We start from the raw sequence: 43,959 nt of genomic DNA on the forward strand, positions 1-43,959 counted from the left end.
CGAAGCCGAGTTCGACACCCCTGTTATCGTCTGCTGCTACCATGGCGTGTCCAGCCAGGGCGCGGCGCAATACCTGCTGCAACAGGGCTTTGAAGAAGTGTACAGCCTCGACGGCGGCTTCGAAGCCTGGAGAAAAGCCTACCCTTATGTCCGCGACCAAGATACTGGGTCACTTTCCTGACCCGAGGCTGGCCCAGGGCTTTGTCGACTACCTGGCAACCCGTGGCGTAAAGGCCCGGCTGGCCGTAGCCGGCAGCGACGTTGCCGTTGAGGTGGCGCTGCCGGCCCCGGAGTGGCTCGATGAAGCCTGGCAACATTTCCTGACTCAACCCCACGACCCGCGCTACAGCTCGGCCAGTTGGCAAAGCGGCGGTGACAGGCCGTCGCCCTTGCGCTACAACAGCCAGTTGCAGCTGCGCTTTGTCGCCGGCCCCCTGACGCTGGGTTTTTTGGTGGTGTGCGTGCTGGTGTACCTGCCGTGGATGCTGGGCTATGCCGGGCTATATCAAGCACTGTCGTTCCCGGCCAGCCTCGATGCCGTTACCCTGGCCAACGCCTACCGGCTGGTGACGCCGATTTTGCTGCACTTTTCCCTGCTGCATATCGGTTTCAACCTGCTGTGGTGGTGGCAGCTGGGCGGCATTGTGGAAAAGCAAGAAGGCAGCCTGCATCTGGCCCTTATCACCCTGGTGACCGGCTTTGCTGGCAACCTGGCGCAGTTTCTGGCGGCGGGGCCGGCCTTTGGCGGCCTCTCGGGGGTGGTGTACGGCCTGTTCGGGTACTTCTGGGTGTCGGGGCTACTCTATCCGCGCCGTGGCATCATGCTGCCCAACTCCCTAGTGCTGTTCATGCTGGCTTGGCTGGTACTGGGCTTTGTGGGTATTGGCCTACCCATTGCCAACCAGGCCCACCTGTGGGGCCTGATCGCTGGCTGCGCCCTGGCGGGGCTGCCGTTTAAGGGCAGTAAAGCTCAGTAATACAGATACTTGGTGAAGAGTAAATCGGCGACAATCGGCTCGCCGGTTTCTTTTAGCAGTAGGTCCTGGGTGGTTTTCAGGCACGCTTTGCGGATTTGCTCGCGGCCCTGCAGGGAGCGGATATCGTCGCCGGTCTGGTTGCCGAAGATCTCGATAAGGGCGTCGCGGATCAGCGGCGCATGGTGTTCCACCAAATCCTTCTTGCTGTCGTCTTTGAGCATCAGCTGCACCGTCACCCGGATATAGCCCAACCTGTTACCCTGGCTGACATAGTTGGTGATGATGTCAGGCTCCAGCTCGTAATAGCCGTACTGGGTTGCTGCCTTGGCTTCACCGGCTTTTTCTTCCTCGGCGGCCTGCGCCAGGACGGGCAGGGTGGTGGTGGCAAGCAACAGCAGTGGTAACAGATGACGCATGGATGTCCCCTTTCAAATTTGGCGCTCATACTTTGCCAGTAAAGCACTTGGCTCGCCAGATGCCGGTGATATCATGGGGCACCTTCAAAACAAGCCTGTTCCCGCATGTGGTCTGATTGGCAGTGGATGTCAGTGGCTGAGGCCGAAGGTCTTGGCAGCCAGCAACGCGACTGGCTGCTTGACCAGGGCTCGCTGACCCGGCGTTTGAAACGTCACAGCAAACATTTCAGGGTCAAGTTGCAGTCGTTGACCCAAATTGAACTCAATGCCCGGCAGCAAGCCTGGTTGTCGTTGCCGGCACTGGTGAGCGAACGCACCGTGCTGCTGGAGGCCGACGACAAAACCTGCATTTACGCTCGCAGCCTCTTTGTCAGCCAGCAAGGTTTTACCAGCCTAGGCGAACAGCCGCTGGGTGAGCGGCTCTTTGCCGATGACGGCTGGACCCGAGGTGATATCCTGCTGGCCCAGGTAGAGGGTAGTGCCCTTGGGTTGGCAGCCCAGACCCTGTGGGCACGCTGTTCTGATTTTCGTGCGCCCGGTCAAAGCCCGGTTTGGGTGATGGAAGTGTTTCTGCCCGCCGTCTTTGACCTTTGAGATGGAACCCATGAAAGAAAAATATAAAAGCTATATGCAGCTGATGCGCGCCGATAAACCCATCGGTTCGCTGCTTTTGTTCTGGCCCACCCTCTGGGCTTTGCTGGTTTCCTCCAACGGTTTGCCTGACCCTTGGATCACTTTCGTGTTTTTTGCCGGGGTGTTTTTGATGCGCTCGGCCGGCTGCGTGATCAATGATTTTGCCGACCGCAAGGTCGACGGCCACGTCAAGCGCACCGCCCAGCGGCCCCTGGCCCGGGGCGCGGTGACCAGCCGCGAGGCGATCATTCTCTTTGGTGTGTTGTGCCTGGTTTCCTTTGGCTTGGTGCTGACCCTCAACCGGCTCACCATCTTGTTGTCGCTGGTGGCACTGGCCCTGGCCTTTAGCTACCCCTTTATGAAGCGCTTTACCCACCTGCCCCAGGTGGTGCTGGGTATGGCCTTTGGCTGGGGCATTCCCATGGCATCGGCGGCGCAAACCGGGCGAATTGACGAGTCCATCTGGTGGCTGTTTGCTGCCAACATCGCCTGGACAGTGGCTTACGACACCTTCTACGCCATGGTAGACAGGGACGACGACATTCGTATTGGGGTTAAATCCACTGCCATCCTGTTTGGCCGCTCCGACAAGCTCATCACCGGCCTTCTGCAACTGGCGGCGCTGCTGATGCTGCTGCAAGCCGGGGTGGTGGCAAGCCTTGGGCTGCCCTATTACCTGGGAGTGCTGGCGATGGCGGTGTTCTTTGTTTACCAGCAATGGCTGGTGCGCAACCGCGACCGTGACAACTGCTTCAAGGCCTTTCTCAACAACAACTACGCTGGCATGGTGGTGGCCATGGGGATCTACGCCGATTACCTGATGCAATAAGGAAATGGCTTGTCGTAACGACAAATAAAATGAATTGTCAGCGGGCCCCGAACCTTCTAGCGTTCGGGGCCTTTGTATTTGGGGGGACCATGGACCAGAAACTGCAAGCGGTAATTGACGGATTGGCCAGCAACGGCTTTGTGGTGATCCCCCAGTGGCTGGACGACGAGCTGCGCGATGCGCTGCGCGGCGAACTCTTGGTACGCCGCGAAGAGCTGACCCGGGCCGGCATCGGCCGCGAGGGTGACCACCAGCAGCGCCTGGACGTGCGCAACGACAACACCCTCTGGCTCGACGGCTTGTCCTTGCAGCAGCAGCGTTACCTGGCGCTGATGGACGAGCTGCGCCTGGCCATCAACCGCAGCCTGTTCCTCGGCCTTAATGACTACGAGTGCCACTTTGCCCATTACCCCAAGGGGCATTTTTATCAAAAGCACCTGGATGCCTTTCGCGGCCGCTCCAACCGGGTGGTGTCGGCGGTGACTTACCTTAATGCCTGGTGGCCAGCCGGTGCCGGCGGCGAGCTGGCCCTCTACGACAGCCACGATCAGCTGCTGGGCAAGGTGGACCCGGCCCCCGGCACTTTGGTGTGTTTCTTATCGGAAGAGTTTCCCCACGAGGTGTTGCCGGCGGGGGACGACCGCTACTCTATCGCCGGTTGGTTCCGCCGCGACGCTCATCCGCTGGCCTGAAAAAAGCCGCTCGGTGAGCGGCTTTTTGGTGGTCAGTGTCAGCAATCCTTGCACAACACATGGCGTACCGTATCAGCCACCTCGTTGGAGAGCAGGTTGAGCACCAGCTCGTCCAGGGCCAGGGCTTTGTCCGTGGGCAGCAGCTCGCTTTGTTCCCCCAGCACCACCAATTCTGCCTCGCGCAGGGTGGCGGCCAGAGACGCAATGAGTTTTTTGTCGAAAAACTCCGGCGCCTGGATGCCAAAGAGCGCCGAAAGTCGCTCGGCCACCGCCTGGGCGCGATTCTCAAGCTCGGCCCGGCCCAGCGGCTCTGGGCTTCGCAGCAGCGTCAGCACGATGGCGTAGCGCTGCAAGGACTCTTCGATAACCCCGCTTAGCAGCCACAGCTTGCGATAGCCCGGACGTTGGTGGCTGGCCGCCTGCCAACGCTCGCCATCAAGGCTCACCAGGCCTTGCTGCTCGAGGGCGCCAAGCAGCGCCTGGAGATGCTCGCCAAGGGCCGCTTCATCAATCCCCATAAAGAGCTCGGCTTTCAGCAGCGGATAAAGCGCCAGCACCTGCTCGCAAAGGGTATCAAGGCTTTTGGGGCCGTCCAGCAGCAGCCGCGCCACCAAAGAGGGCAGCATGTAAAGGTGCAGGATGTTGTTGCGGTAATAGGTCATGGCGATGGCCTGGGTTTCATCCAGGCTTATGAGCTCGCCAAGGCCGTCTTCGCTGACCTGGAATTTGTCGCCTTTGAGCACCTGCTCCAGCAGCGCCTTGCCGTCTTGCTCGGGCAGGGTGACATGAGCCGAGTAGGGTGCCTGGCGGGCCAGGGCCAGCAACAAGTCCAACTGGTTTTCCAGCACTTCCCGCGACAGGGCCCGGCGTTCGGCGCACAGCAGCGCCAGCGACACCAGGGTCACGCCGTTAAGGGCCGCCGCGTCGTTGATGCGGGTCAGCATTTCATCGCCCAGGCGGTTGACCAGAGGGGTCAGCCAACTGGGTTTGGCGTCGGCGTCACCGCTACTTTTGCGCCAGTCCGGCACCTGCTCGGTGAGGTACTGGGACAAGGCGATGGGCTGGCCAAAATTGACAAAGCCCTGGCCAAAATCCTGGCGCAGCGCCTTGATGGTGGATTTAAAGGCCTGCCAGCCCGACTCCTTCTCTTTGGAGTTGCCACGCAGCTCCTTGAGGTAGGAGCCTACTTCCATCACGTGTTCATAGCCGATGTACACCGGCACCAGGCTGATGGGGCGCTCGGAAGAGCGCAGCAAACTTTGCACCGTCATGGCCAACATGCCGGTTTTGGGCGGCAGCAGCCGGCCGGTGCGAGAGCGGCCGCCTTCGGTGAAATATTTCACCGAGTAGCCCTTTTGAAAGAGGCTGTAGAGGTACTCGCGGAACACCGTGGAATAGAGTTTGTTGCCCTTGAAGCTGCGGCGGATAAAAAAGGCGCCACCCCGACGGAACAGCGGCCCGGCTGGGAAGAAGTTGAGGTTGACCCCGGCGGCGATGTGCGGCGGCACCATGCCCTGCTGGTAAATCACGTAAGAGAGCAGCAGGTAGTCCATGTGGGAGCGGTGGCAGGGCACGAACACGATTTCGTTGCCGTCGTGGGCCAACTGGCGCACCACCTCGGCGTTGGACACCTTGATGCCCTTGTAGATGCGGTTCCAGATCCAGCCCAGCAGGCGGTCTAAAAAGCGGATAAAGCCGGGGGAGAACTTGGCGGCGATCTCCTGCAGGTACTGGTTGGCGCGCTGCTCGGCCTGGCCGAAATCTTCCTTGCGGGAGCGGGCTTCGTCTTCGATGGCCCTTTTCATGGGCTCGGTCTTGAGCAGGGCGGCCAGCATGGTTTCGCGGTCGGGCAGGCGCGGGCCTGTCATTACCAGGCGCTGGCGGGAAAAATGCACTCGCGCTACCCGGGCCAGCTTGTGGCTGAGGTTGTCGTCGCTGTCGTCGCGCTGGTCTAACAGATTGCGAAGGGACACCGGCCGGGCAAAGCGCACGAAGTTGTCACGGCCATAAAAGGCGATGATCAGCATTTTTCGCAGCCAGGAGGGGGAGTCGTAGTCAGACAGCATCGAGCCCAGCAGCGAGGGGTTTTCGTGACCCGGCTGGCGGCCCCAGAACAGGGAAACCGGCAGCAGCTGCACGTCTTGTTGGTTATCTTCCCGCAAGGGCTTGAGCAGCGCTTTAAGGGCGTCACGGAAGTTGCCGTGGCGGCGCTTGCGGGTCAGCAAGGTCACCGGTTTATCCATGAACAGGCAGCGGGGCACAGTTTGGCCAGCCAGTTGTAGCGGCGCGGCAGGGTCTGGCAGCCCCATGGCCAAGCACAAACGCCGCACCGCCAACAGATCGGACGCTGAAGCGGTTTTAAAGGCGTACACAATGGGCTTACTGGGGTCCAGGCCAAGCTCCTTGACGGGATCTTGCGGCACCAGTTTGCTTTTAACGGTCAGTGAAACAGGCCACTTGAGGGCCTTGAGTAGAAAACTCGGCAGCACGAATATGTCCCGGAGAAGTTTTTAGCCGGCCGGCTAGCTTAGCAGAAGTCTTTGTCAAAGTCTTTGCAGCCGGGGTAACCTTGGGACGCAGTCCATGGCTGGATCTTTGAATGGCAGAATCACCTTATCGCCCCCATCTGGCGGCCTTGGAACGGGTTGTTGCCCTGGGGGGCGGCCACGGCCTGGGGCGGATGCTCTCGGCGCTCAACTTTCTGGGCCCCCGCCTTACCGGCATCGTCACCACCACCGACAACGGCGGCTCCACGGGGCGCCTGCGCCGCTCGCACCACTGCATTGCCTGGGGCGATGTGCGCAACTGCATCAATCAGCTGGTCACCCAACCCTCCACCGGTAGCCGCCTTTTTGAATACCGCTTCGGCGCCGAAGGGGAACTGGGCGGCCATAACCTCGGTAACCTCATTCTGCTGGCCCTGGACGACCTCTGCGTGCGGCCGCTTGAAGCCATCAACCTGGTGCGCCAGGTGCTTAGGGTGAAATGCGAGTTGCTGCCCATGACCGAGAGCCCCGCCGACCTGCTGGCCCTTTGTGAAGAGGGCCTTGAGCACCTGGGCGAGCAGCGGGTAGATGGCCTTGAGCGCATGCCGCGCCAGCTGACCTTGTCGCCCAAGGTGGCGGCCACCAAGGAAGGGGTGGATGCGGTAAGAGAAGCCGATCTCTTGATTCTGGGGCCTGGCTCGTTTCTAACTTCGGTGCTGCCGCCGCTGCTGCTGCCGGAACTGGCCGGGGCCTTTCGGGCCAGCAAAGCGGTCAAGGTCTGGGTGGAAAACCTGGGGGTAGAACAAAGCCCGGTGCGCACGTTAACCCCCGGCCAGCGCTTGGCCTGGTTGCACCGGCAACTGGGTTTTAGCGCCGTCGACTGGGTGCTGGCCAGGCCTGGCCTTGACTGGCAGCAACTGCCGGCCGGTGTCAGGCGCCTGGAGATGCCGTTGGCGTCCGAGCAAATCTTCTATCGCCATGACCGCGACGCCCTGGCCAACGGCCTGGAGCGGATCCTCGCTGCCTGTTGATAACTCTGTGAGTAAAAATCCGGTGCCTGTGGGTTGGTGGCTGTGCAGGCCAAGCGCCTTGCCATCTCCAAAGAACTGGATATACTGACAGTTACTGTAAATAAACCCAGTTGAGGCATCCGATGCGCCCCCTTACTCCCCGCCAGCAACAGATCCTGGATCTGATCCGCGCCCGCATTTCGGAAAGCGGCATGCCCCCCACCCGTGCCGAGATTGCTCAGCAGCTGGGTTTTAAGTCTGCCAATGCCGCCGAAGAACACCTCAAGGCCCTGGCCAAAAAAGGGGTTATCGAAATTTTGGCCGGCACTTCCCGTGGCATTCGCCTACTGGATGACGACAGCGCCAACGACGAGCCGGGCCTGCCGCTGATTGGCCAGGTGGCTGCCGGTGAGCCCATTCTGGCGACCCAGCATATTGAGTCCCACTTCCAGATGGACCCGGAGCTGTTCCACCCCCGTGCCGACTTCCTGCTGCGGGTTAAGGGCGAGAGTATGAAAAACATCGGCATCATGGACGGCGACCTGCTGGCGGTGCACCGCACCAGCCAGGCCCGTAACGGCCAGGTGGTGGTGGCCAGGGTGGAAGATGATGTCACCGTAAAACGCTTGGACCAGCACGGCCACAGCCTGCGCCTGATTGCCGAGAACGACGATTTTGACGACATTCTGGTCGACCTTCGGGAGACGCCCGTTACCATCGAAGGCCTGGCCGTCGGGGTGATCCGTAACAGCCAGTTTTAAGGCGTAACGGCTTTTAGCAGAAGGCGGCAGGGGCATCCCCCTTGCCGCCTTCTTTGCATTTATTCCCCCACCAACTGGACGATAACCCTTTCTTGGATAAGGCTTAGTCTGACTATAAAAACATCAGCAGTTTTGCAGCGATACACACAATCACAACGATCCCGCCACTAATCGTCACTCTCCAAGGCGCTTGCTGGACGGGGTAGGGAAGGGCCGGCAAAGGACTGGGTCGTACCTGGGCAGGGCTCTCGCTTCTACTGACAGGAGCAGCAAGTGAGTAGCAGACGTCATCAGGCATTGGGGGCCTGGGCGGTGCTGGCCTGGTGCTGGCCATTCACTGCCTTGGCGGACGGATACAACATGACCCGCGGCGTTACGGACTTCAGCCAGCGGGTTTATGGTCTGCACATGACCATCTTCTGGATCTGCTGTGCCATCGGGGCCGTGGTCTTTGGCCTGTTGTTTTACAGCCTGATCCGCCACCGTAAATCCCGCGGCGCCAAAGCGGCCAACTTTCACGAGTCCACCCGGGTCGAGATCCTCTGGACGCTCATTCCCTTTGTCATCCTCATCGCCATGGCGGTACCGGCTACCAAAGCCCTGGTGGCAGGCGATGACGACGGCTCAGGCCCGGCCGATATCACGGTGCAGGTTACCGGCTCCCAATGGAAATGGCATTACCAGTACCTGGGCACCGATGTGGGTTTTTATTCGCTGCTGGCGACCCTGCCGGACCAGATAACCAACCGCCTGGACAAGGGCGACAACTACCTTCTCGAGGTGGACAGGCCCCTGGTGCTGCCCACCGACCGCAATATCCGTTTTGTGATCACCTCCGAAGACGTTATCCATTCTTGGTGGGTTCCGGCCTTTGCCGTGAAAAAAGACGCCGTCCCCGGCTTTATCAATCAGGTGCAGGCTCGCATCAAGGAGCCAGGGCTCTACCGGGGCCAATGCGCGGAGCTCTGCGGCAAGGACCACGGCTTCATGCCCATAGTGGTGATTGCCAAGACGCCGGCGGCCTTTGACGACTGGCTCAGTGCTGAGCAGGCCCGTCTGGCCGCCAAAAAGGCCGAAGAGCAAAAACTGCTGGCCATGAACCGCTCCCTGGACGAACTGATGCGCGACGGCAAAGCCCTTTACGAGGCGCGCTGCGCCATGTGCCACCAGCCCAATGGCGAAGGGCTGCCCGGGGCCATTCCGGCCCTTAAAGGCAGCGCCATCGCCACCGGTGATGTCCATGCCCACATCGATATCGTGCTCAATGGCAAAGCCGGCACCGCCATGCAGGCCTTTGGCAAACAGCTCAGCCTGTCGGAGCTGGCCGCCATCATCACCTATGAACGCAATGCCTGGGGGAACAGCACCGGTGACGCCGTACAGGCCGCCGACTTGCACCGTTTCCTCAGCGGCGACAACCCCTAGGAGGCACCAATGCAGGTCTCACGAGACATGGATGCCCCCAAGGGGCTCGACGCCGCCCAACATGAGGTGCATCACGGCCCGGCTAGTGGCCTGATGCGCTGGGTTACCACCACCAACCACAAGGACATCGGCAGCCTCTACCTGTGGTTCAGCTTTCTGATGTTCCTAACCGGCGGCTCTATGGCCATGGTGATCCGCGCCGAGCTATTCCAGCCGGGCTTGCAGTTGGTGGAGCCGCAGTTTTTCAACCAGATGACCACGGTGCATGGCCTGGTAATGGTGTTTGGCGCGGTGATGCCGGCCTTTGTGGGGCTGGCCAACTGGATGATCCCGATGATGATTGGCGCGCCGGACATGGCGCTGCCGAGGATGAACAACTGGAGCTTCTGGATTTTGCCCTTTGCCTTCGCCATTTTGCTGTCCAGCCTTTTTATGGAGGGCGGCGGGCCGGCTTTCGGCTGGACCTTCTATGCGCCGCTTTCCACCACCTACTCGGGTAATTCCACGGCGCTGTTCGTGTTCTCCATTCACATCATGGGCATCAGTTCGATCATGGGCGCCATCAATGTGATTGTGACCATCTTCAACTTGCGGGCGCCGGGCATGACCTGGATGAAACTGCCGCTGTTTGTGTGGACCTGGCTTATTACCGCCTTCTTGCTGATCGCGGTGATGCCGGTACTGGCCGGCGCCGTGACCATGGTGCTCACCGACAAGTATTTTGGCACCGATTTCTTCAACGCCGTGGGCGGTGGTGATCCGGTGATGTTCCAGCACATCTTCTGGTTCTTCGGCCACCCCGAGGTGTACATCATGATTTTGCCAAGTTTTGGCATTATCAGCGCCATCCTGCCCACCTTCGCCCGCAAGCGGCTGTTCGGCTACGCCAGCATGGTGTACGCCACTGCCAGCATTGCCGGGCTGAGTTTTGTGGTGTGGGCGCATCACATGTTCACCACCGGCATGCCGCTTTTTGGCGAACTGTTCTTCATGTATTGCACCATGCTGATCGCCGTACCCACCGGGGTGAAGGTGTTTAACTGGGTAGCCACCCTGTGGCGCGGCTCCATCAGTTTTGAAGTGCCGATGCTGTTTGCCCTGGCCTTTGTGGTGCTCTTTACCATCGGTGGCTTTTCCGGCTTGATGCTGGCCATCACCCCGGCCGATTTCCAATACCACGATACCTACTTCGTGGTAGCGCACTTCCACTACGTACTGGTGACCGGCGCCATCTTCTCGATCATGGCGGCAGCCTATTACTGGCTGCCAAAGTGGACAGGCCACATGTTCGACGAGGGCCTGGCCAAGCTGCATTTTTGGTGCTCGCTGGTGTCGGTGAACGTGCTGTTCTTTCCCATGCATTTTCTCGGGCTGGCCGGCATGCCAAGGCGGATCCCCGATTACGCCCTGCAATTTGCCGATTTGAACAAGATTGTCTCCATTGGCGGTTTTGCCTTCGGGCTCAGCCAGCTCATCTTCCTGTGGGTGGTGATCAAGTGCATCAAAGGCGGCACGCCGGCACCTGCCAAACCCTGGGAAGGAGCCGAGGGGCTCGAATGGGAAGTGCCGAGCCCAGCGCCCTACCACACCTTTGAAACCCCGCCGGAGATCAAACCATGACCGGCCAGGGCCATGGCCGGCTGACCAAACGCCTATTGCTGCTGGTGGCGCTGATGTTCGGTTTTGCCTTTGCCCTGGTGCCCCTTTACAACGTGTTTTGCCAGGTGACCGGTATCAACGGTAAAACCGGTGGCCCGGTGGCCGCCACTCTGGTGGAGCCAGAGGACAAAAACCGGCTCATTACCGTGCAGTTCGTGGCCTATATCAATGAGGGCCTGCCTTGGGAATTTCGTCCTGACGTTACCGAGGTCAAAGTTCACCCCGGCGAGCGAAAGCTGGTGCACTTCTACGCCAAAAACCGTGCCAGCGGCGATATTGTCGCTCAGGCGGTGCCCTCGGTGGCGCCGGGGCTGGGTGCTAAATATTTCCACAAGATTGAATGCTTTTGTTTCCACCAGCAGCACCTGGCACCTGGCCAGGAGGTGGAAATGCCGCTGCTGTTTTTCCTGGATACGGCGCTGCCGGATGACATCCAGACCCTGACCCTTTCCTACACCCTCTACAACCTCAGCGTGAGGGGCTCATCATGAAACACGAACACTACTATGTGCCCGCCAAATCCTATTGGCCGATCATGGGCGCCCTCGGCCTGTTCCTTATCGCTTTCGGGGCCGGGCATTTCGTGCCCCAGGTGACTAGCGGCCAACAAGGGGGTTACGGGGGCTGGCTGCTGCTGGCCGGGGTGCTGGTTATCATAGTGATGTGCTTTGGCTGGTTTGCGGCGGTTATCCGCGAGTCCATGGCTGGCCTCTATTCGGGGCAGATGGACCGCTCCTTTCGCCAGGGCATGAGCTGGTTCATTTTCTCGGAAGTGATGTTCTTCTGCGCTTTTTTCGGGGCGCTCTTCTATGCCCGGACCTTTGCCGTGCCTTGGCTGGGGGGCGGGTCCAACAACATCTTGACCCACCAGTTGCTGTGGCCCGATTTCAGCGGCACCTGGCCGGTGGCAACCACCCCGGGTGGTAAAAGCACCGAGGTGATGCCTTGGATGGGGCTACCGCTTTACAACACCCTGATTTTGCTCAGCTCATCGGTCACTGTGCATCTGGCGCACCTGTCTTTGGAGAAGGGCAACCGGTTGGCGCTCAAGTTGTGGCTGCTGGCCACCATATTGCTGGGCAGCTGCTTTTTGTATCTGCAAGGGGTCGAGTACATCCACGCCTACACCGAGATGGGGCTCAAGCTCGACGCCGGCATCTACGGCAACACCTTCTTTCTACTGACCGGTTTTCACGGCATGCACGTCACCTTGGGCACCTTGATGCTGCTGGTGATGTGGCTGCGGGTGCAGGCGGGGCATTTTTCGGCGCAAAAGCATTTCGGTTTCATGGCGGCCAGTTGGTACTGGCACTTTGTAGACGTGGTGTGGCTATGCCTGTTCCTGTTCGTGTACATCCTCTAGTAGGGGGTTGAATGCGGTTCGATAACGCCGAGCGCGATCAACACCACCACCAGCAACAGCACCAGGAAGGAGGCCAGCAGGCGCCGGCCAAGGAAGCGGCTCATCTGGCCCTGCTCGCCGTGGCGGAGCATGACAAAAAGCGCCCGAAACAGGTTCACCAGCACATACAGCACCAACCCCAGAATAAGCACCTTCACCAGCATGGGTTCTCCAAAAGTAAATGGTTGCCCTGGTTATTCACTGTGGCGCTGCTGGCGGTCTTTGGCAAATTGAGCCTCTGGCAATGGCAAAGGGCCGAGCAAAAAGCCGCACTGCTCAGCGAAGTGGCAAGCCGCCCGGTGCTGAGTCTGGAAGAGGCGCTAGCCAAAACCAACCCCGATTACTGGCCGGTCACAATGAAGGGGCGCTGGCTGCCCACCGCCATATTTTGGGACAACCGCACCCTCGATGGCCAAGTGGGCTATGACCTGCTGCAACCCTTCGCCACCAGCCGGGGCGTTTTCTTGATTGACCGGGGCTGGCTGGCCGGAGTTGCCCGCCGCGACCTGCTGCCCAGCGCTCCCTTGGCCCACGGCGAAGCCGCCATCACCGGGCGCTTGCGGCAAGTAGACCCCGGCTTCTCGCTCAAAGCCACCGCCCCCGAGAAGCTTGGCGGCGGTTACCGGGTGCAAAGCCCGGCCCCCGAAGCGCTGACCGAAAGCCTGGGCCTGCCTTTGCAAAAATGGGTGTTGAGCCAGGAGCCGAGCGGCTCGGGCTTTATCGCCCACTGGCCGCTGGTGGTAATGCCGCCGGAAAAACACCGCGCCTATTCCCTGCAATGGGCCAGCATGGCGTTGGCGCTGATGGTGGCCTTTGGCTGCTGGTTGCGGGCCGAGCACAGGAGGAAACATGAGTAAGCAAAAGACATTGCTGCTGGCCTTTTTGGCGCTCTTTATCCTGCCGGTAGCCTTGGCGCAGATGGCCTTTATGGGGGGCTGGCTGGCCGGTAGCCCTACGGTCAACAAGGGCGAGCTTATTAATCCGCCGCTCTCTGCCGCCGCGCTCTTTGCCAACGACCACCATTGGCGGCTGGTCTACGTGATGCCGCCAATCTGCCACCAGGCTTGCCATGAAAGCCTCTATATCCTCGGCCAAACCCACCTCGCCCTGGGCCGGGAGATGGACAGGGTGGTGCCGGTGGTCTTGGGCGCCGCTACGCTGCCTGCCGACACCGCGTCCGGCCTAGTGCAGGGCGGCCCGGGAGGCGCACCCCTTCAGCCCAATCGCCTATACATCGCCGACCCCAGGGGCTTTGTGATGCTGAGCTACCCTCCAGCCAGTGAGCGCCCCCAAACCCTGGCCCTTGGCAAGGACATGCTGACCGACCTCAAACGGCTCCTCAAGCATTCCCTGGTGGGCTGACCATGAAAACCCTGACCCGCATTGCGATAGCCCTGGCCCTGATGGTGATCGCCCTAGGCGCCTACACCCGGTTGACCGACGCTGGCCTTGGCTGCCCGGACTGGCCCGGTTGTTATGGCGCCCTGGTGGCGCCCTACACTGACCAGCACCTGGCCCATGCCGAGCAAGCCTTTCCCGGCGCCAAGATTGAGCTGCACAAAGCCTGGAACGAGATGGTGCACCGCTATTTTGCCGGTGCTCTGGCCCTTTGCATCGGCCTGCTGGCGGCGCTGGCCTTCTGGCGCTTCAAGGCTCAGCGCCCTTGGGTGGTGGCGCTGCTGGGCTTGCTGCTGTTCCAGGCCACCTTGGGGATGTTGACAGTCACCCTGAACCTGCGGCCGCTGGTGGTAACGGGGCATCTGCTGGGCGGCATGGCCACCCTGGCGCTCTTGTGGTGGCTGGCCCTGCGCTTGGGCCCGGCCCCTGCTCGTCCCCGTGCGCCTTTTTATTTGCGTTGGCTGGCGGTTGTCGCCGCCTTGGTGGTGGTGGGGCAAATCGCCCTTGGGGGTTGGACCGCCGCCAACTACGCTTCCCTTGCCTGCACCCAGTTGCCGGTGTGCGAGGGGGATTGGTGGAGCCGCCTGCATCCCGAAGCGGCCTTCAACCTGCTCTCGCCTCCGGCCGACAATTACCAATACGGGGTGCTGGGTTACGAGGCGCGCATGACCATCCATGTCGCCCACCGCTTTGGGGCGATGGTGACGTCGGCGCTGCTTATCTTGTTGGCCTCCGGGTTGTGGCGGCGGGGGCAAAAAGTCATGGCGCTGGGCCTGGCGGCGCTGCTTGGCGTACAACTTTGTCTGGGCCTGGCCAACGTGGTGCTGAGCGTGCCGCTGGCGGTAGCGCTGGCCCATAACCTGGTGGCGCTGCTGCTGTTTTTGTTGCTGCTCACCCTCAATCACGGCTTGTGGAGTGGATATGAAGTCACTGAGCCTGTTGGCCGCCGGGCATTGGCCCTGGCGGGATTTTCTGGCCATCACCAAACCTCGGGTGGTGATGCTGCTGTTACTTACCGCCCTGGTGGGCATGATCCTGGCCCAAGACAGCTGGCCAAATCCCTGGTTGGTTATCAACGGCCTGATGGGCATCGGCCAGGTGTCAGCCGGAGCCGCCGCCATCAACCACATCCTCGATCAACATATCGACCATAAAATGGCCCGCACCCGGATGCGGCCTCTGGTGCAAGGCCGGTTAAGCCAGGGCCAGGCCTGGGTTTTTGCCGTGGCGGTGATTGCCCTAGGGCTGATGCAGCTGGCACTTTGGGTCAATGGCCTCACCGCTTTGCTGACCTTTGCCGCCATGGTGGGCTACGCGGTGATTTACACGGTGTTTTTAAAACGCATGACCCCGCAGAACATCGTGATCGGCGGCCTGGCTGGTGCCATGCCGCCGCTGCTGGGCTGGACCGCCGTCACCAACAGCATGGACGCCAACGCCTGGCTGCTGGTGCTGATCATCTTCGCCTGGACGCCGCCTCACTTCTGGGCCCTGGCCATCGCCCGGTGCAACGATTACCAGCGGGCCGGTATCCCCATGCTGCCAGTGACCCACGGTATCGAGTACACCAAAACCTGTGTGCTGCTCTACACCTTGTTGCTGCAAGCCTTGCTGTTGCTGCCCTACCTGACCGGCATGAGCGGCCTCTTGTACCTGGCCGCCGCCTTGGTGCTGGGCGGCTGGTTTATCTGGCACGCCGCCAGGCTCAAATGGTGGGACGGCCCCGGCCAGGCCATGCGCACCTTCAGGGTCAGTATTTGGCAACTGATGTTATTGTTTGTGGTATTGCTGGTGGACCATGGAGTGGCCTGATGAAAGCGGTGTTGAGCCTGGTGTTGGCCTTGGCCTTTTGTGCCGGGCTGGGATTGTATTTTTGGATAATCACCCCGCCCCATGTGGAAGCGCTGTGGTACCAGCCGGCCCGCCAGTTGAGCCCCTTTGAGCTCAGTGACCAACGCGGCCAGCCCTTCACCCAGGAAAACCTCAAAGGCCATTGGAGCTTGCTGTTCCTGGGTTACACCAGCTGCCCCGATGTCTGCCCCGCCACCTTGAGCCGGCTGTCAGCCAGTTACCCCCAACTGGAAGAGGCGGCCGGTGCGCCGGTGCAGGTGCTGTTTTTAAGTGCCGATCCGGGCCGAGACAGCACCGAAAAACTGGCCGCCTACATCCACTTTTTTCGCCCGGAATTTATCGCCCTGCGCGCAGAGTCTGCGGTGCTCGAACCCTTTACCCGCCAGTTGGGGCTGATGTATCGGCAAAGTGCCAATGGCGATATCAGCCACTCCGCCGGTATGGTGCTTATCAATCCTCAGGGCCAGTTGGAGGCCATGTTCCGGCCCGCCGAGGGTAACCTGCCGTTGGTGGACACCCGCCAGCTTGTTGCCGACTTGGCGGTGATAAGCCACCACTAGAGCCCTTTGCTCACCACCACTCCCAGCCGTTTGCCCAGGCGCTGCAAGTTGGCCCTGTCCAGGTTGAGGGCCCGGGCGGCGCCGGCCCAGCTGTGGTCATTGGCCAGCAGCGCTTCGCGGATCAATTGGCGCTGGTAATCCTCCACCGCCAGCCGAAGGTCAGCCTGAGCTGTGCCAGGAGGTGGCGCTGTGGGCAGCGGAGCTGGACCAACCGGTTCCAAGGCGCAGTGGCCGGGGGCTAGGGTCAGCACCCCATGGCGGCCCTGCTCGCGGATGGCGTTGAGGGCGGCCCGGCTGATGCAGTGCTCCAGCTCCCGCACATTGCCTGGCCAGTCGTAACGCATCAGCAAATCTTGAGTAGCCTGGGCCAGCTTGAGCTGCGCCAGGCCGAGCTTGCGGCGGGTGTTCTCCAAAAAGAACCCGGCCAACAGCAGAATATCGCCGCCCCTTTCTCGCAGCGGCGGCACCAAAATGGGGTAAACGCTGAGGCGATGGTAGAGGTCGGCCCGAAAACGCCCGGCCGCCACTTCGGTTTTCAGATCGCGGTTGGTGGCGGCGATCACCCGCACGTCCACCTGGCGCACTTTATCCTGGCCCACCGGTTGGATCTCGCCACTTTGTAGGGCCCGCAGTAGCTTGCTCTGGGTGCCGGGGCTCAGCTCGCCCACTTCGTCCAGAAACAGGGTGCCGCCGTCGGCCAGCAGAAATTTCCCCGGCCGGGCGCTGTCGGCGCCGGTGAAGGCGCCCTTGGTGTGGCCAAAAAGCTCGCTTTCAATCAGTTGCTCGGGCAATGCGGCGCAATTGAGGTGCACCAATGGCGCCCCTTTCCTGGCCGATTGGGCGTGCAGGGTACGGGCCACCAGCTCCTTGCCGACCCCGGTTTCCCCCAGCACCAGCACCGTGAAATCCGAGGGCGCCACTAGCGCCAGCTCTTGCTTGAGGGCCAGCATTGGCAGGCTGTCTCCCAGCAGGGAGTTGCCGCCTTGGGCCATGGCATCGAGGGTGAGGGTCTGCATCACCTGGGTGTTGTGCTGGGCCTGGCGCTCCAGGGCATCAAGCTGGATGGCGGCCTTGAGGGTGGCGGCGGCCAGCGCCGACACCATGTCCAGGGTGCGTTCACCGATGTGGTCGAATACCCCTGGCGTGAGGCTGTCGAAGGTCAAAAAACCCAGCAGCTGGCTGTCGACAAAAAGCGGCAACCCCATGCAGGCATGAATGGGAATGGCGCTGTCGTCGTTAAGCAACAGGCCGTCGTAAGGGTCGGGCAGGGGGCTGTCGGCGGGAAAGCGCACCGGCTTTTGCGCCTCGGCCATGGCCGCAAAGCGCGGGTGCTCGCCAACGGCAAAGCGCCGGCCCCGGGTGTCGGGGCTCAGCCCCTGAATGGCCAGGGGAATGGCATGGGGAGTGCGGTAGGCCAGCAAGGCGATGGCGTCGCAGGGAATGGCCTTTCTGAGCGCGGTGAGCAGGCGGTCAAAACGGTCATCGTTGGTGAGGCTGCTGGCAAGGTCGAGGGCGATTTCCAGCAGCAGGTGTTGGCCGGGTTCAGGCATGAGTCAATATGACTCCATGGTGCGAAAAAGACAGCCTAAAGTGTGAGTCATAATGACTCGATATGACAAGGCGTATTTTGTAACGCATTGATATGTATGGTGATGCTGATATGGCACGGCCCTTGTAATAGCTAAGGCAGTTAATGTCCTTTCAAGGAGCCACCTGATGTTAAGCGCCCAGACCATTGCCCGCGTTAAAGCCACTATTCCGGTCCTTGCCAGCGCCGGCCCGGCTGTTACCCAGCATTTTTATCAGCGCATGTTTGCGCACAACCCTGAGCTTAAGGACGTATTCAATCTCTCCAACCAGCGCTCAGGGCGCCAACCGGCGGCGCTCTTTGCCGCTGTGGCCGCCTACGCCCAGCACATTGAAAACCCACAAGTGCTGGCGGCGGCGGTGGAGCGCATTGCCCAGAAGCACACCAGCTTTGTGGTCAAACCCGAGCAATACGCCATCGTCGGTAAGCACCTGCTGGCGACCTTGCAGGAGCTGGCCCCCGACACTTTCGACAGTGACACCACCGCCGCTTGGGCCGAGGCTTACCAGTTTCTAGCCGGGATCTTTATCGACCGTGAAGGCACCCTCTATGCCCAGCACAAGGCCGCCGAGGGCGGTTGGGAAGGAGAAAGGGCTTTCCGCCTGGCTGCCAAGGTGGCGGAATCTGAAAAAGTGACCAGCTTCTACTTTGAGCCGGCCGATGGCGGCGCGGTAATGGCCTTTGAACCCGGCCAATACATCGGTATCAAGGTCAAACCCAGCCAGGGCGACTACCAGGAAATTCGCCAGTACAGCCTGTCAGCGGCGTCTAACGGCAAGGGTTATCGCATCAGCGTAAAGCGTGAAGACCAAGGGCTGGTATCCAACTTCTTGCACGATGAGCTGGCCGTGGGGGATGAAGTGGCCCTGATGCCGCCAGCGGGGGATTTTTTCCTCGATACCCAAAGCCAGGCGCCGGTGGTGTTGGTGTCTGCCGGGGTGGGTCTGACGCCGATGATGAGCATGCTCGAAACCCTTGCCCAGCAGCAACCCGGGCGGGTGGTGCAGTTTCTTCATGCCTGCGAAAACCAAATCCAGCACAGCTTTAAGGCTCGCCAGCAGGAACTGGCCAAGGCCCATGGCGTGCCCCTTCGCTACTGGTATAACGACCAGCACGGCTTGATGGATCTGGCCCCCATCCGCTATGAGCTGCCTCTGGCCGATGGCCTCTTTTATCTCTGCGGCCCCATCGGCTTTATGGCGGCCATCAAGGGCCAGCTGCTGGCCCTGGGGGTGAGCGGCGAGCGCATCCATTACGAGGCCTTCGGCCCCCACGCCGAGCTGTAACTGCGGCAATAAAAAACGCGCCTGATGGCGCGTTTTTTATTGGGTTTTTAAAGCCTTATTGCTTGGCCCACAGGGCGGCGGCTTCTTTGCTGCGGCTATCGAGGCGCTTGAGGTAGGGCACCAGCACGATGGCCACCACGGCGCCAGCCAAAGCCACCCAGCCGAGCTTCATAAAGAGGTCGGTGTACAGCGGCAGGGTTTGCAGCGGGCTGGTGATGTTTTCCGGCACGCTGGCAAAGTTGGCCACTACGCTACCCAGGTATTGGGACAAACCGGTGGCCAGCAGCCAGGCGCCCATCATCAGGCCGCGCAGGCTAGGCGCCACGTAACGGGCTACCATGCCAAGACCGAGGCCGGAGATCAGCAGCTCACCCACGGACTGGAAGAAGTAACCCCACAGCATCCACTGCGGCGACACCAGGCCCAGGGCGCTGGCGAAGTTGCCGGACACGGCGTACAGGAAGAAGCCGATGGCCAGCAGCACAAAGCCCCAGGCGTATTTGCCGGCCAGAGACGGGTCTTTGTCCTTCTTGCCCAAAGAGGCGTACAGCCAGGCCAGTACCGGGCTCATCACCGCTATCCAGAACGGGTTCAGCACCTGGAACTGCTCCGGCGGAATGCTGTAGCCCAGGAAGTGCAGGTCCACGTTGTTCTTGGCGAACAGGGTCAGAGAAGTAGACATCTGCTGGTAGAAGATGAAGAACAGGATGGTCTGCAGGGTCAGGATCACCATGGCGATAAGCCCAGCCCGCTCGGCGGTGGTGGCTTTGACCACCAGCACCAGGAAGAACAGCGCCAGGCCGACGCTGGCCAGGTTCACCACCCACTCGGCCACTTCGGTGCTTTGCACCACCAGGCCAATCAGCACCGCCACGATCAGCGAGCCGCCCAGCACGCCCAGCAGCTTGCCCTTGTTCATGGGTTTGAAGTCGGGAGCCGAGCCTACGTGCTCGAGGTAGCGGCTTTGCACCTTGAACTGAGCCACGCCAAACACCAGGCCCAAGGCGCAGATCAGGAAGGCCCAATGCCAGCCGTAGTGCACCCGGATGATGGGGGTAAGGCACTGGGACAGGAAGGCGCCGATGTTGATGGACATGTAATACAGGGTGAAGGCGCCGTCGAGCTTGGACTCGTCCCCTTCGTACAGCTTGGCCACCAGGTTGTTGGGGTTGGCTTTGAACAGGCCGTTACCTACCGCGATCACACCCATGGAGAAGAACACCAGGCTGTGGCCGCTGCTGCCCATGAATTGGTCCCACGGCACGGCCAGCAAGCCGTAACCCAGGGCCAGTACCACGCCGCCAAGCATGGTGGTGCGTCTGGCGCCCAGTACCTTGTCGCCGATCCAGCCGCCGGCAACCGGGGTGATGTAGATCATGGCGGCAAAGGCGCCCCAGGTCAGGTTGGCGCGATCATCGTTGAAACCCAGATACTCGATGGCAAAAAGCACCATCAGGATCTGCATGCCGTAGAAGCCGAAGCGCTCCCACATCTCGATCATGAAAAGCGCGATAAAGGCGCGGCGAGTTTTGGTCTCTGCACCCTTAGCGGCGTCTACTGAAGCTGTGGCTGTCATAGGTATATTTTTGTAATTAAGCGAGAAGCTGAACGTTATACCGATAAAGGACAGGGCTTTCTAGCGGCGCCAGGTTGCTTTTTGTTAACTTATGTTTTTGATTTTGTAAACTTTATTGGTGATGGTACTGATCTCTAAGCATTTTTGCTCGCCCGCCTGCCAACCTTGCCCTGCCGGGGGCCTGGCGCCAGCGAGCCGAAATTGTGAGCAATGCCTCACCCCTGGTAGAGCTCCAGGGGCAGCTGATCGGGGTCGGCAAAAAAGGTAAAGGCCTTGCCGGTGTATGGGTCTATACGCACCGGCTCCACCGCTACCCCCTGGTCTTGAAGCCACTTGGCAGCGGCGGCAACGTCGTCGACCACAAAGGCAAGGTGGCGCAGGCCCTGGGCCTCCGGGTAGCTGGGCCTTTGGGGGGCATGGTTAAAGGAAAACAGCTCCAACTGGCTGCCGTCCGGCAGGGCCAGGTCCAGCTTCCAAGAATCCCGCGCTTCGCGGTAATGCTCTGCCAGCACGGCAAGGCCCAAAATGGCGGTGTAAAAATGCTTGGAGCGCGGGTAGTCGCTACAAATGATGGCGGCGTGGTGAATGGCTTTGAGCACGGGGCAGCTCCTTGGTTTTTGCCAAGGATACCCCGTTAAAAGTGGAGGCTAAAGTCGTCAAAGCGCGCTTCTTGCTGGCCGTCGCCCTGGGCAAAAAGGCCGATGCGGGCCCCTATCCAGCGCCCGGGCTGGGCGGTAAAAGGCGGCCCGAGGGGCTGGCCGTTCGCCAAAAACTGCACTTGGGCAGCAGCGTTTACTTGTACCCCAAGCCGTGCAACCTGGCCGGTAAAGGGCGCCTGCCAGCGCTGCTCGCGGCACCCCTGCTTGGCCTTTTGGCACAAGACCATCACCAGAACCGGGCCTTTGGCGTTTTGCTCGGCCCCCACCCAGCCATAATCGCTGCCGTAGATAAGGAGCCCGGCCCGGCGCACGCCTTGGGCAGGCGCCATCAGGCTCACCTCGGCGCCAAAAGCCTGGGCCGGAAACTTTTGCAGCAGCAGGTTAGGCACCTGCCAAAGGTTATCGGGCCCGGCCAGGGCCTTGAGGTGGAGCTGCCCTGCCTGGATGCGTGCCCAGTCTTCACTTGGGTTGGCATTCCATTGCCAGGCAAGGGCGAGGGATTTATCAAAATGGTCTGAGCCTCTGGCAAGAGCCGTGCTGGGCGGGCCGGGTGGGCTTGGGTGGCGGGCAACCGGCTCGCCCTCGTTGCCCATCACCGGCCAGCCCTGGCGCCACACCATGGGCTCGAGGTGGGTGATACGGCCATAGGGGCCCTTGTCCTGAAAATGGATAAACCAGTCGCTGCCGTCGGTTGCCGTTACCCAGGCGCCCTGATGGGGCCCGTTGATGTCGGTGTTGCCCTGAGCGAGGGTAATGCGGTGCTGGTAAGGCCCTTGCAGCTGGCGGCTTCGAAACACCGTCTGCCAGCCTTCTTTTACCCCGCCGGCCGGCGCGAAAATGTAGTAGTAACCGTCTTTTTTATAGAGCTTGGGCCCTTCGAGGGTGCGAAAGCCGGGCAGGCGATTGCCGTCCACCACCAATTGGCCCTCATCTTCCAGCATCTGGCTGACATCGGGGGCCATTTCCCGCAAGGTCAGCACGTTGTTAAACCCCGCCCGGCTTTTGGCCCAGCCGTGTAGCAGCCAGGCCCGGCCGTCGTCGTCCCAAAAGGGTGCCGGGTCGATGATGCCCTTGCCGGGGAGCAGCAACCTTGGCGGGCTCCAGGGGCCGCGAAAATCTGTGGCGCTCAGCACGTAGATGCCAAAGTCCGGGTCGGGGTAGAAGATCCAGAACCTGCCGCCGTGAAAGCGCAGCGCCGGCGCCCAGACCCCGTTGCCGTGCTGCACTTGCCGGTAATGAGCGTCGGGCACATTGCGGGGCAGGGCATGGCCTACCAATTGCCAGTGCACCAAGTCGGTGGAGGTGAGCAGCGGCAGCCCCGGTACCTCGTTGAAACTTGAGGCGATGAGATAGTAATTGGTGCCGACCCGGATGGCGTCAGGGTCGGCATAATCGGCGTGGATAATGGGGTTTTGGTAGTAGCGGGGCTCGGCCTGGTTGGCCCAGGCCGGCCACGCCAGCAGCAGTATCAGCAGCAATCTCATGGGGCCTGCCTGTCAAGGGTGTGAAGCCCTTGTACCACAGCGGCCGGATGCTGCCCGGCTAGACGGCGTTTTGCTTCAAATCAGAACCGCATTTACTGGGCCAAAAAGCGCTCAAGGGCCTTGATGTAGTCGTCAAAATCCTCGAATTGCGGCACGTGGCCGATGCCGGGCAGCTCCACCAGCTGCGCCTGGGGAATGGCCTTGGCGGTGGCTTTGCCCAGCACATCGTAACGGCCCATGGTGGCGGCGGTTTTGGCATCGGCCCTGTTGCGGCCGATGGCGGTGCGGTCGCGGGTGCCGATGATGAGCAGGGTCTTGGCCTTGATATCGGGGAACTCATAGAGCACCGGCTGGGTAAAGATCATGTCGCTGGTCAGGGCGTCGACTGTGGCCATCAGACCGGCGTCCGGGCCTATGGTCCAGCCAGCCTGGATGGCCAGCAGCGGCTGGTATTGCGGCTGCCACTTGCCGTCAAAATACGCCTTGGTCATGTAGTTTTTCACCGACTCCGGGGTCTGGGCGTGCTCGGCGGCAATGGCGTCGTCCAGGCTCTGGTAGGGTACTTGGCGCTTCCAGTCTTCAAGGCCTATGGGGTTAACCAGCACCAGTTTGCTCACATCCTCTGGAAACATCAGGCTGTAGCGGCTGGCCAGCATGCCGCCCATGGAGTGGCCGACCAGCACCATTTTTTGCACCCCAAGGCTTGCCAGCAACTGGTGGGTGTAGGTGGCCAGGGCCTGAAAGCTGTATTGGAACTCGGTGGGCTTGCTGGATTTGCCAAAGCCCAGTTGGTCGGGGGCGATAACCCGGTAACCGGCCTGGCTGAGAGTACTGATGGTGCGTTGCCAGTAAGCGCCGGAGAAGTTCTTGCCGTGCAGCAACACCACCGTATCTTTGGGGACCTTACCACTTGCTGGTGGCACATCCATATAGGCCATCTGCAACGGTTGCTGCTGGGCGGTGAGGGCGAAAGTGCGCACCGGATAAGGGTAGGCGTAGTGGCTGAGCATGGCGTCCTGCGGGGTGGTGGCTGCCAGCAGTGGCAGGGCCAGAGCGCCCAGCAAGATCCCGAGAATGGCTTTCATGTTGTCCTCCTTGTCCAGGCTCCAGCATGGCAAAAGCCGGGCGCTAAGCGAAAGAGCCGCTGCGGCCATCGGCCGGTTCAGTCAGCTGAAAGTCATGAAAGTGCGCGAACTTGCGAAAATTAACGCCTATCCTCTTTCATTGTGTGAAAAGAGAACAAGGCAAGGGAATGCACGGCATCAGGCCGATTTACAGCGCCCTGCTGCTGGCCAGTTTTACGACCAGCGCAGCCAGTTGGGGCAACGGTTGCCCGGCAGGGGAGACCAACTACTTCAGTTGCAGCCAGCCCAAGGTGGTGGCCCTGTGCGGCGAACCCGGCGGCGCCGGCCTGCACCTGGTGCTAAATGGCCTCAACCTCGGTAGAGGTAGTGACTTCTTCCTGCGCCATATCAGCGGCGAGCAGCGCGAGCGTTACCAATTGAGCTTTACCAGCCACGGCAGCCACTACCTGCTGTTCGACGACTACCGCAAAACCCCCTTGCCCCCCAGCGACGTGCAAGGACTGGTGGTAACCAACCCCGACGGAGTACAAAAACGCCTCGATTGCCACCAGGGCTACAACAAACTTGAGGCCCTGGCCGGTAAGCTGGACGAGCCTCCCACCGAGCCGCAGCAGGCCCCCTGAAGCCCCGTTACTTGAACACCACCGTTTTGTTGCCGTAGACAAACACCCGCTCGTCCAGCACCAGTTGCAGGGCACGGCTCAGCACCGATTTCTCCACATCCCGGCCAGCGCGGGCCATGTCATTGGCGGACATGGCGTGGTTCACGTGGATCACCGACTGCTCGATGATCGGGCCTTCGTCCAAGTCGTCGGTAACGAAGTGGGCGGTGGCGCCAATCATCTTCACGCCGCGCTCAAAGGCCTGCCGGTAAGGGTTGGCGCCGATGAACGAAGGCAGAAAGGAGTGGTGGATGTTGATGATCTTATGGGGGTAGGCCGCCACAAAACTGGGGGTGAGGATGCGCATGAACTTGGCCAGCACCAGGTAGTCGGGGCGGTAGCTGTCCACCACCTTCATCAACTCGGCCTCGTGCTCGGGGCGGCTCAGCCCCTCGTGGGACACGTGGTGGAAGGGAATATCGAACTTTTCCACCAGCTTGCCCAGGGTGTCGTAGTTGCCGATAACAGCGGCAATTTCCACGTCCAGGGCCCCTTCGAAGCACTTCATCAGGATATCGCCAAGGGCGTGGGCTTCTTTGGTCACCAATATCACGATGCGCTTGCGCCCGGCCGGTACCAGGCGGCGCTTGGTGTACTGCGGCAAGGCGTCGTCGAGGTCGGCCAGCAGGGTCTCGTCGTTGAAAATGCCGTTGAGCTCGGTGCGCATGAAAAAGCGGCCATGGTCCCGGTCAACAAACTCGTTGTTGCGGGTGATGTTGAGCTGGTGCTTGTAGCAAATGTTGGTGATCTTGGCGATCAGCCCCTTGGCGTCGGGGCAGTCGGTGAGCAGGATCTTCTTTTCCATGGTCGCATTGTTCAAAGGTCGGCAGACCATAGTACCGAGCCGGGGCCATTTGAAAAGGGGGCCGTGGCAGTTAGTCCTTACTGTGAGCCGAGAAAGCGTTTTTCCGCGCTGTTGCCGGCTGCGGGGCGGCAAGATCTGCCAAACGCCATGCTGAACCGCAATAAGATGATGTAAAACAAGTGATTAACAATGCCCCGGCGCTATGCTTTGATAGCCCTTGGCCAAACAAGCGGAGCAGGGCATGGAACCACAACGCCATTCTAGGCTGGCTGTCGCCGCCTTTGTCAGCAGCCTGGTAGGCGTGCTGACGCTGGTTGGCACCTTTGCGGCGAGCGCCTATATCGGCAGCCACCACCCGCAGCTTGTGAACCAGCAGTCGCCGGTGATGATGGTGCTGGGGCTACTGATGCTGGTGGCTCTGTTGCTGGGGCTGCTGGCGCTGGGCCTGGCCATAGCCGGCTTGGTAAAAGCCGGGCATAAAAAAGGCCTGGCCCTGGCCGGGCTGGTACTGGCGTTATTGCTCATTGGTGGCTTTGCTACCCTTATTTTGCTTGGCCTGGCAGCTGCCTGAGGAGGCAAGATGATCCGTTTTATCACCCTGATACTGGCCCTAGGCTGCGCGCTGCCAGCCATGGCCCGAGACTGCGGGCAGGTTAAAGGCAGCCGCATTGCCATCATGGTCTGCCAGGACCCGCTGCTCTCCGAGCTGGACGACCAACTGGCCGGCGTTTTTGACAAAGCCCTTTCCAAAGCCGATGACAGCGACGCCCTGCGCCTTGGCCAACAGCAATGGACCCAAAAGCGCGATGAATGCTGGAAAGCCAACGACGAGCGCAGCTGCGTCCAAGGAGGCTACGTGCAGCGCATTGCCTGGCTGCAAGCCCGCTACGGCCTGGTGGCCATGAGCCATGACATCACCCTGGTCTGCGATGGCGACGCCAGCCACAACCTGCGGGTGCGTTACTTCGACACCCACCCCAAATCCCTGCTGGCCAGTGGCCAGGGCGGCAACTGGGTGATGTTCCAGCGTGAAGCGGCCAGTGGCACCCTCTATTCGGGGCCGGGGCAAAGCATTCGTGAGCACCAGGGCCAACTGGACGTGGTGCTGGAAAAAGACGGCAAAACCCAGCACTGCCTGGCCCGGCCACAGGGGCAATGAGCTTTTTGTCCTGTTGTTTTAGGCAGTTGGCAGGCCGGGGCAGGTAGCGGAAGATAACAGCTGTTCTGACATAGTTAACTTTGGTGTTTTCTGCCGTTTTTCTCCCAGGGGACCATCCCCACTTCCACGTCATTCCTGCGCGCCCCAGAGGCGCCTTTTTTTTGCCTGAAAATCGCCCTGGTGCGGTTGTTTAAGGGCTCTTTTCCACATTGAGCTGCTCATCGCCGCGCACCTGGGCGTGGCTTATCAGGGCAAAGATAAGGCTGCCGCCGACGATGTTGCCGGCAAGGGTGGGCAGGGCAAAATCCACCACATAGCTCGCCAGTGACGCCTGGCCGTGGAACACCAAATACAGTACCTCGGCCGAGCCGACGATGATGTGGGTAAAGCCGCCGATGGAGATGAGGTAGGTCATGATCAATACCACCATCAGCCGGGCGCTGGAGGCGGCGTTCATCCACACCATCATGGCAATCAGCCAGCCGGCCATGATGCCTTTGCTGAACATCTGCCAGGGGCTGTTGTGCATCACCTCTTCGCCGATGGCGCTAAAGGCGTGCAGTACTTTCGGTTCAAACAGCTCCATGCGGCCAAGACCGTAGGCGTAAAGCGCCACCCCGGCCAGGTTGCCGAGCATGACAATCAGCCAGAGCCTCAGCAGGCAGCCGAACTTTTGCCAACTGGCGCTAGACATAAAGGGCAGCACGGCGGTGATGGTGTTCTCGGTAAAAAGTTGCTGGCGGGCCAGGATGACAATCACAAAACCCACCGAATAGCCGGCGCATTCCACCAGGTAAAAGCCATTGCCTTCAGGGAGATAGGCCTGCAAAAGCCCTCTTGCCATCAGCGAAAAACCCATGGAAAGCCCAGCAGCCAGGGCCGACCACCACAGGGCGCTGAGGTTGCGGTTAAGCTCCTCTTCCCCCAGCAGGCGAATGGTTTCGTGCAGCACCGGCGCCGCCGGTGGCAGCTGCTTGCGTGCCCGGTACTGATCTTGTTGTGAAAGCCCAGAACCGTTATCCGAAACGGCCTTTTCCGAGTCTGTCATGGCGCCTGCTCCTGTCCTGGCAAGAACCATTGAGCCTAGCATCGGCGGCCACCCGTGTTGAGCCAAGGCGCCAGGTTGTTCAGTTAACTTACTGAATCAGAGCGCTTTTCGGAGGGAGCCTTATGGTGAAACCACAGCCAGTAACACAAGGCGGCGAGGCTGGCGGCAAGGCCACCGCAGGCGCCCACCACCAGTCCCCAGCGGGCGCCGAAGTGGTCTACCACCCAGCCTACAAAAGGCCCGCCCAGGGGCATGCCCCCAAGGGAAATGGCCATGAAAATCGCCATCACCCGGCCACGCATCTGGGGCCGGGTGGCCAGTTGTATCGAGCTGTTGGCGGTGATGATAAAGGTCTGGGCAGCCAGGCCAATCAGTACCAGCAATACGCAAAACACCACCTCGTTGGGGCTGAGGGCGGCCAGTACCATGGTCAGGGTAAAGGCCAGGGAACCGGCCAGCAGCAGGGCGGGCCGGGGTTTGTCGCGCCGGGCAGCCAGCAAGGCGCCACTGATGGTGCCGATGGCCAGCATCGAGGTCATCAGCCCGTACTGGCTGGCATCGCCGTGGAACACCAGGGTCGACATGGTGGAGATGAAAATCGGGAAGTTCAGGCCAACGCTGCCCATCAGAAACAGCATCAACAGGGTAAAGAGAATGCGTTTTTGCTGCCAGACATAGGGAAAGGCCTCCCACAGCCCGCTTTTGGCCAGAGGTTTGTCGGTTTTAAAGAGCCTGCCCTCGTTAATGGCCAGCAGTGACCACAGCACCGGAATAAACGACAAGGCGTTGATGATAAAGACCCAGCCGGTGCCGATGGCGGCGATGGACAGCCCGGCGATAGCCGGCCCTATCATGCGGGCGCTGTTAAAGGAGGTGGAGTTGATGGCCACCGCGTTGGGTAGCTCGTCGTCTCCCACCATTTCCGAGACAAAGGCCTGGCGCACCGGGCCGTCAAAGGCGGTAGTGCAGCCCAGCAGCAAGGCAAAGCCGTAGGCATGCCACAGTTGCACTTGGCCGGTGACCGTCAACAGCCCCAGGCCCAGTGCCAACAGACCGATGGCGCCTTGAGTCGCCATCAGCAGTTTGCGCCGGTCGATACGGTCGGCGGCAAAGCCGGTCAGGGGCAACAGCAGCAACTGCGGGAAAAACTGCAGCGCGGTCATGATGCCAAGGGCGGTGGCGTTGTGGTCGGTGAGGATGGTCAATACCAACCAGTCCTGGGCGGTGCGCTGCATCCAGGTGCCGATATTGGACACCAGGGCACCGGCCGCCCAGACCCGGTAGTTGGCATTGTTAAGGGAGCGGAAGGTGCCGCCCCGTTGAGCGGCCATGGTTACCCCTTGAGGTTATCCAGCAGTTGGGCGCTGGTGGTGCGCTGCCCCAGCCGAGGAAAGATATGCTCGATGCTGTTTTGGTGGGTTGCTTCGGCGACATCGGCCATGGCATCGGTAACCAGGGTCACGTTGTAACCCAGCTCATAAGCCTGGCGGGCGGTGGATTCGACACCGATGCTGGTGGCGATACCCAGCACCACCACTTGGGTGACGCCCTGGGCCTTTAGTTGCTGGTCAAGGTCGGTACCGATAAAGGCGCCCCAGTTATGTTTGGTGATCAAAATGTCACCGTCCTGGGCGTTAAGCTCGGGCAGCAGTTCTGCCCAATCGGCAGGCAGCTCGCCATGGCTACGCGCCTGTTCGGTGCGGCCAGGGGCGCCGCCCGCTACATTCACCAGCACCACCGGCAGGCCTTTGGCACGAAAGGCATCCAGCACCGCAATGCTGTTGGCCACTACGGCATCTACCGCTTCGCTGAGGTTGAGGCTTTTGGCCAGGCGGATAATGCCGTGTTGCAGGTCAATCACCACCAGGGCGGTTTTGGGGTCGAGAGAAAGGGTCATGTTTGCTCCTAAGCTGCGGGACTATTCGGCATCGGCGATGCGTTCGAGCAGTTCCATTGCCTGGGCCAGAACGTCCTGTTCTTGCGGGCTGAAGCGCGAGGTGATGATCGACGCCAGCCAGTCATCCCTTCGGGCCCGGTGCTGGGCGAGCCAAGCCTCACATTGGGGGCTCATCTGAAACAGCACCTTGCGGCCGTCTTGGGGATCGGGGGAACGTGCCAGCCAACCACCGGCCTCCATGGCGGCCAGGGTGGCGCCCATGGACTGGGAGCGCACGCCTTCCCATTTGGCCAATTGGCTTACCGAAGCCTGCCCTTTGCTGTGCAGGTGGCGAAGCACCGCCAGTTGCGACCAACTAAAAGGGTCGGCCGGGGCTTTTTCACGGAGGCGGCGCTTGAGCTTGCCCAGCACCTGGCGCAGGGCAACGGCGGTGGCGGCGTTATCGGCTTTGACGTTCATGGCGACAGTATGAAATTTACGAAGGTAAGCTTCAAAGTTTAGCTTCGCAAATCACTGTTGCAAGAACGGTAACGGGGTCAGGCGGTGAGTACCTGGCCGCCTTGCACCTGCACCGGCACTTGCTGAAGGTAGTGGTAGCGGCAGGGGCCTTCGGTGCAAAGCCCGCTTTGTACATCAAAAAGGGCGCCGTGCTTGTCGCAAAGGATTTGCCCGTCGGAGGCAAGGAACAGGTCTGGCAACGCGCTCAAGGGCACCCCCATATGGGGGCAGCGGTTTACGTAGCCAAACACCGCCTCGCCTTTACGCACCACAAAAATAGACAGCCGCTCACCACCGGGGCTTTCAAAGACAAAGCCTTTGGAGCCCGGATCGTTAAGGTCACTCAAGGCGCAGAGCCTATGGCCCGGCGCCAGGCGTTTAAAAGGTTCTGGCTTTTCCATCAATCAAGTCCTCTGCCCGAGAGCCAGGCCTGGGACCACCAATAGTAACGGCCTTCCTTGGTTTTACTCGGCGCGGTGCAGTTTAGGCGGGAGCGCCCCGGCGGCAAGGCGATGGCCGGTACCTTGATGGTGGTGCCAAGGATACTCAGCTTGACCCGCTGGCCCAGGAAATAACAGGCAAAGCGGCTGGCCATGGGGTCGCTGCCCTTGAGGGTTAAGGTCAGGGGCGGCGATTTGTCGTCGTTGACCATCATGCTGGTATCGGAACTCTCAAGGGGCATGTGCAGGCTCAGCAGCTTGGTCTTGAGGGTGTCGAGGTTGGCATAAGGGCCAGCAGCCGGGAAGCGGGGCAGGGCGGTCAGGCTGCTATAAGGGCCGGAGGGGCCTGATTGCTGGCCAAAGCCTACGTAGCCAAGGTCTGCGGCGATTTTCTCAAGCGCTGGGCTGTATTCGCCGTAAGGCCAGGCCAGCCATTTGGGCTCGCCTGGCAGTTGGCCATCGAGGATGGCCTGGCGGGCCAGCGGCAGCGGCAAGGTGGTCAAATGGGCGTGGCCGGCAGTGTGGTTGCCGATGGTGGCGCCTTTAAGCCCCTTTAGCGTGGCCTGGGACATCATATCGGGGTAGGCGGTCCGGTCCGGGTTGATGAACACCGTATAGGGGTAACCGAATTTGGCCAGAATGGGGGCGGCGTTGTCGGCGATATCCTGGTAGCCGTCGTCGAAGGTGATGGCCACGGATTTATCGGCCAGAGTCTTTTCGCCCTTGGCTTCGGCCACCACATCGCTCATGGGCACCACTTGAAAACCGCCGTCCTTGAGGTATTGCATGTGCGCCAGGAAATCCCGGGGCGAGGTGGTGGTGCTGGCTGGGGTGTCGGTGGCGACATGGTGGTAGAGCAGGATCACGGCGCCCTGGCAGGGTGCGATGACAAAAGCGGCGACAAGTAAAAGAAAACGCATGGCAAATCCAACAAAAAGGCCGCCTGGACTAGCCAGGCGGCCTGGGTGTTACTTCAGGATCTCATCCAGGGTGTTCTGGGCGAGAGGGTGGTAGCCGGGGCGGGCCTCGGCATAAACCTTTCTGGCCATTTGCTGATACTGGGGTTTTTCCATCAGCATCTGGTAGAGCGGCACGATGAGTTTGCGCCGGCCGATATGGCGCAGGTAGTCGCTCATGGCGGCAAAGGCCGGCTGGTAATCGTGCTTGATGGCCTGGCGATACCAGACGTGGGCCACTTCGGTGTTGCGGGTGCCGGTCAGGGCAAAGGCCTTGTCCAGCTCGCTCATCTGGGCTTGGGTCAGGCTGTCTGGCAGCTCGGACACAAAGTAGATCTGCTGCTGGGCGGTCCAGTCTTTGAACGGCACGTCGCTGGCGGCTTCTTTACCGCTGAGCCATTGCTTTTGCTCGGCCAGCACCTTGTCAAAGGCATCAGACTCCGGCTTGGGCGCGCCCTTGGGCAGGCCAGGCTGGTAGATCCATTCCTTGAGGCGGTCGATATCCAGGCCTTGGTCTTTGGCGTAACCGAGGAAATCGCTGGTCGACACCGACTGAAAGCGGAACTTGTTGAAGTAGCCTTTCAAGAAGGCGTCCATCTTCTTGCGGCCCAGTTTGTGCTCGATTTCGGTGAGCATCAGCGAGCCCTTCTCGTAGGGAATATCGGAGAAGGCATCGTCAGGGTCGCGGCCGGTCAAATCGGGCACCAGGCGGGTGTCGGCCGGGGCGATGGCGGCCAAGTCTTCTTGCAGGTCCTTATAACCCAGCACCGCTTCCATTCGCTCGCGGTCCTTGCCGTATACCGCTTCGGTGATGCGGTAGGTCAGGTAGGTGGTAAAGCCTTCGTTGAGCCACAAATCCTGCCAACTGGCGTTGGTCACCAGGTTGCCGGACCAAGAATGGGCCAACTCGTGGGCGATGAGGGACACCAAGGATTTGTCACCGGCGATAACGGTGGGGGTGATGAAGCTCAGGCGCGGGTTTTCCATGCCGCCAAAGGGGAAGCTGGGGGGCAGAATTAACAGATCGTAGCGGCCCCAGGCGTAAGGCCCGAACATCTTCTCCACCGTCTGGATCATCGATTCGGTGTCTTCAAATTCCTTGGCGGCAGCGTCCACCACCGAAGGCTCGGCATAAACGCCGGTGCGTTTGCCCATGGCCTTGAACTTGAGGTCACCCACGCCAAGGGCGATAAGGTAAGTCGGCACCGCCTGGGGCATATGAAAGTGGTAGACCCCGTCCGGACTGACCTTCTGGCTGTTCTCGGCGCTCATCACCGCCATCAGCCCTTTGGGCACGTGGATGGTGGCGTCGTAGGTCACCCGCACCGAGGGGCTGTCTTGCAGCGGAATAAAGCTGCGGGCCTGAATGGCTTCGGCCTGGGTAAAGAGGAAGGGGTGCTTCTTGCCAGCGGTCTGGGCCGGGGTCAGCCATTGCAGGCCGGTGGCGCCGTCGGTGGTGTGATAGTTCACCCGCACCTGGTCGGCATGGGGCGCCAACTGCACCTTCATGGCGGTGCCCAGGGCCTCGGATTTTTCACCCCAGGCCCATTTGGCGGCGGTCCACTGGCCGTCAACGTGCTGCTGCACGTCGCTCACGTCCAGGGCGCGGGTATCCAGCACCAGGGTGCTGGCGGAAGGCTCAATGCGTTTGAAATCCAGGGTGGCACTGCCGGCAAGCTGCTTTTTGTCGAAATCGACGGTGAGATCCAGGCCCAGGTGAGTGATCTTGACCTGGTCGGTGTTGCCGTAGGAGTTGATGTCGGTGGCCGCCGTGGCGGCGGCTGACAACAAGGCCAGGCTGCAAAGTGCCCCTTTCATTATGCGTGCTTCCTTTATTCTCAAAGCCCCCAAGTGTAACCACCTTGCCCGGCGTTGCACAGGGCGTCAGACTCAGCACTTTAGTCGCACGTCACGGAATACGCCTTTGTTGTCTGACCATAAAAGGGTGCTGGCCCTGGCCCTGCCCATGATCCTCTCTAATGTTACGGTGCCGCTGCTGGGACTGGTGGATACCGCCGTTATCGGCCATTTGTCTGACCCCGCCTTTCTCGGCGGCGTGGCGGTAGGCACCATGCTGGTGAGCTTTTTGTTCTGGCTGTGCGGCTTTTTACGCATGGCCACCACCGGCCTGGTAGCCCAGGCCCATGGCCGCCAGGACGGCCCTTTGCTGGCGGCCTGGCTGGCCAAGGCCCTGGCCATGGCACTGCTGCTGGCGCTGGCCATGGTGGCGCTGCAGTGGCCCATTGGCCTGTTGGCCATCAAGCTCAGTGGCGCCTCCAGCGAGGTGGCCACCCAGGCCGGGCACTACTTCTTTACCCGCATCTGGAGCGCACCGGCGGCGCTGATGAACATGGTGCTGCTGGGCTTTTTGGTGGGGCGCCAGGACACCCGCGGCCCGATGCTGCTGCTTATCCTCGGTAACAGCCTCAATATCGTGCTGGATTTATGGTTTGTGGTGGGGCTAGGTTGGCAGGTCAAGGGCGCTGCTTTTGCCTCGGTGCTGGCCGATTACGCCACCTTGGCCCTGGGGCTGTGGCTGGTAAAACGGCAGCTGCCGGCCTTTGACTGGCGCGCCGCCCTTGGCCACAGCGGCTGGCGGCGGCTATTGAGCCTTAACCGCGACATTCTGCTGCGAAGCTTTTGCCTGCAGCTGTGCTTTTTGTTTGTGACCTTCCAGGGCGCACGCCTGGGCGACGACATCGTGGCCGCCAACGCGGTGCTGCTCAATTTTTTGATGCTTATCTCCTACGCCCTGGATGGTATCGCCTACGCCGCCGAGGCCCTGACCGGCAAGGCCGCCGGCCAGGGAGACGAAAAGGCCTTTCGCCATTGGGTGCGGCTTTGCGGCGCTTGGTCCTTGGGTTTTGCCCTGGCTTTTACGGCGCTCTTTGCCCTGGCGGGGCAGCATTTGGTGGCACTGCTGACCGACCTGCCAGCAGTGCGCCAGGTGGCGGAGCAATACCTGCCCTGGCTGGTGGCGCTGCCGCTGGTGGCACTGTGGTGTTATCTTTTTGACGGTGTCTTTATCGGCGCTACCCGGGGCCGGGACATGCGCAACAGCATGGTGCTGTCTACCTTCGGGGTGTTTTTTCCGCTGTGGTTTGTCAGCCAGGGCCTGGGTAACCACGGTTTGTGGCTGGCGCTGACCGCCTTTATGGGAATGCGAGGCTTAAGTCTTTGGTATATCTACCGAAAACCGGGATTTATCAGCGGTCAAGAAACTGGCTAAAGCGGTTGCAGAAGATGCCAAGATAACCCCAGGCCGCCAGCGCGAAACCGGGAATGGCAAAGAACAGGCCAGGCACCTGCAGCAGCGGGTTGCCCTTGGCGCCCATATAAACGAAGAACAGGCCCAGTACGAACAGTGCAAAGCCGGAGAGGAAGCGGCGCATGGATCGCCTGGGCTCGCTGCCCAGGCGATAAATGAGCTGGCGCATCAGTAGTAGGAATGCTCGCCGGCTTGGTGCTCGGTCATGTCTTTGACACCGCTCAGCTCGCCCGGGAAGGCGGCCAGTAGTTCTTTCTCGATGCCTTCTTTGAGGGTGACGTCCACCATGGAGCAGCCGTTGCAGCCGCCGCCAAATTGCAGCACTGCTACGCCGTCTTTGGTGATTTCCATCACCGCCACCCGGCCGCCGTGCCCCGCCAGTTGCGGGTTGACCTGGGACTGGATCATGTACTCGACCCGCTCGATAAGCGGAGCGTCGTCGGCAACCTTGCGGACCTTGGCGTTGGGGGCCTTGAGGGTCAGCTGGGAGCCCATCTGGTCGGTCACGAAATCAATCTCTGCCTCTTCCAAGAAGGGCGTGGAGGCTTCGTCGACCACGGCGTCAAAGCCGCTGAAAGGCAGGCGGACATCGGTGGCTTCCACAGCGTCCGGCGGGCAATAGGACACACCGCACTCGGCGTTGGTGGTGCCGGGGTTGACCACAAAAACCCGAATATTGGTGCCGTCGGGCTGGTCGGCCAGCAGTTTGCTGAAATGGGCCTGGGCGGCCTCGGAGATGCGGATCATGGTGCCTCTCATAAAACCTGACTACTTTACTGGGTTATGATAACGCGCTTGGTAGCCAAAGCACAAAGCAGTAAATTGGTCGCCCCAATCGCCTTAACCAAAAAGCCTTATTCATGAGCCCCCAATTGCCCGACCCCCTCCATGCCCTGGCCCAGGAAGGCTGGACCCTGCTGGGTAGCGCAAGGCTGAGCCAAAGCGATGCCCTCGGCCTTTGGCAGCAGCGCTTTACCGCCCTGGCCGAGCGGGACCAGGAGCGCGTTGCAAATTGGCTGCAAAAATCGGTGGCGGCCGGTAACCGCGAAAAATACCCCGCCTGGCTGCGCCGGTTTGTGGCGCTGGCGGCGGTGATGATCGCCGGCGCCCTGTTGCTGCTGGACCCAAAGGCCCAGGGCACGGTGTTCTTTTGGGTGTTCTTGCCGCCGCTGCTGTTGCTGTTGGGGGCGGTAGTGGCCCATCGCACCCGCCTTAAACTGCGCCAGCGCAACCTGGCGCTGCTGCTGGCAGGTAAAGGCTGATGCGCCAAAAAGCCTTGCCCCTTGGCCTTCGCAGCCTGGCGCGCCGGGCTTTGGGGCTGATGGCCGCCCGGCGCCTCGATGAGGTTGCCAAAGCAGATTGGCAGCAAAGCTATCAGCGCTTGGATGCCCACCAGCAACAACAGCTGGCTCTGTGGCTACAGATTGAGGTGGCCCAGCGGCCTTTGGCGGTGGGTAACAGCCTGTGGCTGGCGCTGTTGGTGGCCATGGTGCTGAGCGGCATCGCCATCGGTTACCTGCGCCACCAGGGGCTGACCCTGGCCGCCGAGCTGGCTACCCTTCCGGCTGTGGTGCTGGCGGCGCTGCTGGCCTATCTGCCCTGGCGCCAAAAAAAGCGCCGCCTTGCCCACTTGGCCGCGCTGTTGGCCGCTCAGCCGCCGCTTTGAAAAGGTAATCAACCTGTTATGCCGCTGTTGCTTTAGGTAGCCTAAACCCAGATTTCCCTGACAGCGACACGCCATGAAACGCCTTATTCCCCTGCTACTTACCCCGCTTTTGGCCTGGGCCCAGTCCAGTAGCGAGTATTTTCCCGGCGAAAGCTTCAACCCGGCGCTGCCAAGCCCGGAGGCGGTACTGGGCTTTGGCATTGGTGAGCGCCACCTGCGTTTTGACGAGCAGCAGCGCTACCTGGCGGCGCTGGCGGGGCAATCTGACCGCATCAAAACCATCAACATTGGCCAGACCCTTGAGGGGCGACAGCAGGTGCTGCTGGCCATCTCCAGCCCCAAAAACCTGGCGCGGCTGGAGGCTATTCGCAGCCAACACCTTCAGGTGCTGGAGGGTAAAGCCCAGGCGGATCTGCCCAGCATTGTCTGGCTGGGCTACTCGGTGCACGGCGACGAACCCTCCGGCGCCAATGCCGCGCCGCTGGTGGCTTACTGGCTGGCGGCCAGCGACACCCAGGAAGTGGGCGCCATCCTCGACAACACCGTGGTGCTGATGGACCCAGCCCTCAACCCCGATGGCCTGGACCGCTACGCCAATTACGCCAACAACATGCAAGGCCAGCATAATTCCGATTCCCTGAGCCACCGCACCCGCTGGCAAGACTTCCCTGCCGGGCGGCTGTCGCACTATGGTTTTGATCTGAACCGCGACTGGCTACTACTAACCCACCCGGCTTCTCAAAACCGCATCCGGTTTTGGCAGCAATGGCTGCCGGCGGTGTTTGGGGACTTCCACGAAATGGGCCCCGACAGCACCTTTTTCATGCAGCCTGGGGTGGCCAGCCGGGTCAACCCCCTGACCCCGGCGCAAAACCAGGCCCTGACCCGCCAATTGGCCCAGTCGGTAGCCAAGGGCATGGACCAGCAGCAGCGGCTCTACTTTACCGGCGAGTCTTATGACGATTTCTACTGGGGTAAGGCCTCCAGTTATGGCGACGCCCTGGGGGCCATCGGCATCCTCTACGAGCAGGCCCGCGCCCGCGGCATGCAGGTAGCTACGCCGTTTGGTGAGATGAGCTTTACCTTCACCATCGAAAACCAGCTTACCGCCAGCAAGGCGCTGCTGGCCGGGGTGCTGGCCAACAAGGCGGCGCTGGCAAGTTACCAAGGCGCGTTTTTCAAAAACGCCCTGGCTCTTGCCGACCAGGACAAAACCAAGGGCTATGTGCTGAAAAACCCGGGAGACCAGGCGCGGCTGGACGATCTGGCGGCGCTGCTGAGCCAGCACGGCATCAAGGTCAGCAAGCTGGGCGAAGACATCAGCCTTGGCGGCGAAAAGCTGCATAAAGGCCGCGACCTTTTTATCGACGCGCGCCAGCCCCAGTACCGCTTACTCAAATCGGTGTTCAGCCGCCAAACCGAGTTTGAAGACAACACCTTTTACGATGTCTCTGCCTGGAACCTGGGCCTGGCCTACAACATCGAGGTGCTGCCGGTGGGCGGCTGGTCCTACAGCAAGGCGCTTAATGGCAAGCCCTGGCAGCCAGCCAAGGCCGCGCCGGCACCGGTAACGGCTCATTACGCCTGGGCCTTTGACTGGGCCGACAGCCGGGCCCCGGCGCTGTTGGCCGATGTGCTCAGAGCCGGCATCAAGGTGTTTGCGCTGCCGGGAGAAGCTGATAACGGCCAGGTGCACCTCAAAGCGGGGGACATGCTGATCCCGGCCGGCGCCCAGCAACCAGCGGAGCTGGTGGCGACCCTGGACCGACTCAGCCGCCGCCATGGGCTCGCCATCCAAGGCATGGACAGCGGCTTTTCCCAAAGCGGTGTCAGCCTTGGCAGCCGCGGCCTGCAACGGGTCACCCTGCCCAAGGTGGGGCTGCTGGTGGGGCGGGATATCAACGCCCAGCGCGCCGGTGGCGTTTGGCAGAGCCTCGATACCAAGGCCGGGCTGGCGGTAACGCTGCTGGACGACAGCGTGCTGCCCTGGCTGGATCTTCGCGAATTCACCCACCTTATCGTGCCGGCGGCGGCGCCTATTGCCCTCAACCCCCTGCAAAGCCAGCGCCTGGCCCAGTGGGTGCAGCAGGGTGGCCACCTAGTCCTGATGACCGACGCCGTGGCTTGGGGCGTGCACAGTGGCCTGCTCAATGCCGAGCTGGTGGATGACAAAGCCCGCCTGGCGAGCTTTTCCACCGACGGCCAGGGTTATGGCGACAAGGGCAGCCACCGGGCCCAAACCCTCATTGCCGGCACCCAGGTGCTGGCGGATCTGGACCCAAGCCACCCCCTCAATTACGGCTTGGGCAGTGACACCCTGGCGCTGATGCGAGACCACGAAGTGATGCTGGCCAAGGTGGCCGGCGAGTTCACGGTGCCGGCCCGCTATGACGCCAAACCGCTGCTGGCAGGCTTTATGGCGCCGCAAAACGCCAAGGCCCTGGCGGGTACGGCAGCCGCTGTGGCCCAGCATTTTGGCCAGGGCACGGTGGTGGCGTTTTTGGACGATGTGAGTTTTCGCGGTGTGCAGCGCGGCTCGGAGCGCTGGCTCAGCAACGCCCTTTATTTCAACTTTTGATAGCTGGCAGGGCCGCTTGGCCCTAGCCCATAAACCACAGCGGGCGAATGCCCATGGCCTGGGGCATGGTCATCAGCAGCAGCAGGCTGGTGAGGCTGATACACAAGGACACCAGCAGCCGGTCGATACGGCGGCCGGCTTTGCCGTCGTTACGGAACAGCACCAGCCCCAGCAACTGGCTCAGCAGGTGCAGGCTGACAAGGCCGCAAAGGGCAAATAGGGCGGTCAGAATGATGGTGAACAGGTCGAGGTTCACGGCGGCAACAGGGTAATTAAGCAGAGCTGCCTTTGTATCGAATTACCGGGCTGCTGTCATCGGGGAGCAGATTGTTTGCTTTTTTTTCAAACAGTTGTCAATCCGTCATGCCCTGGCCAGGCACCATACCTGCACCCGTTCACAGCCTGCGGCTTTGAGTAGCTGCGCCAAGGCGGCCACCGTGGTGCCGGTGGTCATCACATCATCCACCAGGGCCAGGTGTCGGGGTACTGGGCCGGTGAGGCTAAAGGCGCCTTTGAGATTCTGCCGGCGCGCCCTTTTGCCAAGACCTTGCTGATGAGCGGTGGCGCGATTGCTTTGTACCAACCCGGCCGCCACCGGCACCCCCAACGCCTTACCCAGGTAATTTGCCAGCAGCACCGACTGATTAAAACCCCGCCACAGCCGCCGAGACCAGTGCATGGGCACCGGCACCAGGCAGTCGGGCAGATCTACCGCCGTTAGCGTGGCCAGCAGCGGCTGGCATAATGGAGCGTCAAGCCACCATTGGCGCTGATATTTGAAGCGATGAATTAAATGCGAAAAGGGCGGGCCGTAAGGCACGCCAGCATGTACCTCATCAAAGGGCGGTGGCTGGCGGGCGCACTGGCGGCAAAGGGCCGGCCCCGGCTCGGCGCAGCGCCGGCAGCGAGACTGCGGCCGGTGCAGGTCTGCCAGGCAGCAGCTACAAAGCGGCAGCGCACTCGGCTCCAGGCATAGCCAACAGAGCCCCTCGGGCTTGGCCTGGGCGCCCAGCCGGGCTAGGATGCGCGAAAATGCGGAGGTCATATGTCAGCACCCACCTTGGTGATGCTGCACGGTTGGGGTGTCAACGGTGCAGTGTTTTCTTCCTTGTTGCCCCATCTTGAGGGCCTGGACATAAGGGTGGTCGATCTACCCGGATTTGGCGATGCCGCCAATGAGCCATCGCACCGCGAAATCGACGGCCTGGCCAGGGCCCTGGCCGACAAAGTGCCCGAAGACGCGGTATGGCTGGGTTGGTCTTTGGGGGGGCTGGCTGCCACCCAGGCCGCCATCAAGGGGTATGGCCGGCCTCGGGGGCTTATCACCCTTGCCTCCAGCCCTTCCTTTGTGGCCGAGGAGCATTGGCCTGGTATTAAGCCTTTGGTGCTCAAGCAGTTCGCCGGCGCCCTTGAGGGGGACCTGCAGCAAGTGATTGACCGCTTCCTGGCCATTCAGGCTATGGGGGCACCCAGTGCCAAAGCCGATATCAAGCTGCTGCGCGAAAAGGTGGCTGAGCGGCCGCTACCAAGCCTTGAGGCTCTGGCTGGGGGCCTGGCCATGCTTGATAACACTGACCTTCGCGGCGAGCTGGCGGCACTGCGCCTGCCGTTTTTGCGCCTCTACGGCCGCCTCGACGCCCTGGTGCCTGTCAAGCAGGCCGAACTGGTAGACGCCCTGGCGCCAGGTAGCCGCCACCAGGTGTTTGAGCACAGCTCCCACGCGCCTTTTATTTCCCACCCAGAAGAGACGGCCGCAGCGGTGCGCGCCTTTATCGGCCAGTTCAAGGGCCAGTAAGGTCGACCCTCATGGAACCTTTAGCGCGGGCCATTGCCGAAAGTTTGGCCAGTGCTGCGCAAATGGCGTACACTGCGAAAACCGATAAGGAGGTGCTTCATGAATACCATCATGAACCATGGCGTTAACCTGCAATACACTGCCGAGACCCGGGCCAGCGATGCGGCCTATACCCTGGCGCGGGGTAATGTGAACGCCGAGCCTCTGGTTGAGCTGCAAGTGGCCAAGACCGAGTCTGCGGCCGCCACCAAGGTCATCAAGACCGCCGATGAAATGCTCGGCACCATTATCGACACCACGGCCTGAGCAATTGCCCGCGCCGCCAAAGCCACCAATAGGTGGCTTTTTTGTGCCTGAAAATTATTCCTTAATAAATAAGGGGATATTGTAGGACCCGTCCCCGGCTTTATAATGGCGCCTTGGGTTTCACCCTTTTGGTCTGGAGGACCTTGTGCCCCACCGCGCGCATCTTTTTTCCCTCAAGTTGGCCTTTGCCCTTAGAGAAGCTCTGGCTGAAGGCTATGGCCCCGCCCGGCTGCTCAAAGACGTTTTGGCCGGCCTGACCGTCGGCATTATCGCCATTCCGCTGTCCATGGCCCTGGCCATCGCCAGTGGTGTACCGCCGCAATACGGCCTGTATACCGCCATCATTGCCGGCACCCTTATTGCGCTTAGCGGCGGCTCGCGGTTCTCCATCTCCGGCCCCACCGCCGCCTTTGTGGTGATCCTCTATCCCATCGCCCAGCAGTTTGGCCTGGGCGGTTTGCTACTGGCCTCCACCATGGCCGGGGTCATGCTGCTGCTGATGGCGCTGCTGCGCCTGGGGCGGCTGATTGAATACATTCCAGAAGCGGTTACCCTGGGCTTTACCGGCGGCATAGCGGTGGTGATCGCCACCTTGCAGCTCAAGGATTTTCTCGGCCTCACCCTTACCCAGATGCCGGAAGATTACCTGCACAAGGTGCTGGCCCTGATTGAGGCGCTGCCCACGGCCCATTGGCCGTCGCTGTTGGTGGCGGGGCTGACCCTGGCCATGCTGCTGATTTGGCCCAAGCTCAAAACCCCGGTGCCGCCGCACCTGCCGGCGGTGTTGCTGGGCACGGTGGTGGCCTACGCTCTTAACCTGATGGGGCTGGATGTGGCCACCATCGGCTCACGATTCAGCTACGTGCTGGCCGACGGCAGCCAGGGCGCCGGTATTCCGCCGCTGCTGCCGCATTTTTCCCTGCCCTGGTTACAAGCCGGCCCTGATGGCCAGCCCCTTGAGCTGAGCTGGGGGCTGTTCAAGGCGCTGCTGCCAGCGGCCTTTGCCATCGCCATGCTGGGGGCCATCGAGTCCCTGCTGTGCGCCGTGGTGCTGGACGGCATGACAGGCCGGCGCCACAGCGCCAACAGCGAGCTGCTGGGCCAGGGTATCGGCAATATCATCACCCCGTTTTTTGGCGGTATTACCGCCACCGCCGCTATTGCCCGCTCGACCGCCAACTTCCGGGCCGGGGCCAGCTCGCCCCTGGCTGCGGTGATCCATGCCTTGGTGGTGCTGCTGGGCCTAGTGCTGCTGGGCCCCTGGCTGGCTTACTTGCCGATGCCGGCCATGGCCGCCTTGCTGATGTTGGTGGCCTGGAACATGAGCGAGGCGCCCAAGTCGCTGAAAATGCTCAAATCTGCTCCCAAGGGTGATATCTGGGTGCTGGTCACCTGCTTTAGCCTGACGGTGCTGTTTGACATGGTGGTGGCCATTACCGCCGGCATCTTGCTGGCCTGCGTGCTGTTTATGAAAGATCTCGCCGCCATGACCCGGATCAGCGATATCTCAGGCAACCGCCGCCAGGTGCCCAATCCGCTGCCCCCCGGCTGGCATGTCTTTAAAATAAGCGGCCCGCTGTTTTTTGCTGCCGCTGACCGGATCTTCGGGGAATTGGCCGCCATGAGCCGCGATGCCAAGGGTCTGGTGCTTTACATGGACGGAGTGCCCCTGCTGGATGCCGGCGGCCTGGCTGCCCTCAACAAGCTGGTGGAGCGCTGCCAAAAAGAACAGACCCAGCTATTGATCGCCGACCTGCAGTTCCAGCCCCTTAAAACCCTGGCCCGGGCCAAGGTGGCACCGATTAGCGGGGTGTTGACCTTCCACCCCAGTCTGGCTGCCGCGCTGGATAACTTGGTCGAAACGGCCCCGCAGGCGCTATCTCGCCAGGGTTGACGGGCCCCTAGTAGGGGCCCGTACCGTTACTTACATTGCTGCTTACGAATACTGATCTGGTTCAGATCCTGCTGGGTAACGGCGGCCGGTACATTGGGGTCATGGTTGGCCACCATGCTGTTGCGGAGCTGGTCAACCTGATCAAGGTGGCCCTGTTCGCCCGATTTAAAACGCTGCTGTACCTGGCTACTGGCACCAAACATGCCGTTGCATAGCAGGGCCTTACGAAAGAGCGTTAACACCGACACCCTGGCATTGAAGCTTGCCAGGCGCTCATCGGCATCGGCGGGGGCGTGACTTATCTTGGCGTAGGCCGTGGTGCACTGAGTGCCTAGTATCGGGTAGGCATCCTTTATCCCGGCGCAGTTGGCAATGGTGGCCGGTGGGTCGGCCCGAGCGGCTGTTGTGCCAAGCCACGCCAGGCTGAACAGCGCGAGGACAAAGCTCAGGCCCTTGCTGAGATACGTTGCTCTGGTTTTCATCGACTGATCCTTAGTGCTGATGGGCCCTGCTCATCAGGGCCGACATCCGCAGACTAGGGGAGTCAGGCGGGGACTAAACAGGGGAAGGGATTCCACACCAAGGGGCACGGCGTCTTCAAGAATGGCTTTATCGGTAAGACAACTGCATCAATCCCCAGGGGTTGACGACAGGTTGTTTTTTGCACTCCTGTTTTTTCCAATGAAGAGGCGTTCGCAGTTTAACGCCTTCATATTCAAGGAAATTCAAGGAGAGAAAGAATGAAAAAGCGTTATCTTGCCGCCGCCTTGCTGGCCCTGGGTTCCAGCAGCGTTTTTGCCGCTGGCATGAGCTGCTATATCGATACTCGCGCTTATGATGAGTTCACCCCCAATCACTGCCTGAATATCGTTTGGGGCGCCAAAACCGCCACGGCGGTATTTCGGGTAGATAACCTGCCGGCCAATTACTACATCGACTGGGACACCCCGGCCTGCGCCGCCAACGCTACCACCTGTACCGCCGTGATCCGCGCCTTTGTCCCTTTTAAGGCCACGGCAACCCTGATTGACCTCGACGCCGGTACCACCACGGAAGTCTCCGCCACCGCTACCTTTGAAGACGGTCGCTGAGCGTAATAAAAACCGGGGCTTGGCCTAATGCCAGTCAGTTAAGCTGACTGGCATTTTTTCTTTCTCGCTGGATACTTGCTGTATTTTGGCCGGATGCAGCGTGGATATGACCGGTCTGG

The 43,959-nt window shown here is 61.0% G+C and carries 48 protein-coding genes and 1 pseudogene (1 of these 49 cut by a window edge); 28 read left to right on the forward strand and 21 right to left on the reverse strand.

Going from position 1 to position 43,959, the window contains the following annotated elements; translation table 11 throughout:
* Positions 1–181: the 3' portion of a thiosulfate sulfurtransferase GlpE gene (gene glpE / locus EDC28_RS17750; protein WP_050658880.1), read on the forward strand. It extends 158 nt beyond the left edge of the window; the window shows 181 of its 339 coding nt (coding positions 159–339); its start codon lies off the left edge, out of view; its stop codon occupies positions 179–181.
* Positions 147–977: a rhomboid family intramembrane serine protease GlpG gene (glpG, locus tag EDC28_RS17755; protein WP_123422500.1), complete on the forward strand. Its 831-nt coding sequence runs from the start codon at positions 147–149 to the stop codon at positions 975–977. Before glpE ends, glpG begins: the two co-directional genes overlap by 35 nt.
* On the opposite strand, the gene EDC28_RS17760 is transcribed toward glpG, so the two are convergent.
* A complete protein-coding gene (locus EDC28_RS17760; protein ID WP_050658878.1) occupies positions 971–1,393 on the reverse strand; it encodes a flagellar basal body-associated protein FliL in 423 nt (140 codons plus the stop codon). The two genes, glpG and EDC28_RS17760, sit on opposite strands and share 7 nt — an antisense overlap.
* Positions 1,394–1,498: 105 nt before the next feature.
* Here EDC28_RS17760 and EDC28_RS17765 point away from each other — a divergent pair, with 105 nt between their 5' ends.
* From EDC28_RS17765 to EDC28_RS17775, 3 genes are all read left to right on the forward strand, one after another.
* Entirely contained in the window at positions 1,499–1,987 is a 489-nt protein-coding gene (locus EDC28_RS17765; RefSeq protein ID WP_083445846.1) for a chorismate--pyruvate lyase family protein, read from the forward strand.
* 10 nt (positions 1,988–1,997) lie between these two features.
* A complete protein-coding gene (gene ubiA / locus EDC28_RS17770; protein ID WP_336391560.1) occupies positions 1,998–2,855 on the forward strand; it encodes a 4-hydroxybenzoate octaprenyltransferase in 858 nt (285 codons plus the stop codon).
* An 89-nt stretch (positions 2,856–2,944) separates the two neighbouring features.
* On the forward strand, positions 2,945–3,547 hold the full coding sequence (locus tag EDC28_RS17775; RefSeq protein ID WP_123422502.1) for a 2OG-Fe(II) oxygenase: 603 nt from the start codon (positions 2,945–2,947) through the stop codon (positions 3,545–3,547).
* Positions 3,548–3,585: 38 nt separating this feature from the next.
* Here EDC28_RS17775 and plsB read toward each other — a convergent pair whose 3' ends face one another.
* Positions 3,586–6,036 (reverse strand): glycerol-3-phosphate 1-O-acyltransferase PlsB, encoded by a 2,451-nt coding sequence (gene plsB, locus EDC28_RS17780; protein ID WP_050658874.1) that lies wholly within the window; start codon positions 6,034–6,036, stop codon positions 3,586–3,588.
* Positions 6,037–6,146: 110 nt separating this feature from the next.
* Between plsB and yvcK the strand changes: the two genes are divergently transcribed.
* From yvcK to EDC28_RS17810, 6 genes are all read left to right on the forward strand, one after another.
* Positions 6,147–7,064: a uridine diphosphate-N-acetylglucosamine-binding protein YvcK gene (gene yvcK, locus EDC28_RS17785; RefSeq protein WP_123422503.1), complete on the forward strand. Its 918-nt coding sequence runs from the start codon at positions 6,147–6,149 to the stop codon at positions 7,062–7,064.
* A 122-nt stretch (positions 7,065–7,186) separates the two neighbouring features.
* Complete coding sequence (lexA, locus tag EDC28_RS17790) at positions 7,187–7,804, forward strand: transcriptional repressor LexA (RefSeq protein WP_050658872.1); 618 nt, start codon at positions 7,187–7,189, stop codon at positions 7,802–7,804.
* Positions 7,805–8,077: 273 nt separating this feature from the next.
* Complete coding sequence (coxB, locus tag EDC28_RS17795) at positions 8,078–9,229, forward strand: cytochrome c oxidase subunit II (protein ID WP_336391561.1); 1,152 nt, start codon at positions 8,078–8,080, stop codon at positions 9,227–9,229.
* 9 nt (positions 9,230–9,238) lie between these two features.
* Positions 9,239–10,849, forward strand: coding sequence for a cytochrome c oxidase subunit I (ctaD, locus tag EDC28_RS17800; RefSeq protein WP_123422504.1), 1,611 nt, complete (start codon positions 9,239–9,241; stop codon positions 10,847–10,849).
* Positions 10,846–11,379 carry a cytochrome c oxidase assembly protein gene (locus EDC28_RS17805; protein WP_050658870.1) on the forward strand — a complete coding sequence of 178 codons (534 nt, stop codon included), beginning with the start codon at positions 10,846–10,848 and terminating at the stop codon, positions 11,377–11,379. The genes ctaD and EDC28_RS17805 overlap by 4 nt, the downstream gene beginning before the upstream one ends.
* Complete coding sequence (locus EDC28_RS17810) at positions 11,376–12,251, forward strand: cytochrome c oxidase subunit 3 (protein WP_123422505.1); 876 nt, start codon at positions 11,376–11,378, stop codon at positions 12,249–12,251. Before EDC28_RS17805 ends, EDC28_RS17810 begins: the two co-directional genes overlap by 4 nt.
* On the opposite strand, the gene EDC28_RS20195 is transcribed toward EDC28_RS17810, so the two are convergent.
* On the reverse strand, positions 12,248–12,454 hold the full coding sequence (locus EDC28_RS20195; protein WP_050658868.1) for a DUF2909 family protein: 207 nt from the start codon (positions 12,452–12,454) through the stop codon (positions 12,248–12,250). The genes EDC28_RS17810 and EDC28_RS20195 overlap by 4 nt on opposite strands.
* Before the next feature lie 21 nt (positions 12,455–12,475).
* Between EDC28_RS20195 and EDC28_RS17815 the strand changes: the two genes are divergently transcribed.
* From EDC28_RS17815 to EDC28_RS17835, 5 genes and pseudogenes are all read left to right on the forward strand, one after another.
* Positions 12,476–13,147, forward strand: a complete 672-nt coding sequence (locus EDC28_RS17815) for an SURF1 family protein (RefSeq protein ID WP_170164167.1) — start codon at positions 12,476–12,478, stop codon at positions 13,145–13,147.
* Positions 13,140–13,652 carry a hypothetical protein gene (locus EDC28_RS17820; protein WP_123422507.1) on the forward strand — a complete coding sequence of 171 codons (513 nt, stop codon included), beginning with the start codon at positions 13,140–13,142 and terminating at the stop codon, positions 13,650–13,652. The genes EDC28_RS17815 and EDC28_RS17820 overlap by 8 nt, the downstream gene beginning before the upstream one ends.
* Before the next feature lie 2 nt (positions 13,653–13,654).
* Positions 13,655–14,566: pseudogene (locus EDC28_RS17825) on the forward strand (COX15/CtaA family protein); the annotation flags it as partial.
* Between the two features lie 43 nt (positions 14,567–14,609).
* Positions 14,610–15,500, forward strand: coding sequence for a heme o synthase (gene cyoE, locus EDC28_RS17830; RefSeq protein ID WP_123422508.1), 891 nt, complete (start codon positions 14,610–14,612; stop codon positions 15,498–15,500).
* Positions 15,500–16,099: an SCO family protein gene (locus tag EDC28_RS17835; RefSeq protein WP_123422509.1), complete on the forward strand. Its 600-nt coding sequence runs from the start codon at positions 15,500–15,502 to the stop codon at positions 16,097–16,099. Before cyoE ends, EDC28_RS17835 begins: the two co-directional genes overlap by 1 nt.
* Here EDC28_RS17835 and norR read toward each other — a convergent pair.
* Positions 16,096–17,649, reverse strand: coding sequence for a nitric oxide reductase transcriptional regulator NorR (gene norR, locus EDC28_RS17840; RefSeq protein ID WP_123422510.1), 1,554 nt, complete (start codon positions 17,647–17,649; stop codon positions 16,096–16,098). The genes EDC28_RS17835 and norR overlap by 4 nt on opposite strands.
* Positions 17,650–17,815: 166 nt before the next feature.
* Here norR and hmpA point away from each other — a divergent pair, with 166 nt between their 5' ends.
* Complete coding sequence (gene hmpA / locus EDC28_RS17845; protein WP_123422511.1) at positions 17,816–18,973, forward strand: NO-inducible flavohemoprotein; 1,158 nt, start codon at positions 17,816–17,818, stop codon at positions 18,971–18,973.
* Positions 18,974–19,028: 55 nt separating this feature from the next.
* Here the strand turns inward: hmpA and EDC28_RS17850 are convergent, their stop codons facing one another.
* The 4 genes from EDC28_RS17850 to EDC28_RS17865 form a co-directional block, all read right to left on the reverse strand.
* Entirely contained in the window at positions 19,029–20,549 is a 1,521-nt protein-coding gene (locus EDC28_RS17850; protein ID WP_123422512.1) for a peptide MFS transporter, read from the reverse strand.
* Between the two features lie 215 nt (positions 20,550–20,764).
* Entirely contained in the window at positions 20,765–21,148 is a 384-nt protein-coding gene (gloA2, locus tag EDC28_RS17855; RefSeq protein ID WP_123422513.1) for an SMU1112c/YaeR family gloxylase I-like metalloprotein, read from the reverse strand.
* A 35-nt stretch (positions 21,149–21,183) separates the two neighbouring features.
* Entirely contained in the window at positions 21,184–22,692 is a 1,509-nt protein-coding gene (locus tag EDC28_RS17860) for a glycoside hydrolase family 43 protein (RefSeq protein ID WP_050658859.1), read from the reverse strand.
* Positions 22,693–22,784: 92 nt separating this feature from the next.
* The gene (locus tag EDC28_RS17865) at positions 22,785–23,777 is read right to left on the reverse strand and encodes an alpha/beta fold hydrolase (protein WP_123422514.1); all 993 of its coding nucleotides are present in this window, start codon (positions 23,775–23,777) and stop codon (positions 22,785–22,787) included.
* 167 nt (positions 23,778–23,944) lie between these two features.
* Here EDC28_RS17865 and EDC28_RS17870 point away from each other — a divergent pair, with 167 nt between their 5' ends.
* Complete coding sequence (locus EDC28_RS17870) at positions 23,945–24,400, forward strand: hypothetical protein (RefSeq protein ID WP_123422515.1); 456 nt, start codon at positions 23,945–23,947, stop codon at positions 24,398–24,400.
* Positions 24,401–24,407: 7 nt separating this feature from the next.
* On the opposite strand, the gene purU is transcribed toward EDC28_RS17870, so the two are convergent.
* Positions 24,408–25,244 (reverse strand): formyltetrahydrofolate deformylase, encoded by an 837-nt coding sequence (gene purU / locus EDC28_RS17875; protein WP_050658856.1) that lies wholly within the window; start codon positions 25,242–25,244, stop codon positions 24,408–24,410.
* 241 nt (positions 25,245–25,485) lie between these two features.
* On the opposite strand from purU, the gene EDC28_RS17880 reads away from it, so the two are divergent.
* Positions 25,486–25,815, forward strand: coding sequence for a hypothetical protein (locus EDC28_RS17880; protein ID WP_123422516.1), 330 nt, complete (start codon positions 25,486–25,488; stop codon positions 25,813–25,815).
* 9 nt (positions 25,816–25,824) lie between these two features.
* Entirely contained in the window at positions 25,825–26,403 is a 579-nt protein-coding gene (locus EDC28_RS17885) for an MliC family protein (protein WP_123422517.1), read from the forward strand.
* Positions 26,404–26,593: 190 nt separating this feature from the next.
* On the opposite strand, the gene EDC28_RS17890 is transcribed toward EDC28_RS17885, so the two are convergent.
* The 7 genes from EDC28_RS17890 to EDC28_RS17920 form a co-directional block, all read right to left on the reverse strand.
* Positions 26,594–27,451: a formate/nitrite transporter family protein gene (locus EDC28_RS17890; protein ID WP_050658853.1), complete on the reverse strand. Its 858-nt coding sequence runs from the start codon at positions 27,449–27,451 to the stop codon at positions 26,594–26,596.
* An 83-nt stretch (positions 27,452–27,534) separates the two neighbouring features.
* Positions 27,535–28,782, reverse strand: a complete 1,248-nt coding sequence (locus tag EDC28_RS17895; RefSeq protein ID WP_123422518.1) for an MFS transporter — start codon at positions 28,780–28,782, stop codon at positions 27,535–27,537.
* 2 nt (positions 28,783–28,784) lie between these two features.
* Positions 28,785–29,348 carry an isochorismatase family protein gene (locus tag EDC28_RS17900; RefSeq protein WP_123422519.1) on the reverse strand — a complete coding sequence of 188 codons (564 nt, stop codon included), beginning with the start codon at positions 29,346–29,348 and terminating at the stop codon, positions 28,785–28,787.
* 21 nt (positions 29,349–29,369) lie between these two features.
* Positions 29,370–29,807, reverse strand: coding sequence for a MarR family winged helix-turn-helix transcriptional regulator (locus tag EDC28_RS17905; RefSeq protein ID WP_050658850.1), 438 nt, complete (start codon positions 29,805–29,807; stop codon positions 29,370–29,372).
* Between the two features lie 77 nt (positions 29,808–29,884).
* Positions 29,885–30,247: a Rieske (2Fe-2S) protein gene (locus EDC28_RS17910; RefSeq protein ID WP_050658849.1), complete on the reverse strand. Its 363-nt coding sequence runs from the start codon at positions 30,245–30,247 to the stop codon at positions 29,885–29,887.
* Positions 30,247–31,206, reverse strand: a complete 960-nt coding sequence (locus EDC28_RS17915; RefSeq protein ID WP_123422520.1) for a polysaccharide deacetylase family protein — start codon at positions 31,204–31,206, stop codon at positions 30,247–30,249. The genes EDC28_RS17910 and EDC28_RS17915 overlap by 1 nt, the downstream gene beginning before the upstream one ends.
* 48 nt (positions 31,207–31,254) lie before the next feature.
* Positions 31,255–33,060: a M1 family metallopeptidase gene (locus EDC28_RS17920; RefSeq protein ID WP_123422521.1), complete on the reverse strand. Its 1,806-nt coding sequence runs from the start codon at positions 33,058–33,060 to the stop codon at positions 31,255–31,257.
* A 106-nt stretch (positions 33,061–33,166) separates the two neighbouring features.
* On the opposite strand from EDC28_RS17920, the gene dinF reads away from it, so the two are divergent.
* Positions 33,167–34,471, forward strand: a complete 1,305-nt coding sequence (dinF, locus tag EDC28_RS17925) for an MATE family efflux transporter DinF (RefSeq protein WP_123422522.1) — start codon at positions 33,167–33,169, stop codon at positions 34,469–34,471.
* Here dinF and EDC28_RS17930 read toward each other — a convergent pair.
* Both EDC28_RS17930 and nfuA read right to left on the reverse strand, forming a co-directional pair.
* On the reverse strand, positions 34,449–34,679 hold the full coding sequence (locus tag EDC28_RS17930) for a hypothetical protein (protein WP_050658845.1): 231 nt from the start codon (positions 34,677–34,679) through the stop codon (positions 34,449–34,451). The two genes, dinF and EDC28_RS17930, sit on opposite strands and share 23 nt — an antisense overlap.
* The gene (nfuA, locus tag EDC28_RS17935; protein ID WP_050658844.1) at positions 34,679–35,257 is read right to left on the reverse strand and encodes a Fe-S biogenesis protein NfuA; all 579 of its coding nucleotides are present in this window, start codon (positions 35,255–35,257) and stop codon (positions 34,679–34,681) included. The genes EDC28_RS17930 and nfuA overlap by 1 nt, the downstream gene beginning before the upstream one ends.
* Positions 35,258–35,370: 113 nt before the next feature.
* On the opposite strand from nfuA, the gene EDC28_RS17940 reads away from it, so the two are divergent.
* The 3 genes from EDC28_RS17940 to EDC28_RS17950 all read left to right on the forward strand — a co-directional run bounded on the left by EDC28_RS17940 (position 35,371) and on the right by EDC28_RS17950 (position 38,754).
* A complete protein-coding gene (locus EDC28_RS17940) occupies positions 35,371–35,772 on the forward strand; it encodes a hypothetical protein (RefSeq protein ID WP_050658843.1) in 402 nt (133 codons plus the stop codon).
* Positions 35,772–36,176: a hypothetical protein gene (locus tag EDC28_RS17945; RefSeq protein ID WP_123422523.1), complete on the forward strand. Its 405-nt coding sequence runs from the start codon at positions 35,772–35,774 to the stop codon at positions 36,174–36,176. Before EDC28_RS17940 ends, EDC28_RS17945 begins: the two co-directional genes overlap by 1 nt.
* Positions 36,177–36,249: 73 nt before the next feature.
* Positions 36,250–38,754 (forward strand): M14 family zinc carboxypeptidase, encoded by a 2,505-nt coding sequence (locus tag EDC28_RS17950; RefSeq protein ID WP_123422524.1) that lies wholly within the window; start codon positions 36,250–36,252, stop codon positions 38,752–38,754.
* Between the two features lie 22 nt (positions 38,755–38,776).
* On the opposite strand, the gene EDC28_RS17955 is transcribed toward EDC28_RS17950, so the two are convergent.
* Positions 38,777–39,010: a hypothetical protein gene (locus EDC28_RS17955; protein WP_050658840.1), complete on the reverse strand. Its 234-nt coding sequence runs from the start codon at positions 39,008–39,010 to the stop codon at positions 38,777–38,779.
* A gap of 105 nt (positions 39,011–39,115) precedes the next feature.
* Positions 39,116–39,799 carry a ComF family protein gene (locus EDC28_RS17960; RefSeq protein ID WP_123422525.1) on the reverse strand — a complete coding sequence of 228 codons (684 nt, stop codon included), beginning with the start codon at positions 39,797–39,799 and terminating at the stop codon, positions 39,116–39,118.
* Here EDC28_RS17960 and bioH point away from each other — a divergent pair, their 5' ends adjacent.
* From bioH to dauA, 3 genes are all read left to right on the forward strand, one after another.
* Entirely contained in the window at positions 39,800–40,549 is a 750-nt protein-coding gene (gene bioH, locus EDC28_RS17965; RefSeq protein WP_123422526.1) for a pimeloyl-ACP methyl ester esterase BioH, read from the forward strand. It abuts the gene before it with no gap.
* A 99-nt stretch (positions 40,550–40,648) separates the two neighbouring features.
* The gene (locus tag EDC28_RS17970) at positions 40,649–40,855 is read left to right on the forward strand and encodes a hypothetical protein (RefSeq protein WP_050658837.1); all 207 of its coding nucleotides are present in this window, start codon (positions 40,649–40,651) and stop codon (positions 40,853–40,855) included.
* A 145-nt stretch (positions 40,856–41,000) separates the two neighbouring features.
* Positions 41,001–42,749, forward strand: coding sequence for a C4-dicarboxylic acid transporter DauA (gene dauA / locus EDC28_RS17975; protein ID WP_123422527.1), 1,749 nt, complete (start codon positions 41,001–41,003; stop codon positions 42,747–42,749).
* 26 nt (positions 42,750–42,775) lie between these two features.
* On the opposite strand, the gene EDC28_RS17980 is transcribed toward dauA, so the two are convergent.
* Positions 42,776–43,231 (reverse strand): hypothetical protein, encoded by a 456-nt coding sequence (locus tag EDC28_RS17980; protein ID WP_123422528.1) that lies wholly within the window; start codon positions 43,229–43,231, stop codon positions 42,776–42,778.
* A gap of 258 nt (positions 43,232–43,489) precedes the next feature.
* On the opposite strand from EDC28_RS17980, the gene EDC28_RS17985 reads away from it, so the two are divergent.
* A complete protein-coding gene (locus tag EDC28_RS17985; protein ID WP_050658834.1) occupies positions 43,490–43,840 on the forward strand; it encodes a hypothetical protein in 351 nt (116 codons plus the stop codon).
* Positions 43,841–43,959: the final 119 nt, after the last annotated feature.

Source organism: Gallaecimonas pentaromativorans (genome assembly GCF_003751625.1).
Lineage (GTDB): Bacteria > Pseudomonadota > Gammaproteobacteria > Enterobacterales > Gallaecimonadaceae > Gallaecimonas > Gallaecimonas pentaromativorans.

Coding starts and splice junctions, on each gene's coding strand:
- glpG (WP_123422500.1), top strand. CDS start 147: ATGTCCGCGACCAAGATACTGGGTCACTTTCCTGACCCGAGGCTGGCC.
- EDC28_RS17760 (WP_050658878.1), bottom strand. CDS start 1,393: ATGCGTCATCTGTTACCACTGCTGTTGCTTGCCACCACCACCCTGCCC.
- EDC28_RS17765 (WP_083445846.1), top strand. CDS start 1,499: ATGTGGTCTGATTGGCAGTGGATGTCAGTGGCTGAGGCCGAAGGTCTT.
- ubiA (WP_336391560.1), top strand. CDS start 1,998: ATGAAAGAAAAATATAAAAGCTATATGCAGCTGATGCGCGCCGATAAA.
- EDC28_RS17775 (WP_123422502.1), top strand. CDS start 2,945: ATGGACCAGAAACTGCAAGCGGTAATTGACGGATTGGCCAGCAACGGC.
- yvcK (WP_123422503.1), top strand. CDS start 6,147: ATGGCAGAATCACCTTATCGCCCCCATCTGGCGGCCTTGGAACGGGTT.
- lexA (WP_050658872.1), top strand. CDS start 7,187: ATGCGCCCCCTTACTCCCCGCCAGCAACAGATCCTGGATCTGATCCGC.
- ctaD (WP_123422504.1), top strand. CDS start 9,239: ATGCAGGTCTCACGAGACATGGATGCCCCCAAGGGGCTCGACGCCGCC.
- EDC28_RS17805 (WP_050658870.1), top strand. CDS start 10,846: ATGACCGGCCAGGGCCATGGCCGGCTGACCAAACGCCTATTGCTGCTG.
- EDC28_RS17810 (WP_123422505.1), top strand. CDS start 11,376: ATGAAACACGAACACTACTATGTGCCCGCCAAATCCTATTGGCCGATC.
- EDC28_RS20195 (WP_050658868.1), bottom strand. CDS start 12,454: ATGCTGGTGAAGGTGCTTATTCTGGGGTTGGTGCTGTATGTGCTGGTG.
- EDC28_RS17820 (WP_123422507.1), top strand. CDS start 13,140: ATGAGTAAGCAAAAGACATTGCTGCTGGCCTTTTTGGCGCTCTTTATC.
- cyoE (WP_123422508.1), top strand. CDS start 14,610: ATGAAGTCACTGAGCCTGTTGGCCGCCGGGCATTGGCCCTGGCGGGAT.
- EDC28_RS17835 (WP_123422509.1), top strand. CDS start 15,500: ATGAAAGCGGTGTTGAGCCTGGTGTTGGCCTTGGCCTTTTGTGCCGGG.
- norR (WP_123422510.1), bottom strand. CDS start 17,649: ATGCCTGAACCCGGCCAACACCTGCTGCTGGAAATCGCCCTCGACCTT.
- hmpA (WP_123422511.1), top strand. CDS start 17,816: ATGTTAAGCGCCCAGACCATTGCCCGCGTTAAAGCCACTATTCCGGTC.
- EDC28_RS17850 (WP_123422512.1), bottom strand. CDS start 20,549: ATGACAGCCACAGCTTCAGTAGACGCCGCTAAGGGTGCAGAGACCAAA.
- EDC28_RS17860 (WP_050658859.1), bottom strand. CDS start 22,692: ATGAGATTGCTGCTGATACTGCTGCTGGCGTGGCCGGCCTGGGCCAAC.
- EDC28_RS17865 (WP_123422514.1), bottom strand. CDS start 23,777: ATGAAAGCCATTCTCGGGATCTTGCTGGGCGCTCTGGCCCTGCCACTG.
- EDC28_RS17870 (WP_123422515.1), top strand. CDS start 23,945: ATGCACGGCATCAGGCCGATTTACAGCGCCCTGCTGCTGGCCAGTTTT.
- purU (WP_050658856.1), bottom strand. CDS start 25,244: ATGGAAAAGAAGATCCTGCTCACCGACTGCCCCGACGCCAAGGGGCTG.
- EDC28_RS17880 (WP_123422516.1), top strand. CDS start 25,486: ATGGAACCACAACGCCATTCTAGGCTGGCTGTCGCCGCCTTTGTCAGC.
- EDC28_RS17885 (WP_123422517.1), top strand. CDS start 25,825: ATGATCCGTTTTATCACCCTGATACTGGCCCTAGGCTGCGCGCTGCCA.
- EDC28_RS17890 (WP_050658853.1), bottom strand. CDS start 27,451: ATGACAGACTCGGAAAAGGCCGTTTCGGATAACGGTTCTGGGCTTTCA.
- EDC28_RS17895 (WP_123422518.1), bottom strand. CDS start 28,782: ATGGCCGCTCAACGGGGCGGCACCTTCCGCTCCCTTAACAATGCCAAC.
- EDC28_RS17900 (WP_123422519.1), bottom strand. CDS start 29,348: ATGACCCTTTCTCTCGACCCCAAAACCGCCCTGGTGGTGATTGACCTG.
- EDC28_RS17905 (WP_050658850.1), bottom strand. CDS start 29,807: ATGAACGTCAAAGCCGATAACGCCGCCACCGCCGTTGCCCTGCGCCAG.
- EDC28_RS17910 (WP_050658849.1), bottom strand. CDS start 30,247: ATGGAAAAGCCAGAACCTTTTAAACGCCTGGCGCCGGGCCATAGGCTC.
- EDC28_RS17915 (WP_123422520.1), bottom strand. CDS start 31,206: ATGCGTTTTCTTTTACTTGTCGCCGCTTTTGTCATCGCACCCTGCCAG.
- EDC28_RS17920 (WP_123422521.1), bottom strand. CDS start 33,060: ATGAAAGGGGCACTTTGCAGCCTGGCCTTGTTGTCAGCCGCCGCCACG.
- EDC28_RS17930 (WP_050658845.1), bottom strand. CDS start 34,679: ATGCGCCAGCTCATTTATCGCCTGGGCAGCGAGCCCAGGCGATCCATG.
- nfuA (WP_050658844.1), bottom strand. CDS start 35,257: ATGATCCGCATCTCCGAGGCCGCCCAGGCCCATTTCAGCAAACTGCTG.
- EDC28_RS17940 (WP_050658843.1), top strand. CDS start 35,371: ATGAGCCCCCAATTGCCCGACCCCCTCCATGCCCTGGCCCAGGAAGGC.
- EDC28_RS17945 (WP_123422523.1), top strand. CDS start 35,772: ATGCGCCAAAAAGCCTTGCCCCTTGGCCTTCGCAGCCTGGCGCGCCGG.
- EDC28_RS17950 (WP_123422524.1), top strand. CDS start 36,250: ATGAAACGCCTTATTCCCCTGCTACTTACCCCGCTTTTGGCCTGGGCC.
- EDC28_RS17960 (WP_123422525.1), bottom strand. CDS start 39,799: ATGACCTCCGCATTTTCGCGCATCCTAGCCCGGCTGGGCGCCCAGGCC.
- bioH (WP_123422526.1), top strand. CDS start 39,800: ATGTCAGCACCCACCTTGGTGATGCTGCACGGTTGGGGTGTCAACGGT.
- EDC28_RS17970 (WP_050658837.1), top strand. CDS start 40,649: ATGAATACCATCATGAACCATGGCGTTAACCTGCAATACACTGCCGAG.
- EDC28_RS17980 (WP_123422528.1), bottom strand. CDS start 43,231: ATGAAAACCAGAGCAACGTATCTCAGCAAGGGCCTGAGCTTTGTCCTC.
- EDC28_RS17985 (WP_050658834.1), top strand. CDS start 43,490: ATGAAAAAGCGTTATCTTGCCGCCGCCTTGCTGGCCCTGGGTTCCAGC.